We start from the raw sequence: 56,939 nt of genomic DNA, 5'->3' as shown, positions 1-56,939 counted from the left end.
CTGATGTCTTTCTTTTGCATATTTCAAAGCAGCTTTATAAGCTCCTCTTGCAGTACCTAAGCTTAGTGCAGCGATAGAAATTCTACCACCATCCAATACTTTCATAGCCTGCTTGAAACCTTCACCTACTTCTCCTAAACGGTGGGAATCCGGTACACGTACACTATCAAAGATTAATTCAGCTGTTTCTGAAGCACGCATTCCTAACTTATTTTCTTTTTTCCCGGAAGTAAACCCAGGCATTCCTTTTTCTAAAACAAAAGCTGTAGAGTTGTTTTTAGCACCTATTTCTCCTGTTCTTGTCATTACTACTGCAATATCTCCTGAAATAGCGTGAGTGATAAAGTTTTTAGCTCCGCTGATAACCCATTCGTCACCATCTTTTACAGCAGTAGTAGACATCCCTCCTGAATCTGAACCTGTATTGTGCTCTGTAAGACCCCAAGCTCCGATTACTTTTCCGGAAGCCAGCTGAGGAAGCCATTTGTGTCTTTGTTCTTCATTTCCAAATTCATAGATATGGTTGGTACAAAGTGAATTGTGTGCTGCTACAGAAAGACCGATAGATGGGTCAACCTGAGAAATTTCATCCAGAATAGTAACATATTCATGATAACCTAAACCGGAACCTCCATATTGTTCAGGAACAACAATTCCCATAAAACCCATCTCACCTAACTGGTGGAATAAGTCTTTTGGAAAAGTCTGGCTTTCATCCCACTCCATAATGTTCGGTCTGATGTTCTTTTCTGCAAATTCTCTAGCCGTCTCCGCTATCATTTTGATGTTGTCAATAGTCTCTGTATTCATATAATAATAGTTAGTGCCCAAAGATAACCAAATTGATGGAATGCTAAAATAATTATTTCATTCATACTATTTAAGCCATAATATGTTTAATTTTCAATTTTTTATAATTTCAGAATTAATGTTTTCTTAATAAAATATTCAGTCTTTTACGATTTTTATTTCACTATTTTGGTTCCCAATTTTTAAAGCATGAAAAAAATTTTACTTCCTATCATTTTAATTTCCTCTTCTATTTCTGCGCAGGCACCTGCCGGATATTATGATGGAACAGCAGGATTGACAGGATATGCTCTGAAGTCGAAACTTCACGATATTATTTCGGATAAAATGATCAACTGGCATTATGACGATCTGAAGATGCTCTATAATCAAACTGATCTTGACAAATATTATGATCATGATGCTTCCAATACTCAGTACATGCTGGATATCTATTCGGAAATACCTTCGGGACCGGATGCTTATGAATACAAAGCAGATCAATTAATAGCTGGTGCAGGAGGAGAAGGTTTGGGCTATAACAGGGAACATATGATGCCGCAAAGCACATTCAGTACAAGTTCATCTATCAGTGATTATCCTATGTATTCGGATCTGAACTTTATTATTCCTGCTGATGCTTATATTAACCAGCGAAGGAATAATTATCCTTATGGAATAGGAAATAATATGAATCATTATATTTTTACCAATACTTCGAGAATATCCAATGCCGCAATTCCAAACTATCCATATACCGGAAGAGTTTACGAACCTATAAATGAATTTAAAGGCGATATCGCAAGGACTTTATTGTACTTTGCCGTAAGATATGAGGGAAAACTGGGGTCATTTAACACCGCTTATACTACATCAGCAAACATAACACCGGCTACAGATCAGTGTCCGCTTGACGGAACCGAAGAAAGAGCCGTTGATCTTCCATATGTTGTCATGCTGAAGCAATGGAGTGCTGCAGATCCTGTTTCGCAAAGAGAAATTGACCGGAATAACGCCATCTATACCATACAGAAAAACAGAAATCCATTTATTGACCACCCTGAATGGATTGATATGATCTGGTCTGAAACGCCCGATAATGTTGCACCGGCAGCTCCGGGATCCTTGGCTTCAACGCAGCAGAATGCCTATTTTGTCAATCTGAACTGGACAGCTTCTCCTGATACCGATGTTTTAGGATACAGGGTTTATGTGAATGGTTCAGCAACACCGGTAGCTGTTACAAAAGGAACTTCTATAAGCATAGACCACCTGAGCCCGTCAACAACTTATACTTTTACAGTGAAGGCTTTTGATAAAGCATATCTGGAGTCTCCGTTCAGTAATACGGTGACAGCTTCAACAATTGCTTTGGATTCATTTGCTCCGGATCTTATGATTACAAAATATATATCAGGAACCAATACAGATTTCGTTAAGAATAATGCTCTGGAAATCGTTAATAAAACCGGACATGAGGTTAATTTAAATAATTACAGAATTAATATTCAGTTTAAAAACAATTCTTCAGGAGCTATTTATAGCGGAGATACCTATGAACTGGAAGGTAAGGTTGGAAATAATGAAACTTTTGTTATTTTGAATCCAAAAGCTGCTTTATCATGCTATACCAATGATCAGGCAAGATTTGTTACAGCTTCTGATCCTATGCTGTTTGCAGGACAGAACTACGTGGAGCTTGCTTATAATAAAACGGTTACTATAGATGCCATTGGTGTAAAATATACTACCAATAATAATGGAAATGTGTCTTTATATAGAAAAAGTACCATCAATAAACCTGCAGATACATTTAATATGAGTGAATGGGATTCTTATCCGGCTAATTACTGTCAGAATCTGGGTGGCACATTGTCTACTGCAGAACTGATTACTGCCAATAATGAATTTACAATATATCCAAACCCGGTTTACAATGATCTTTATGTAAGCGGAACAACGGAAAAAATAAAAACAGCCCGAATTATAGATCTTTCCGGAAAAGTGATCTACACAGAGAAAGATCCTTTCAGAAATAAGAAAAGTATTTCGGTACAGGGAATTCCTACAGGATTGTATTTCTTGCAACTTGATGAGAAAGCACATCAGTTTATTAAAAGATAACAGGTGTAGGATCACCATGCTTTTTTAGTAACAAGTCTAAACCTCACATATTTTTAAAATCTGTGAGGTTTTATTTTTTAATAGGGGTGATGAGATTGCTTCGCTTTGCTCGCAATGACTGTTTTAGCCCTGATAGGAGCGGTTACCCCACAGCAGGAAGAGGCCTTTCGGCTGAGCTTAGGATGGCCGCCAAGGCGCGAGGAGTATGAGCGGATAGCAGGAAATAGCTTCTTACTTAAAAATAAAGTGAAAAATGTAGAGTTAAAGTAAACGTAATGAAAAAAGTTTTATCAGGTTTTTACATTTTCATATTTTTGTATTTTTTGGTAAAGGCTTAAAAACCTTATGGTTACTATATAATCGATATAAGCAGATTCACTAATAATCAATATCTATAAGTGTTTCTGCTTATATTTTTTATTTATAAGTAATTATGCTTATATTTGCAGTATGATAGCGGTCATTACCGGTGATATTATAAATTCACAGCATGCAGATACTGAAGTTTGGATTACCAGACTTAAAAATCTTCTCGAAAGATGGGGAAGTGCTCCTGGCACATGGGAAATCTACAGAGGAGATGAATTCCAGTTCAAATGCAATATTGATGACGTTTTCTGGCGGTTTCTAGCCATAAAATCTCTTATTAAAAGTCTGGAAAATTTAGATGTAAGAATAGCCATCGGTATTGGTGAAGAAAGTTTCTCTTCTGAGAAAATCACAGAATCCAATGGTACAGCTTATGTACATTCCGGAAGACTGCTTAATGACCTCAAAAATGACGGCCATACCGTTGCCATCAAAACATCCAGTGACCCGGTGGACAGGGATCTTAATATTCTGTTGAAATGGTCATCAAAAGATTTTGACAACTGGACTATGGCTACGGCTGAAATCATTCATGAAATGATCATGAATCAGGATATTACCCAGGAAGATCTTGCTAAAAGATTTGCTATTTCACAGTCTTCTATAAGCCAGAGACTGAAGAGAGCCAACTATGAGCTTATCGTGGAAACCAACCAGTATTTCAGAAAGAAAATCTCAGAACTATAGCATGATCTTTATTAAACTCATATTGGCACATCTACTCGGAGATTTTATACTTCAGCCAAATTCATGGGTTGCAGATAAGGAAAACTATAAACTAAAAAGTAAGTTTTTATACTTTCATATTCTGATTCACACTGCATTAAGTCTTATTTTACTTTGGGATCTGAAACTTTGGTGGGTAGCAGTTTTGGTGGGGATTACTCACTTTATTATTGATGCGGCCAAACTTACATTTCAAAATGTAAAGACTAAAAAAAGATGGTTTTTCATTGATCAGCTTCTGCATGTACTGGTAATTGGCGGAGTTTCCCTGTATTTTCAGGAATTCAGTTTCAGCTTTTTGCAGAATCAGGAATTTTTAAAGCTCATTATGGCTGCATTGTTTTTGACAACACCGGCTTCTATTTTTATCAAAATCTTATTGTCATCATGGACACCCGCTCCGGATGGCCCCAACACTATTCAAACCGAATCTTTATCAAGTGCCGGAAAATATATCGGAATTTTAGAACGTCTGCTGGTCTTCACTTTTATCATGGTGAATCACTGGGAAGGTGTAGGTTTCATGGTAGCTGCAAAATCTGTTTTCAGGTTCAGCGACCTTGCACAGGCAAAACAGAGAAAACTTACAGAATATGTATTAATTGGTACACTGCTGAGTTTTGGGCTGGCTGTCTTAACAGGAATAATAATAAAATAAATCAATAAATCTAACTACAATTTAGAAAGTAAAATTATGAGTCAAAAGAAAGAAATGTTGTACGAGGGGAAAGCAAAACAGGTATTTGCAACTGATAATCCTGATGAAGTAGTAGTACGTTTCAAAGACGATGCTACAGCATTTAACGCTCAAAAGAAAGGTCAGGTTGATCTTAAAGGGGAAATGAACAATGCAATCACAACCCTTATTTTTGAATACTTAAATGAAAAAGGAATCAAAACTCATTTCATCAAACAATTGGACGAAAGAGAGCAGCTGGTAAGAAAAGTATCTATCATTCCTTTGGAAATGGTGGTAAGAAATTACTCTGCAGGAAGTATGGCACAAAGATTAGGAGTTGAAGAGGGAATCAAATCTCCGGTAACAATCTTCGATATCTGCTACAAAAAAGACGAATTGGGAGATCCGCTTATCAACGATCACCATGCTGTTTTCTTGGGAGCTGCTACTTACGAAGAGCTTGACGAAATGTACGAATTGACTTCGGATATCAATGAAATCCTGATCGACCTGTTTGACAAAATCAACATCATCCTGGTAGATTTCAAAATCGAATTAGGTAAAACTTCAGACGGTGAAATTATCCTGGCTGACGAGATTTCTCCTGATACATGCAGACTTTGGGATAAAGATACTATGAAAAAATTAGATAAAGACAGATTCAGAAGAGACTTAGGAGAAGTTACTGAAGCTTATGTAGAAATCTACAACCGTCTTAAAAATCTTTTACAGAAATAAGATTTCAGAGAAAGTATGTTTCTGTAAAACAATTTGTTATTTAAAACAAAAATTAAAAACTGAAGTTAACTTAGACTAATTTCTAACATCTAATATCTAACTTCTAATCATTAGAAAAAATAGAAATGAAAAGTTTAGACATTCATAAAAGTGAATATTTAAAACAGTTTGAAACCCAGACTTACGGAAGAAATCTTTTCAGAACTCAGGAAGAGGAAAGACTGGATGCTCCCAATGAAGAGTGTGGGATCTTCGGATTGTATTCGGATAATGATCTGGATACTTTCTCTCTTTCGCAGTTCGGGCTTTTTGCGTTACAGCACAGAGGCCAGGAAGCTTGTGGTATCTCCGTTTTAAAAGACGGAAGAATCACCAATATGAAAGATGAAGGACTGGTTTTAGATGTTTATAAAGAAATTCAGGAACCTGAAACTTTTATGGGAAATTCTGCAATTGGGCATACCCGTTATACCACTGCAGGAGATAAAAAGAAATATAATTTCCAGCCATTTTTCGCGAAAAACGAATATGACCAGATTATACTTTCTATAGCACACAACGGTAACCTTACCAATGCGAAAGAATTAAAACAAGAATTAGAGGCTGAAGGCGTAGTCTTCAGAGCTACATCTGATTCTGAGGTGATCCTGAGACTGATCCAGAAAAACCTTGATTTAGGTCTTCGTGGAGCTATTAAAGCAACAATGGAAAAGATTGAAGGAGCTTATTCCGTAGTGGGGATGACCAGAAATAAATTCTTTGCATTCAGAGATTTCAACGGAATCCGTCCATTGGTTTTGGGAGCTATTGATGAAAGATCTTATGTAGTAGCTTCAGAATCTGTGGCATTGGATGCTGTAGGAGCTCAATATGTACGTGATATCCTTCCTGGTGAGATCATTTATACCAATGAAAACGAACCTGGAAAACTTCATTCTTATATGATGGATGAGGCGAAAGGAAAGCAGAGAATCTGTTCTTTTGAATATATCTACTTTGCAAGACCTGACTCTACCTTAGAAAATATCAATGTATATGAGATCAGAGAAAAATCTGGGGAGAAAATCTGGGAACAGGCTCCTATAGAGGCTGATCTGGTTATTGGAGTTCCGGATTCCGGAGTTCCTGCTGCCATTGGTTTCTCTAAAGCTTCAGGAATCCCTTTCCGTCCTGTTTTGATTAAAAACAGATATATCGGAAGAAGTTTCATTGTTCCTACACAGGAAATGAGAGAAAGGGTAGTGAACCTTAAACTGAATCCAATCATCTCTGAGATGAAGGATAAGAAAGTAGTGATCATTGATGACTCTATCGTTCGAGGAACAACATCGAAGAGACTTGTTAAAATTCTAAAAGATGCAGGAGTAAAGGAAATTCACTTTAGAAGTGTTTCTCCGCCTATCATTGCCCCATGTTATCTTGGAATTGATACTCCGTCTAAAGATGATCTGATCTCAGCTAATATGACCACAGAAGAACTTAAAAATTATTTGGGCGTAGATTCCTTAGAATTTTTAAGCATTGATAATCTGAAAGAAATTTTAGGATCTGCAAACCACTGCTTCGGATGCTTTACAGAAGAATATCCTGTAGAAAAAGGAGAAGAGGTAGACTTATTCAATTAACTTCTTTATTGAAAGCATAAAATAAAAGAGCCGGGCTATAACCCGGCTCTTTTTGTTATATAAATGTAGCAGAAGCTTAATATTCCTGTATTATACAATATATAATAGAGTTTTAATTTTGTCTGATTAAAAGTTCAGGATATGAAAAACGCATTTTTCACGGGTATTTTTCTGGTATTTGCCCAACTTTACACTTCACAATCTTTCGATAAGCAGGCACACCGCGGAGGAAAATCTCTTTACCCGGAAAACACCATTCTGGCAATGAAAAATGCCTTAAAAATGAATATAACGACCCTGGAAATGGATCTGGCTATCACAAAGGACAAAAAGTTGATTCTTTCCCATGATGCTTTCCTTTCCCCGGAGTTGGTTACAAAACCGGATGGAACCTATATTCCAAAAGATTCTGGTTTTTATTATAAGATTTATGAAATGCCTTATGCAAAAATTAAAACATTTGATGTAGGCCTGAAAAAGCTTAATAACTATCCTGATCAAAAGAAAATGAAGGCTCAGAAACCTCTCTTTTCAGAAGTCATAGATGCATGTGAAGCTTATGCCCGTGAACTAAAGAGACCATTGCCTTTTTATAATATAGAAACAAAGACACGCCCTTTCTCTGATAATATATTTCATCCGGAACCGAAAGAATTTGTAGATCTGATGATGAAAATTATTGTAGAGAAAAAGATTCAGGACAGAGTGATTATCCAGTCTTTTGATCCAAGAACCTTGGAAATCCTTCATAAAGAATATCCAAAAATAATGACAGCTCTGTTGGTAGAAAAAGTGGATGATAAAAAACTGGCTCAGCAGCAGGCTTATTTTAAAAACATTCCTGTAGAAAAATTCAAAATGTATCCCGATCATCTCAGTGGAGTGGCAGGAGATATGAAGTTCCTGAGTTTCACTCCCACTATTTACAGTCCTGAACATAATCTTGTAACTCCCCAATTGATAAAGGAATGCCACTTATTAGGAATGAAAGTAATCCCATGGACTGTGAATACAAAAGAAAGACTGAAGGAACTAAAGGATATGGGAACAGATGGAGTGATCAGCGATGATCCGAGAATATTCGAATAATTTTTAAAACATTTATCTATTAATATAAATAGCCGGAAGAATTTCTTCCGGCTATTTTATACGTGCAGATAACTGCACTTAGGGTTAAAAAATTGGTTCTTTTAATTAAAATTTATAGTTCAGGCCTAACTGAAATACTCTGTTGTTATTTTCAGCGGCAGGTCTGCTCTTATCAATTTTGGTTAAGCTGTTTACGTATCTTGCACTTACACCGATGTTGGAAGTGATATCATACCCTAAACCAAGGCCCAATCCGAAATTGAATTTGTTGATCATATCTTTGTCGATATCCTGAGAGTTTGAACTTGCAGTAGTTGTAGTAATTCCTCCTGTAGTACTTGCTACAGTAGATTCTGATTTGTTTTTACCATTAAGGAAATAACTGAATTCAGGTCCTGCTTCAATATAAAACTTGTCAATAGGTCTCATTTGAACCATTAATGGAACTGAAATGTAGTTCATTTGTACTCTGCTCTGTACTTTAGTCTTTACATTCGTAACACCATTATCAGTTTCCGTAGAATACATTACATCTTTAGCACCCATTTGGTTGAATAATACCTCTGGCTGGAAGCTGAATTGTTTTGAAATTGGAATATTAACGAATGCGCCTGCATGAAAACCTAGTTGCTGGGTATTGATCGCGAACTTCTGCTGACTGAAATAAGAAGAGTTTCCTCCTGCTTTAACTCCGAATCTAATGGGTTGAACATCTTTTTTTAGTGGTGATGCATTTACTGTTTTTGTTGCTGTCTCTGTCTCTTGAGCAAAAGCTAATGTACCAGCAGTTAATGCTAATCCTAAAAATAACTTCTTCATAATTTTATTTTTTAATTTTACTATTTGTGTGTCGATGATTTCTCAATCAGACTCCATTTATTTTGCAAATTGCTTGCCAAAGTTGAAAAATGCTTATTTATAGGGCTTTTGAAGGGCTTTTTGGAAAGTTTTTTTTTAATCATTTATCCCTTTTTGATGAATAAATGTATTGCCAAACTGAATATTTTATGAAAAGAGTTGAAGACTCAGAACGCTTTAATGTAGATAATTGAAATGATAAATAATTAAAAAGCAGAAGTTGTTTTTTGTAAAAATAACGGGGTATCCAGGCTGTTTTCAAGACCTGAAATAAAATACCGGACCATTTACGGTCCGGTATCGATTTTGAAAATAATAAATATCCCTATTTAAACTTATAAGCAACCCCAATATGAAGTGCATTATTTCTTACTTTATCATCCTCGTTGTACTTGTAAACTTCAGTAATACCAGCACTAAACCTTGCGGTCACGCCAAAATTTTTAGTAAAGTAATATCCGGCACCAATACCTAATCCCAGATTAAAACGGTTAAAAAGCTTGTTGAAATATTCTTTGAGATATGGTCTGTATGATCAATCGTAATTGAATTTCCAGCGGTCTCAATAGTGGTTAAATCTCCTTTTGTTTTTCCTCCCAACAGATATCCAAATTCAGGACCTGTTTCTACATACAGCTGAGGCAGAATATTATATTGAACCATTACAGGAAGAGAAAGGTAATTTAATGTTGTACTATAATCATAATGTTGTGTTCTTCTGTAATTCCCTGAGCTTGTTCTGTAGTTATAGTCTGATTTTGATCCCAGCTGGCTGAAAAGAAGTTCCGGCTGGATGCTGAATTTTTCAGAAACCGGAATATTTGCGAACACTCACAGGAGAAGAAATTTTTGACTGATTTTTTTCCTGTGCATTTGCGAAAAGGCTGCCTGCAACTGCCAGTACTACAAAGAGTTTTTTCATGATTTTAAAGTTTTAATTTTTCATCATCGCGACAAAATATCTGCCACAAAAGGGAGAAGTGATAAAAATCATGCAATAAGCGAAAAAGTCAGGCTTAAACTAATAAACCTGACTTTTTCTATTGAAATCAAAATGTATCTAATTATTGAGCAAAATACATTTCTGTATCATGCTTTGCATTCTATGTGTTAATCCACCCAATGCCGTTCACGTTAAAAGTTTATAATGGTAATAGTTAGATTTGAGCATTGAAATTCAATTGAACCAATACCTATTTCATTGTAAAAACGGAATCATAAGTTGGGATTTCCGGAATAGAGTACAATCACTACTCAATACGCAAATTTCTTGCCAAAAAACATCAGTGTAATAAAAAAGCCGGATTAAATTTAATCCGGCTTTGTATTGATTAGAAAGTCTGCTTTTAAAAGCGGCCTAATTTTTTAGAATTTATAAGCTAAACCTACCTGGAATACACCATTTCTGGAAGCATCACCTGGGTTGTTTTTAGGGACATCAGATAATCCTGCAGTATATCTTAGATTCACTCCAATATTTTGTGTGAAATAATATCCCGCTCCAAGACCAATTCCGAAATCAAAACTTTTCAAATTGTCTTTAATATCTACAGAGCCACCGTTGCCTTTTCCTTTAGCACTGATAAGGAAACCGAATTGAGGACCAGCTTCTACATATAAATTAGGAATAAGGTTGTACTGTAACATTACCGGTACTGCGATATAATCTGCGTTAAGTTTTAGATCACCGTTACCTTTATATTTACCGCCCAAACCACTGTATAATACTTCTGGCTGTACAGAGAAGTCTTGTGCTACAGGAATGTTTGCAAAAACACCTCCATAAAATCCAGCCTTTGAATTTAAGTCACTGTTAGAAATAGTAGAAACGTTAAGACCTGCTTTTACACCAAATCTAACTGGAGAAGATGAAGCAGTAGAAGTTGAAGTCTTCTGAGCGAAAGTGAAAGTACCTGCTACTAGTGCAAGGCCTAAAAAAATCTTTTTCATAAGTTTTATATTTTAATAGTTTTTAAGTTTTATTTAACATTTCATTAAGAATCAAATGGCGTGCCAAAGTTAAAACTGATTGTAAATCCAGTGTTTATAGTGTATACTGGAAAAAGTAAATCTTTTTTTACATAAAAAAGCCGGATTAAAAATTAATCCGGCCCCACTTTAATTATTAAAACTTAACGAGAAAAGCTAAACAAGCTTTAGAATTTGTAATTTACTCCTACCTGGAACACTCCGTTTCTTACAGATCCTGATCTGCCATACCCATAAAGATATCTCTGTTGTTTTGCATTCACAATATCAGATAACCCTGCAGTATATCTCACATTTACACCAATATTTTTGGTAATATTATAACCAGCTCCTAATCCGATTCCGAAATCGAAACCCTTGGTTGCATTTTTAAGTTGTAAACTTCCGACATCATCCTTTTGTTCTGCCCTCATAAGGAAACTAAATTGAGGTCCAGCTTCTACATAAAAATTAGGAAGTGCTTTATACTGAAACATTACAGGAACGGAAATGTATTCTAAATTAAGTTTTGAATTTCTGCCTCCTTTTTCTTTTGCCCCAACAGCGCTATACAATACTTCCGGCTGGATAGCAAAATCTTTTGCGACAGGAATATTCACAAAAAAGCCACCATAAAATCCTGCTTTTGATTTCATATCCATATTAGAAAGACTGGAAACATTAAGTCCCGCTTTCAAACCGAATTTGATTTTAGAAGAAGATGTGGATGGAGTGGCAGCATCAGTTGAAGTGTTCTGCGCAAAAACGAAAGTACCTGCGATAAGTGCCAGGCCTAGAAAAATCTTTTTCATAGATTAGTTTTATTTTAAGTTGTTTAACGCTCGGAAAGCAACAAACAATATGCCGTGAACCCCCTTCAGTAAAGACTTTATCATATTTTTAACTAATTGAAAAATCAATAGTTTGGGATATATGTTTAATGTTTTATCAAAGGATCAATGCTTTACCATAAAAAAAAGACCAGATTAAAAAATTAATCTGATCTTTTCTATTGAATATAAAATTTGTTTGTGAATGTGTAAGCTTATTTGAATTTATAAGCTAATCCTACCTGGAATAGGTTGTTTCTTGTAGCATCAGATCCACTAGGTCTGTTTTTCGCTACATCAGTTAAACCAGCAACGTATCTTGCTGTAAGCCCTAAGTTCGGAGTGAAATAATATCCGGCACCAAGACCAATACCAAAGTTGAATGTATTTAAATTGTCTTTGTAATTATCTGTGGTATTTGACTGTCCGTTTGATTCATTTTTGAACTTGTTTTTAGCACTTACCATGAAACCGAATTCTGGTCCTGCTTCCACATAAAGGTCGGGAATCAGATTGTACTGGAACATTACCGGTACTGTAATATAATCTAATTTAGTTGAAGCTGAAAACTTGGTTCCTCCTATAGTATAATCTGATTTATTACCATATTGTGAGTATTGAACCTCTGGTTGAACGCTGAATGAAGCTGCCAATGGAATATTGGCAAATACACCTGCATTGAATCCTATTTTAGATTTCTGATCATCAAGTCCACTGTCTTTTGAAAGTGAAGATACGTTCATTCCTCCTTTCACCCCAAATGTTACTGGATTAGAAGATGTGTTTCCTGTCTGTTGAGCGAATGCGAATGTTCCTGCAGTTAACGCTAATCCTAAAATTAACTTTTTCATAACTTTAATTTTTTAATTTTACTCTTTCTTAATTTTAAATTTTACTACTTGTTCAACATTTTTCAGTTGAACGCAGAGTATCTTTCAAATTGCTTGCCAAAAATCTTTTTTATGAGTAAAATCAATAAAAAAATCACTTAGTGTTTAAGTGATTTTTAAAATATAAAATTGATTTTCAGCTAGTTGTAAATTTAAATAAACATTTGTTTAGAAGAACTCTAAATTGACAATTTTGTTAAAAACAACCTTTTAAACCAGGTTTATTTTTCCAAAAAACAGTTAAGCATTATTCAATTTTCTATAAAAAGACAGAGATTTAAGGATGTTTTCCTGTCTGCACTGATGGTCATAAGTACAAGAACCGATTCCGGAAAGCAGGGAAAAATTGATTTTACTGTCTGTATTCTTTTTATCATTCAGTAATAATGCAGTGATATCTTCATCTTTAAAATCATTGATATCCAGGTAAGGATAGTATCTCTGTACATTTTCAATAACCATATTTGCATCTGTTTCAGAAATAAGATTCTCCAGATAAGCCAGATGAGTTTCTGCAATCATTCCCATGGCAACCGCTTCTCCGTGAAGGATAGGATTTCCTTGCTGTAAACATAAACTTTCCACAGCATGGCCTATTGTATGCCCAAAATTCAAAGTTTTTCTGATATTCTGTTCGTGGAAATCTTTATCTACAACGTCCTGTTTGATTTTCATAGAAGTCTGAATATGCGGAATTACCGTTTCCACCTCCAGTTTACGAACTTTGATCAGCTGATCCCAATGATTTTTATCAGCAATTAATCCATGTTTCAGCATTTCAGCGAACCCACTTCTTAATTCTTTAAACGGTAATGTTTCTAAGAATTTCGGAAAAATAAAGATTTGTTCCGGGAATGCGAAAGTTCCCACCATATTTTTATAATGCATCAGATCAATACCTGTTTTTCCTCCTATGGAAGCATCACACATAGATAAAAGGGTAGTAGGGATATTGATGAACTGGATACCTCTTTTATAAGTAGATGCCACAAATCCGCCCATATCAGTAATCACGCCGCCACCAAGATTGATAACCAGCGCTTTTCTGTCTGCCTGCATTTCCGTAAGAATTTCCCAAAGCTGATTGGCAGTCTGGATATTTTTCATTTCTTCTCCGGCTTCAATCTCTAAAATTTCAAAGCCAAGGTCTGTTTCCATATTTCCTAAAAGAATAGGAAGGCAGTATTCATGAGTGTTTTCATCTACAAGAATGAAAATTTTACTGAAAGATTTTCCATGAAGAAACCCGTTAAGCTGAGAAAAATTATCGTTTAATATTGTTATCATCTTCTAATATTTGTAAAGTTAAAATGTAAACTATAGTGCAAAGTTATGATTCTTAATTTTTAACTCGTAACTAAATTACTATCTTTGCAGAAATTTTTAGAATGAGCAGAGATAATAATAATTCAGACAGACCAAAGAGACCAAGAATTTCAACCAAGAAAAGTTCTGATGATTCTCGTGCTTCCAGATCTGGAAATTCTTCAGGATCAAAACCTTTTAAAAAACCTTTTTCTAAAGACGGAGGCAGAACAGCTCCTGAACATAGAGGGGCTAACTCAAAATTCGACAAAAAACCTTTCAAGAGAAATACAGACAGCTCTGAAGGTTCCAGCGAAGATATGGGTTCAAAATCTGAAAAAAAACCTTACATCACCAATAAAAGTGAGAGCTTTGAGAGAAAATCTTTCGGAAAATCAAAAAGAGGAGGAAACAGTTTTAATACAAGAGATAAATATGAAAGAGGTAGTCTGAAATATGGCAGAAGACCCTCTAATGGAGATGAAAGAGATGACAGAGCAAAATCTTTTGTACAAAAAAGAAGGTTAAATAAAATTGACAAAGATGTTCATAAAGATACTATCCGTCTAAATAAGTATATTGCCAATTCAGGGATCTGCAGCAGGAGAGAAGCTGATGATCTTATTACTCAGGGACTGGTAGAGGTAAACGGAAAAGTAGTCAACGAAATGGGCTATCAGGTGCAGAAAACCGACAGAGTAGTTTTTGACGGACAAAATATTACTCCGGAAAAACCGGTTTATGTACTTTTGAATAAACCAAAAGGTTATATTTCTACGACGAAAGATGACAAAGCAAGAAAAACAGTAATGGATCTTGTAGCTAATGCTTCTCCTTACAGAGTTTTCCCTGTTGGAAGATTAGACCGTTCCACAACGGGGGTTATTTTATTGACCAATGACGGACACATGACTAAAAAATTAACGCATCCATCTTTTGATGCTAAAAAGATTTACCATGTAACGTTAGATAAAAAGCTTACAGGGGAAGATCTACGTCTTATTGCAGAAGGAATCCGTCTTGATGAAGGTATAGCAGTTGTTGATCAGATTTCGTACATTGAAGGAAAACCAAAAAATGAAATCGGAATTGAGATTCATATTGGATGGAACCGTGTTATCAGAAGAATATTCCAAAGATTAGGGTACGAAGTGGAAGCTTTAGACAGAGTAATGTTTGCAGGATTGACGAAGAAGAATATCAAGAGAGGACACTGGAGAATCCTTACAGAACTGGAAGTAAATAACCTTAAAATGCTTTAATATAATGATGAATTATGAGTTATAAAATGAATAGCAGATTCGGATTTGTAACTTATTTCATTCTTTTAAACAATACATTTAAGTGTAAAAAACAAAAAAGCGCAGAATTACTTTCTGCGCTTTTTTTATTGTATTAATTATGAATTCCAGAATTCATAATTAATCATTTATAATTTATAATTGATCATTACCCTAAAACTGTCACTCCTTTTTCAATCATCTCGTAGATGGCATCTCTGGCGTTGTCCGGTTTTACGTTTACAGCACGTGTACCATTGAAGTGAAGGCATGTTACATATCCGTTGGCCACAGCATCCTGAGCCGTGAACTTCACACAATAGTCTAATGCCAGCCCTACGATTTCAACCAGTTGGATATCGTGATATTTTAAGAAATCGTCTAGTCCGGTTTTCATAAAGTGATTATTATCCTGGAAACCGCTGTAGCTGTCAATTTCTATATTTTTGCCTTTTTGTACAATATGGGTTACTTTGTCTCTGTTCAGATCTTTGTGGAATTCTGCCCCGAAAGTTCCCTGAATACAGTGATCCGGCCACATAAACTGTGGAACACCATTTAAAATAATACTTTCTCCAACCTGTCTGCCATTACTACTTGCAAAACTTTTGTGTCCTGCAGGATGCCAGTCCTGTGTCAGAACCACCTGATCATATGCATTTTCCTCCATGAGAAGATTGATATACGGGATAATTTCTTTGGATCCAGGGACTGCAAGGGCTCCGCCTTCACAAAAATCATTCTGTACATCGACTATTATTAACGCTTTTTTCATATTTTGATTTCTCGAATTTTTGATAAATTTACAAAACTAATCTTCAAAAATTTGTCCAAACCCGAATTTTCGGACAAATCGGCAATAAAAAAATAATAAGCTGGAAGTGCTTTCAGTGGTACAACTGCTAACTGTCTTTGCATAAGAACTTTTTAAAAATGATGAAGCGGAGAGTATTATGTATTCCTTTATGTCCTTCGTACTTCTTTCTTCCATCTCCCGGCTTCAAGCCTTTTACGGTTCAAAAAAATGGAACTAAATCTCAATAGCTTATCTTTGCAGTAAATAAGTATTTTTATGTCATTTGAATCGTTAGGATTATCACACAATATTATTCGTTCTGTTAACAAATTAGGGTATTTAAAACCATTTCCAATACAGGAGCAGGCAGTTCCTGTTATTTTGCAGGGGAAAGATTTAATGGGAATTGCACAGACTGGTTCCGGGAAAACGGCTTGTTTTGTAATGCCCATTTTAGAAAAACTACAGAATGCTGAAGTTAAAAAAGACCGTAATGTTCAGGTTTTAATATTGGTTCCTACCCGTGAACTGGCTATTCAGATTGATGAAGTTTTCAGAGCTTTTACAGAAAATCTGAAGCGGGAGATTCGTACAATGGCTGTTTATGGAGGTGTTTCCATCAATCCGCAGATGAAAGGAATGTTTGGGGTAGAAGTTCTTATTGCCACTCCTGGACGTCTCTTAGACTTAATTGACCATAATGCATTGAGTATTTCAGGAATTCAGCATCTGGTGATTGATGAAGCGGATAAAATGTTTCAGCTGGGCTTTGGAGAAGAAATGAATAAGCTTTTCGGAATGATGCCTGTGGTGAAGCAAACGACTTTATTTTCAGCGACTTTAAATGATAAGGTTTCTGAAATGAAAGAACGCCTGTCTATCAATCCCACTATTATTGAAATTAAAAAAGAAGAAGTTGAAATTGATAATATCGAACAACTTGCATATCATGTTTCTCCTGAAAATAAAGGTCCTTTCCTTCGTTATTTAATTAAGGAAAAAAAGGTGGAAAAGGCTTTGATCTTTGTTTCGTCTACAAGATCTGCAGATAACCTGGTGGAAAAGCTTAAAAAGAATAAAATTAAAGCGGTGGCTATTCACAGTCAGAAATCGCAGGGAGCCCGCAAGAATAACCTGGAAGAGTTTAAAGTAAACGGAGCCCAGATTTTGGTGGCAACAGACCTGCTTGGGCGTGGAATTCACATCGAGTCATTACCATGCGTGATTAATTACGAATTGCCGCGTTCTCCTTTAGATTATATTCACCGTATCGGTAGAACAGGGCGTGCTAATGAGAAAGGGACGGCAATCAGTATTCTGACAGATGATGAATTGCAGCATTTCAGAGTAATCCAGAAGAAAATGGGCCGAAAAGTAACCTTACAAAGAACAGAAGGTATTGATTTACATAGTTATTAGTCCTTTATCAATATAACTTAAAAAAGGCTTCAGTTTATCATTGAAGCCTTTTTTGATGAAAATTGGTACCACAAAAATTGTTATCGGTATAATTAATGCTTTATTCACCTTAGATTCTTGAATTTTTGATAAATTTACAGAAGCTGATATTAATAAATTGTTCCAAAAGATAACCATCGGACAAATCGGCAATAATTAAAAATTAAACCCTTGAGCAATGAGTGATTTAGAGAAAAAAAAGTTTCCGATAGGCCCGTTTGAAGCTCCAGAAAATATCTGCGATACTACACTGGATACTTACATCAAAGTGATCAAAGACTTTCCCGGCAGGCTAAAAAATCTCATTGAACATTTTACGGACGATCAATTGGATACTCCCTACAGAGAAGGAGGCTGGACTATAAGACAGCTTGTGAACCACCTTTCGGACAGTCATATGAATAGTTTTATCCGTTTTAAGCTGGCTCTTACAGAAGATAATCCTACCATAAAGCCTTATGATGAAGCCAAGTGGGCAGAACTTCAGGATAGTTACCATATGCCTGTAAAACCGGCTATGAGAATGCTGAAAGGAACGCACCAAAGATGGGTTGTACTCCTTAAAAGCCTTACGAATAAACAATTTGAAAGAACTTTTCATCATCCGGAGCATAACAGAGATTATAATCTAAGAGACAGCCTTGCTTTGTACGTCTGGCATTGTAATCATCATTTTGCTCATATTGAAAACCTGAAGATAGAAAAAGGTTGGTAAGGAAGCGTGTTAATAATCCCATATATTATAAGGAAATTGTAGACCGAATTTCCATGTTATCTGAAAATTCCCCTGGAAAATGGGGGAAAATGGACGTATGTCAAATGCTAAAGCACTGTGACCTAGTTCTTCAGGTAGCTTTAAAAAAAGTAGAACTTCCCCGTATCAACTTTGTGTATAAGACCATAGGCATATTCACTAAAACAGAAATGTATGTCTTCAATAATGGAATTCCCAGAAACATGCCTACTTTTCAAAAACTAATCGTTAATTTTGAGTGTGATTTTGATGTGTCAAAAACCAATCTGCTGAAAACGCTTGAAGAATTCCGGGAAGCTTGTGAAAAAAGCAACCTGCCGGATCATCACAGGTTATTCGGAAACATGACTGAAAAAGACTGGACATTTTTAGAATACAAACATCTTGATCATCATCTAAAACAATTTAATGTATGAGTTTTTTTGATAAAATATTCGGTGGAAAAAACGAAACCCCTGACCAAAAAACATTCTGGAAAAAGATAGAGTCTGAAGAAGACCTTACAAAAGCTATAGAAGACTCTTTTCAGAATAGAATTGCTATATTTAAACATTCAACAAGCTGTTTTATCAGCAGAACTGTACTGAAGAATTTTGAAAAAGAAGTTGAAAATTCAGATCAGCCGGTCAATGTATACTACCTTGATCTGTTGGCTCACAGATCTGTTTCCAATAAAATAGCGGCAGATTTTGAGATCAGACACGAAAGTCCGCAGCTGATTGTAATAGAGAACGGAAAACCTGTAAACTATGCTTCACACCAGGATATTTCTTTAAGCCAGATTGTATCATGAAGAATATAAATGATTATTTAGCCAAAGTTTTAAATGTTCCCCTTCAAAATGTGAACACTTGCAGCCTGCACTATGAAGTAAAGAAAATTCCTAAAAATCAGTTTCTTCTTCAGTACGGCGAAATATGCCGGCATATATTCTTTGTAGAAAAAGGTCTGTTGAAGATGTATTCCATTGATAAAAACGGGAAAGAGCATATTATACAGTTTGCTCCTGAAAGCTGGCTGATTTCTGACCGAAGCAGTCTTTATTTCAATGAAAAATCCATTTATTATATAGAAGCGGTTGAAGATTCAGAAATTCTGTTTCTGCATCCTGATTTCTTTAATAAGCTGGTTGAACAGTTTCCAAACAGTATTGAAAGAAGTGATTTTCTGCTTCAGAAACATATCAGAAGTCTTCAAAACAGAATCAACTCTTTGCTTGGTGAGACGGCAGAAGAAAGATATATGAAATTTATTAAAATGTATCCTGATTTACTTTTGAGAGTTCCACAATGGATGATTGCGTCTTACCTTGGAATTACTCCTGAGAGTCTGAGCCGTGTAAGAAAAGAGCTGGCGAGAAAAAACTTCGTCCCGGATAATAAATAAAAAAGGATGGAAGATGGGAGAGGGAAGCTTGAAGTTCTGGTAAACACAAAAGAACTTGATAGTTATTATTTAAACATCCTTAATAAGAATTGACATAATCTATTCTTAAAATTATAATAACTTCCATCTTCCTTATTTCAAATAAATTTTTTTCGCAAGATTTCCAACCTGTCTGAGTTTTGCTTGTGTATCTTCCGACCACGGAAGTCCTATGCAGAGTCTCATACAGTTTTCAAACTGCTCCTGAAAGGTAAACATTCTTCCGGGAGCAATACTTATATTTTGCTTGATGGCCATATCGTATAGTTCTGTTGTCCGTATCTTTTTGTCAAATTCTACCCATAAAGACAATCCTCCCTGTGGACGGCTGGTTTTGGTACCTTCCGGGAAAGATTCTGCAATGGTCTGAACATAGTTCTGATAATTGTTTTGCAGGGTTCTGCGGAGCTGCTGTAGGTGTTTTTCATATTTTCCTGATTTCAGAAAGTTGGCTACAGCTTCATTAACAATTGAAATAGAGGACGTGGAATGCAGGAGCTTAAGCTTCATGATTTTGTCTTTATACTTTCCAGGAGCAATCCAGCCTACACGATATCCCGGAGCCAAAGTTTTTGAAATGGAACTGCAATACAGTACATTTCCGTTTTTATCAAAAGATTTACAACATTTTGGGCGCGTAGAGCCGAAATAAAGATCTCCATAGACATCATCTTCAATCAGTGGAATGTTGTTTTCCGAAAGTATTTTTACAATTTCTTTTTTATTTTCATCAGGCATACAGCTTCCCAAGGGTGAATTGAAGTTCGGAATGAGCAGGCAGATGTCTATTTGGGGAATTACTTTTTTTAAAGCCTCAATTTCTATTCCGGTAGTAGGGTGCGTAGGAAGTTCCAATACTTTTAAACCCATTCCGTTTGCCAGCTGTAGAATTCCCGGATAGCAAGGGCTTTCAATAGCAATTGTATCGCCGGGTTTTCCTAATGCCATTAAGCAGAAAGACAAAGCATTCATTCCGCCATTGGTAGTAATCAGGTCGTTTTCACTCAGATTTCCTCCCCATTGTAAAGAACGTATGGCAATCATTCTTCTTAATTTCAGATTTCCCTGAAGTTCTTCATATTCGGTACCTCCTTCTTTTAATTCCCTGATAGCGTTTACGATTTCTTTTTTCAGTTTTGCCTGAGGTAAAAGATCTCCTGACGGAATTCCAATAGAGAAAAAAGTAAGGTCTTTTTTACCCATATTTTCATATACTTTACTGATCAGTTCATCCGGTTCATCATTATTGGCGATCAATGAAGGACGGCTCACTTCCGGCAAAGGAAGTTTTGCGGATAATAACTGACTCACAAAATAACCGGATTGCGGTTTGGATTCTACCAAAGACTGGGATTCCAGTTCCAGGAAAACACGCTTGGCGGTATTCATACTTACCTGATGTTCATGGCACAGCATTCTTACCGAAGGAAGCTTATCTCCGGCCTTTAAAATACCATTCCTGATCTGTCCTGCAATTCCGTCTGCAATTTCTGTGTATAAAAATTCTTTGTTCATATTTCAAACTGTGCTCATGCAAATATACAAAACTGATACTGTGTTTATCAAATTATCCTTTTTAATTTTGAACCATCAATTAAAAGTTTCGATACAATGATAACAAAACAAATATCAAAAGATGAAAATATAAGCGGATGGATCAACGGCTTTATAGGGGTAGTATTATTTAGCGGTGGTTTGCCTGCTACCAAATTAGCTGTCATGGAAATGAGTCCGACCTTTGTGACGATAGTTCGTGCAGCTGTGGCAGGGATATTAGCTCTTATCGTATTATGGCTGGGTAAAGAAAAACGTCCCGTTAAAGAGCAGTTAATTCCTTTGCTCTTGGTTTCTCTTGGCTGCGTGGTAGGTTTTCCGCTTTTGTCAGCACTGGCTCTTCAATACCTTACTTCGGCTCATTCTATTGTATTTTTGGGAATGCTTCCTTTGGCAACCGCTATATTCGGAGTTTTCCGTGGGGGTGAGAGGCCTCATCCTATATTTTGGTTTTTCTCCATTGTTGGAAGTCTTTTAGTGATTGGATATGCAGTTTCACAAGGAATATCTGCTTCACCCATTGGCGATATTCTGATGTTGCTGGCAGTTATTTTATGCGGTATGGGCTATGCTGAAGGGGCAAAATTATCCAAAACATTAGGGGGCTGGCAGGTGATTTCCTGGGCTTTGGTACTGGCATTGCCTGTTATGATTCCTTTATTCTTTATTTATTTCCCTGAGGATATTGGGAGTGTTAGTTTCCAGGGATGGTTTGGAATGGCTTATATTTCTCTTTTCAGTATGTTCATTGGTTTTATATTCTGGTATAAAGGATTGGCGCAGGGTGGTATTGCTACTGTGGGACAGCTCCAGCTGCTTCAGCCTTTCTTTGGCCTTGCATTGGCTGCCTGGCTTCTTCATGAGCAGGTGAGTATGGGAATGCTGGGTGTGACAGTAGGAGTGATATTATGTGTTGTAGGAACTAAGAAATTTGCGAAATAATTAAAAATATATTGAGAATGACAACCCAATAATTCTTTGGGAACTCCATATAGAAAGCCCCGTTTCATACAGAAACCGGGCTTTTGCTTTAATAATCAAAGCGTTGTGTTGAATTGCAGTGTTTTTTGATTGCAAAATATTGTGTATAAAGCTGATTTTTTGATGAGTTTAGATCAATAAGCTTAAAATTGATTGAAATTAATGATTTATTTAACTTTATTTAACATTATGGCCAATAATTAAGGTGCGGTTTTTGCATGCAGTTAGAAATCGATTGCCAATACTATTTTTACTGAGACTAAGAGGATAGGAAGAAGAAAACAATTCCAAAAAAGGCTATTATGGTTATCGACGAAAATATTTTGATTTCAGCGGGAGCAGAAACGAGACATTATACCCCTTCAGAAACTATTTTCCGTGAAGGGGACATTAGTAATTACTATTACCAGATTATTAAAGGAGAGGTAAAACTCAATAATTATAATGAGGAAGGGAGAGAATTTATTCAAAATATTTTATCTGACGGAGAAAGTTGTGGAGAATCTATACTTTTTATAGAAAAACCTTATCCTATGAATGCTGAAGCCATTACAGAATGTACTGTTTTAAGGCTTCATAAAACTCTTTTTTTTAATTTACTGAACCAATCTCCGGAATTATACATGGAAGTAAGTAACTTCCTTTCCGAACGACTTTATTATAAATTTGTCATGATGCAGAATCTCTCGTCTCAAAATCCTTCTATACGGCTGAGGGGATTAATGGATTATCTTAAAAGTTCTCAAAAGGATCTGACTCCTTATTCTTTTTTGGTTCCGTTAACGAGACAGCAGATGGCAAGCCTTACAGGTCTGTGTGTGGAAACGGCTATAAGAACCATCAAACATATGGAAAGAGATAAAATTGTGAGAATTGAAAATCGTAAAATTTTATACTAATCTAATTTAAAGCATACTATTTGTAAATTTTTTTTTTATTTAAAAACTAGTGAAGTTATGAAGACAATAAGCTGCATGAATATTGATGAAAATCTTCTGTACTCTTTTGGTGCAGAAGACAAAGACTATAAAAAACAGGAATCAGTTTTTAGAGAAGAGGATCATGCATTATATTATTTTCAGATTGGTGAAGGAAAAGTAAAATTGAATAATTATAATGAAAACGGAAAAGAATTCATTCATAATATTCTGGGCAAAAAACAGAGCTTTGGAGAAGCAATGCTTTTTCTCAACCAGGATTATCCCATCAATGCCATATGTCTTGATGATTCCCGAATAATAAGACTTCCCAAAAATAATTTCTTTGAAATGATCAGGCAGCATCCGGATCTTTCTCTGGAAATGAATGCCTGCCTTTCACAGGAAATTTTTTATAAATTAAAAATGATGCAGAGCCTTGCATCGCAAAACCCTATGCAGAGGCTGAAAGGGTTACTGGATTATCTTAAAAGCTATCATGATGAAGACTGTCACCAGTGTTTCCATATTGCATTTACACGTCAGCAGATTGCCAATCTTACAGGCCTGCGTGTGGAAACAGTGATCAGAACTTTAAAAAAAATGGAAAAAGAAGGGAGCATCACTTTAAAAGACCGCAAAATTTTATATTAATATTCGATTAACATGACTCAGGTCATAAAAAAGTGAATTATTCTGACGTATATTTGGTAAAGAATTATTCGATACCATTCCTAAGACCTCAATAAAGGCACGCAAAAAGCATTTGCTTTTATCATCATTTTAAAATTACCGAGACTCAATTGTTTCCGTCTAATATTAGTCACGGGCTGCAATACACATCACTAAATAGTAATAGTAAAAATTCAGTTATGAACACTAGAAATTCAAGAAAATCGTAGTTCAAAAGGCCAGACATCCTACAGATTCGGAGGCAGACATAATTCATAATTCTTTTTCCGGGATTGCCTTTTTAGACCTATATAAAGAGGTAATCCCATTAATACAAACACCATTTACACCATGCCCAATAAAATATTAGAAACCAATAATTCAGTTTCTGCCACCCAGAAAAGAACTGCAGATAAGACGACTGTCAACAAGGATGAAATGAAAAATGCCCCGCTTCACAAATTCTTTGTAAGTGCCCTGAAAGATATTTATTATGCTGAAAATGCCATTCTTGAAGCATTGGAAAAAATGCAGGAAGCCGCTACCACCGCAGAACTGAAGGATGCCTTTGAAGATCACCATCTTCAGACCCAAAAGCATGTAAAACGTCTGGAAAAAGTTTTTAAACTTATTGATGAAAAGCCCGAAAAAAAGGAATGCAAGGCTATAAAAGGAATCATTGAAGAAGGTGAAGAAGTCATCAAATCTACAGAAGATGGCTCTGCAACAAGAGATGCTGCATTAATTATTGCTGCACAAAAAGTAGAACATTACGAAATTGCAACGTATGGCGGACTTGCACAGCTTGCGATTACCATGGGACATGATAAAGCCGCCAATCTCCTTGAAAGAACACTTCAGGAAGAAGAAAACACCGACTCGCATCTTACAGATATTGCAGAAGCATCCATCAATTTTGATGCAGAACAGGAAGATTAAAAGTATACAATAAGCCATGTAGCTTGTTCTACATGGCTTGTTTCAACCATGAAATCAAAATATATGGATGGCCAGAAAATAATAAAAACGCTGAGACACAAAGATTTTATAAAAATCACCCACTCAGGAACATGTTTTGGGGACGGAGCAGCAATCTATGCCAAAGAAATAAAAGAAAATATATTTCTTTTATTCATTATCCTGAAAGATATTGATATTGAAAGTATACAGGCATTAATTGCTCATTTTGACTGCTTCAACAGTATCGGATTAAAAGAGCCGGAACAGATCATGTTTTATCTGTCTATCAAAGATAAAAATGACCTCCATTATTTTGAGCAATATTTAAAAGCTTCTCATAACTAATACCTTTTTTGAATATGATATTTGAAAACGACACTTTACAACATTCAGGGTTGAATGATAAAAATAATGCTCTAGAAAATGAGTCTTTATTTCCGCTTATTATCAATTCTTACGGAGTTACAGCTTTTCTGATCAAATCATTGGAAAAGATTAAAAACAATGCTCAGTGTGAGGTTCTGAAAAGAGTAATAGATGCTTATATGGAAGAATATATCCTTCATATCCGTGAGTTTCATACCAAAAACAGCATGGAAAGCACTGATATGGATGATGAAATAAGATTTGAATCCCCGGATTTCACTTTGTATGCTAAAACAGCCTACTATAAAGTACTGAAGGAGGAAGAATATATCAACAGGCTTCTTGAAATTCTGGAAAAAAAGGCAGATTAATTCTGCAGAATATTTCCTTATCTCACTGCTTTGAACACCAACCACAAAAAGATTATGAATATGGAAACCAACAAACACAACAAAAAAGCAGAACAGCTGGATGTACATAGTACTTCCAATGAAAATGAAAAACTGACCACCAATCAGGGTTTAAAGATTAATAATAATCAGGATTCTTTAAAAGCCGGAGAACGCGGCCCTTCATTACTGGAAGATTTTATTCTGAGAGAAAAGATTACCCACTTTGATCACGAAAGGATTCCCGAAAGAGTAGTGCATGCAAGAGGTTCCGGTGCCCATGGCGTTTTTAAACTTAACAAAAGCCTTGCAGCCTATACCAAAGCAAAATTTTTAACAGAACTGGGAAAAGAAACACCTGTTTTTGTAAGATTTTCAACTGTAGCAGGAAGTAAAGGGAGTACAGATCTCGCAAGAGATGCAAGAGGTTTTGCGGTGAAATTCTATACTGATGAAGGAAATTATGATTTGGTGGCCAATAATATACCTGTGTTTTTTATTCAGGATGCTATGAAATTTCCGGACCTTGTACACGCTGTAAAACCGGAACCAGATAATGAAATTCCGCAGGCCGCTTCGGCACATGATACATTTTGGGATTTTATTTCACTCATGCCTGAAAGTATGCACATGATTATGTGGGTGATGAGCGACAGAGCTATTCCGAGAAGTCTGAGAATGATGGAAGGCTTCGGGGTACATTCTTTCAAATTCATTAATGAGGAAGGAAAAGTACATTTTGTGAAATTTCATTTTAAACCAAAATTGGGAGTACACTCTGTAGCCTGGAACGAAGCTCAGATTATTTCAGGAGTAGATTCTGATTTTCACAAAAGAGACCTTTGGGAAGCCATTGAAAACGGTGATTATCCTGAATGGGATTTTGGTGTACAGCTGATTCCTGAAGAAGATGAGCACAAATTTGATTTTGATCTTCTTGATCCTACCAAACTGGTTCCTGAAGAAGAAGTTCCCGTAGAAATGGTAGGAACATTAACCCTGAACAAAAATCCGGATAATTTCTTTGCAGAAACGGAACAGGTAGCTTTTCATCCCGGACATATCATTCCCGGAATAGATTTCACGAATGACCCGCTGCTGCAGGGAAGATTATTTTCATATACTGATACTCAGCTGTCAAGACTGGGATCACCCAATTTCCATGAAATCCCGATTAACAGGTCTATCAATACCGTTTATAATAATCAAAGGGACGGACACATGAGACAGCAGATTGTCAAAGGAAAAACGAGCTATGAACCCAATTCCATAGGAGGTGGATGTCCTTTTCAGGCGATGATGTCTGAAGGAGGTTTTGCTTCCCAGCAGGAAAGAGTTTCTGGGGTAAAGATCAGGGAAAGAAGCAAAAGCTTTGTAGATCATTATTCACAGGCTAAACTATTCTACAACAGCCAGTCGACACCGGAAAAAACTCACCTTCAGAATGCATTGATCTTTGAATTGTCTAAAGTGAATCGTCCTGAAATTAGAGAAAGAATGGTAGGGCAGCTGGCTTTTATTGATATGTCTTTGGCCTGGAGGGTTGCAGAAAAATTAGGGGTAGAAGTCAAAAAATTAGAATGGCCCAACCAAAGTTTGCCGGCAGACAGTAATATTGTAGAGCTTCAGAGCGAAGAAAGGGACCCTAATACAAAAACTTCTGATGCTTTAAGCATGAGACATACCGTTAAGAATACGATTAAAAGCAGAAAAATAGGATTTATTCTGGACAATGGTGCTGATGGAGGAGCTGTCAGCGATCTTAAGGCAAAACTTGAAGCAGAAGGTGCCAAAGTTGAATTGATTGCGCCAAGTCTTGCTCATATAAAAACCAATGATGGCACAGACCTGACCCCGAAACATTCTCTGACCAATACAGCCAGTGTCTGTTTTGATGCACTTTATATCTGTTCAGGTGCGGATTCTGTAAAAGAACTGATGATTTCAGAAAATAAACATCATGTGCTGCATTTTATCAATGAAGCTTACAGACATTGTAAGGCAATTTATTTCGGTACAGATACACAGGCTCTTTATCATCATTCCAATGTATCAGCCAGACAACATGATGATCCTGGAATCATTACATGGGAAGATGGAAATCCTGCAGATAAATTTATTAATGCTATTGCCCAACACAGAGTATGGGATCTTGAAATGGAGAGAAATTCATAAGTATTAAAATACCTTTCACACCATATTAAATATTTGGGTTTTGAAAGCTGCTGTTTTATTCATTCAGCAGCTTTTTGAACCTCTCTTTTTCATTTCCTCAAGCTAATTTTAAACCTCATTCAAAATATAATATTATGGAATTTCAACAAAATCTTCTTGAATATATAAGTCAGTCATTCATGACCATTGACGAGACCATTTCCGTTGCAGAAAGTGTTACTTCAGGATGTTTACAGCTGGCTTTCTCACAGATGCCTAATGCTTCTATGTTCTATAAAGGAGGCATGACAACCTATTCTTTACCGGAAAAAGTAAGAATATTAAAAGTCAACAGACAGGAAGCTGAAGAATGTGACTGTGTTTCAGAAAATGTTGCAGAGACCATGGCATTAAACGTTGCAAGGCTCTACGAATCGGATTGGTCTATTGCCACAACCGGCTACTGTACACCGAACCGGAGTTCCGGCTATAAAATTTTTGCATATTTCTCATTTTCCTATAAAGGGGAGATCATTCTGACTAAAAAGCTTGAACTTCACCCAAAAACACAAGCCCTGAATGCCCAGCTGTATTATACGGAATTTATTCTGGGATGTTTTAAAAGTGAGCTCAACAGGCTTTTAATCTTAAAATAAAATACTATCAGGTCTGAAGAATACACTTTTTGCAGCGATGACCAACCTTTAAAGTGACAATACCTCATACTGAAACTCATTAGTTTTTATTGATTTTTGGCTTTACCTGCATGATGACAAAATAGGATGATGTGAAGGCGGAGAGACTTTGATAGCCTACTTTATAAGCAACTTCACTTAAAGTATATTGTCTGGTATCGATCAGCTCTATGCTTTTTAAAATCCTTGTCAGCTGCAGGTATTTTTGCAGGGTAATTCCGGTTTCATTTTTAAAAATCCGCTGAAGGCTCCTTACAGACATTTGTGCTTTTCCAGCTAATGAATCAATATCCAGGTTATATTTAAAATGAACATTGATATCATTACATACAGGAATCAATCTGGTATCCGTAGGAACAGGGATCTCTAGTCCGCTGCTTTCTTTGCAGAAGTTGGGAAGGCTTTTTAAAATAGCTTTGAAAAATAGGTCCTGTTCTTCATTTTCATCCAATGACTGGTTCCATTTTGAAGCATACAAAAGCATTTCTTTTAGAACAGGAGGAACGGCAAATACCTGTACATTCTGATAAAATTCATCTTCAAAAACAGACTTGAACAGAAAAACCATCAGATTCACCGTTTGTGCTTCAGAAGTTATTTTGTGGGCTTTTTCAGACGGAATCCAGATGACATGATGCTGCGGAACAAGATAAATCTTCCTGTCGATATGGAAATATTGGTAACCTTCTTCCACAAATGTAAGCTGGGCACGGTTATGCTGATGTTCATAGTCATCATGTTTCCAGTTTTTTTCACACCATACATAAGCTTCTTTTTCGATGGAATCTACAAATTGGCTTTCTGTTTTTTCAATCAGTCCACATTTCATATTGTCGTTTTGTATGTATATTTTGGCAAATTTAATAAAAACGACAATAGTAATTTTGTATAATCAAGATAACAGACAGTAAAAAAGAATTATCGCAACAAAAAATATTAACTTATATCTTATTCTGAATGAAAAAATTATGTCTTTTTTTTATTTTAATTTTATTATCTAATATCACCAACATCATGGCACAAAATAAAGCTAAAATACTTGTTCTTATCCATTCTGATAATGGCGGAACCTATGAACTGGCCAAAGAGATTGCCAAAGGCATTGAAAGCGAAAATAATGCAGTTCCTTATATCAAATTAGTCAAAGCTTCCCAACATCCCAATCTGAAAAATCTGCCTGTAGCAACGGCAGATGAACTGACAAACTACGATGGAATTGCTTTTGGTTCACCGGTTTATTTCGGGAATATCAGTACAGGAATGAGTGAATTTTTATCTAAAACCGTTCAGCTTTGGACCAATCACGCTTTGGAAGGAGTTCCGGCTACTGTTTTTATGTCAGCGGGGAGCGGAGCAGGAAAGGAGCTTGCACTTCAGGCATTCTGGAACAGTCTTGCTGTCCACGGAATGGTATTGGTGTCTAACGGAATTCGTGGAACAGAAGAGCTAAACAAAGCTATTCCACAGGGAAATACAGTTTTAGGAGTGACAAGTATGGCTTCTTTAAAAGATGTGGAGAGACCTACCAAAGGAGAACGGAATATTGCTGAGCTTCAAGGGAAAAACTTTGCAAAAATAGCATTGGCTCTGAAAGATACCCGCCCGAAAAAAAGCGCGCCTATCGCTGAAACTCATCAGGACTTTAATGAAATACTGAGACAAAAAAATATTATACTTCCACAGGTTCCTAAACCCGCAGGAAACTATCAGCCGTTTGTCCGTTCCGGAAATCTGGTATTTATTAATCAGGTTGCTTTGAAAGATGGAAAAATTCTCAATCCGGGAAAATTGGGCGTTGAAGTAAATGAACAACAGGTAAAAGACGCTACAAAGGTGACTATGCTGAACGTTATTTCCGTATTGAAAGAAGCTGTGGGAGGAGATTTGAGCAGAGTAAAGCAATGTGTGCAGCTTACAGGAATTTTTAATACAAAAGACGATTATACAAAACATGCAGATTTGATGAATATTGCTTCTGATCTGGCCGTTGAAGTTTTCGGAGATAAAGGAAAACATGCCAGAGCGACTTTTGGAGCATCTTCAATTCCGGTGAATTCTTCGGTTGAAATTCAGGCGGTCTTTGAAGTAGAATAAATTTCAAATAAAATCTGTGGCTATACTCTAATCACAGATTTTGTCATTATGCTCTGTAAAGATTAAAAAAACTTAGCAAAAACCTCTGAAATAACTGGAATACTTTGCTCCAGCTGCTCTTCAGAAAGCGCCCCGTAGCTTAACCTGAATCCGTTCACATGATTCTGGCTGTATTGTTTCGGGTGAATGATCTTAATATTCTTTTCCAATAACTGAGCGGTTACAGCATTCCAATCCAGTTTAACTTTTGGAGTGATCCAGAAAGCAAGACCGCCTTCAGGCAATGTAAAGTCTGCAATGCCTTTCATATGTTTGATCAGCAGTTCAAATACAAAATCTCTTTTATTTTTATAATGGATGGTTGCTTTTTTGATGTGTTTTTTTACAGCCCCTTCTTTGATCAGCTGCAGAACAGCCTGCTCCATGATTACATCTCCATGTACATCGATAATCTTTCTCAAATCACCAATTCTTTGCAATAGTTCCTGATTTTTTGTTGCCAGATAACCGATCCTTAAAGCGGGCGCAACAACCTTGCTTAAAGTTCCGATGTATACATAATGCTGAAGTTCCGGAAAACTTGAAATCGGCAGGATAGGGCGGTAACCGAAATGAAATTCATTGTCATAATCATCTTCAATGATTGTGATATTATATTGGTTTGATAATTCAATAAGTCTCAATCTTCTTGACAAACTTAGAGTAACTGTTGTAGGATATTGTCTGTGGGGAGTAATATATATCGCTTTTATGTTCTGATGTTTTGTCAAAAGCTTTTCAATAGCTTCAATATTGATTCCTTCTTTATCCACAGGTACAGGCAAAAGCTGTGCTCCTGCATATTTAAAAGCCTGCCATGCGGGCTGATAACCCGGATCTTCCACAATAACGTTGTCACCGGAGGTTAAAAGAGTCTGAGCGGTCAGAAACATACCCATCTGGCTTCCTCTTGTAATGGAAATTTCATTTTCATTAATGTGCATTCCACGCTGATGATTCAGCATCTGAGAGATCATTTTACGGAATTCCGTGTCACCATGCTCGTTTCCATATCCCATCATCTGCCACTTGGCTTTAATGCTGAAAATCTGTCTGTAAGCCCTTGCCAGCTCCGTTACCGGCGCAATTTTACTGTCCGGATGGCCATCATCAAAGTTGATTAACATTCCTCCGGAAATAATCTGCTGATTCAAAGAACCATGTGTGTTAGTTGCATTTTTCTCATGCAAAGGAGGAAGGCTTTCAGAAACAAAAATTCCTTTCCGCTCTTTGGAAACCACCCATTCTTCATTAATCAGAACCTGATAAGCTTCTACAACAGTATTTCTGTTGACTTTTAGAGTCTGAGCAAGATTTCGGCTTCCGGGAAGTGCATCTCCGGCTTTTAATCTTCCTGAACGGATATCGCTAATGATTGTATCTGCAATCTGTAGATAAACGGCTTTAGCAAGCTTTTTATCAATTTCTAATTCTAATTTCCAAGGTCGAAGCATCTGGACTATCTATTTATGTAAAAACTGAATCATTTGAATGGTCCAAATATAAAATAATTTTGTCATGCAATAAAGCACAAAACCATAATAATTTAAAAATCATGGATAAGAAACAATTCAGTTCTAAAGATTTTCACGAAACTTTTGCAAGACCAAAGTATGTAAAACCAAGTCATTTGATTCATAAAAATGTAGAAAATGCAGGAGAGCACAATCAGTTTTCAACAGAAAGGAAACACCCGGTTTTCTTTGTAGATCTTCCAAGTAAGAATGTAAGTATGACGATTGGCGGACTCACTCCCGGACAGCAAACCAACAGACACCGTCATACTTATGAAACCGTATTATTTGTGATCGAAGGGAAAGGCTGGACAGAAGTAGAAGATGAAAGGGTGCATTGGGAAGCTGGAGATGCCGTATATATTCCTTCATGGGCATGGCACAAGCATCAGAATCTTAGTGACACAGAACCAGCCAAATATATTGCCTGCGAAAATGCTCCTCAGCTGCAGAATCTGGGTGTTGCGTTGAGAGAAGAGGAAGGCAGAGACCTTTAATATCAGGATTTTAAATTTTAAATCAGCAAAACATGAAAAATGTTCCATTTAAAGGGATTATTGCCTATCCCATAACACCTTTTGATGAAAATGAAAAAGTAAATATTCCTCTTTTCAAACATCTGGTAGAAAGACTGGTTACTTCCGGAAGTCACGGAATTGCTCCATTGGGGAGTACAGGGGTAATGCCTTACTTATCTGATGAAGAAAAAGAAGAAGTAACGGAAGCTACTTTACAGCAGGTAAAAGGAAGAATTCCGACGCTGGTGGGAGTTTCCAATCTTACAACGGAAAAAACAATTTACCATGCTCAGTTTGCAGAAAAAGCAGGCACTGATGCGGTGATGATTATCCCAATGAGTTACTGGAAACTTACAGATGATGAGATTGTAACTCATTATGACGCGGTAGCCCGTAAAATTTCTATTCCGATTATGGCCTATAACAATCCTGCAACGAGTGGAGTAGACATGTCACCAGCCTTATTGAAAAGACTCCTTGAAATTCCTAATGTAACAATGATTAAGGAAAGTACAGGAGATATTCAAAGGATGCACTTTTTAAGAAGAGAATTGGGAGAGGAAGTGGCATTCTATAACGGTTCTAATCCTTTAGCACTGGCCGCCTTTTGTGCCGGAGCAAGAGGTTGGTGTACCGCTGCACCGAATCTTATCCCAGAGCTTACTATCAGTCTTTACAACGCCATTGAGGAAGGGAATCTTGAAAAAGCAAAAACTATTTTCTACCAGCAGTTTGACCTTTTAAAATTTATTGTCAATAAAGGATTGCCAAGAGCTGTAAAATCAGGGCTTACGATTCTGGGTGAAAACGGCGGAAATTTGAGAAGTCCTTTAAAACCTCTTCAGGAAAAAGAGACTGAAGAATTAAAAAATATTATTAAAACCCTTGTTAATTAATACAATCTTATGAAAAAATCCATTTTTTATCATGCAGGATGTCCTGTATGTATCAGTGCAGAACATGATATTATCAACCTTATAGGTTTGGAAAATATTGAAATTATCCATTTAGGAAATGACAGAAACAAAATTGAAGAGGCTGAGAAGGCAGGCGTAAAATCTGTACCAGCTTTAGTAACACCTAATGGTAACGTTCTTCATATTAATTTTGGAGCATCTATGGAAGATGTGAAAAAATAGAATATTAATCTTGTTGTATAAACGAGACTGTTTCAAAACTGTCATTCTGAACGAAATGAAATGTAGTGAAGAATCTCGTGTATTTAGTTATCAATGAGATTCTTCCTTTGTCAGAATGACAAAAGCCAATTATTTGACTTTCTGAAACAGCCTCGTTTTTTGTTTTCTTCCTAATTACATTTATGTGTAAAATCTTTGAGAGAATTTATTGCCCATTCAGAACTTTCTAAATGGTTGCATTTCCCTCTACACCGTCAGAATTGCTCGTTTTATGCCCTGTGATTGCAGAAGCAACAAAGCTGAAGAGACTGACCAGTTTTCCTGCTTTAGTGTCCCAATAGTAAGTTTCCTTAGGTTCTACACGGATAATGGTAACATTGGGATCGTCTTTTCCATCGAACCAGGCTTTCGCTAAAGGAGACCATTTTTCTTCTATGGTCGCCTTATCCTTGTAAACAGAAGCTTCTCCGTACACGGAAAGGTATTGGGAATCACTGTTATTCATAAAAAACAACTGTACTCTTCGGTCTTCTTTGATTTCAAAATTCTTGTTACTAGTTTCACTGCTGATAAACCAGAGATTTCCATTGTCATCCGTTTCCTGAAGAGTCATAGGTCTTGAATTTACAGGAACGGTTTCCAATTCTGTACAGAACATACATATTTTTGCACTTTCTGAAAGTTCCTTGATTTTTTTGATCGCCTCAAGATGGCTGAGATTCTTTGTTGACATAATATAATATTTTAAGTGATTGATGTAGACTAAATCATTCAAATACCTGACCAAAAGACAATAAAATGTGGTACATGGAATGGATTTCTTTTCAAAAACTTATGAGTATTTGTTGGAAATCGCAAAGACGCAAGGATAATTTTTTTATGATATAAGGCGCCAGGATTTTATCTTTGGAGAGAATTTGAATATTAAAACAGTTTCTTTTTCTGCCCATAAGTTTTATGTACATTTGATGAATGCAGATTTCGCCTCCTAAACATTTGACTCCTTTTATCAGGCATTATATCTTTTTGGAAAATTCTGAAAAGGATATAAGGAATTTAAGGCTGTTTACGGATGGCAGTTCCGGGCTTATTCTCTCCGGAGATATGAATCTGTATTCCGGTGTTTCAGAAGATCGGATGCCGCTTTCTTTTTTTTATGGAACTTTAAATGGGTATAAAGATTTCTCTTCAAAAGGAAAATTTTCGCTGATTGCCATTGTATTTCAGCCCTATTTTTTAAATATCCTTTTAAAAACTTCTGCCAAAGAGAGTAGAGATCAGATTGTCTCTGCTGAAGATGTCTTAAAGGATAAACTGGAAATATTTCAGGAAAAACTTTTTAAGAAAACAAATCCCTTGACCGTTATCAATGATCTTAATGTTTTTTTTACTGAATTTTTATCCGAAACAATAAACACGGATCATCATATTATAGCGGCCACACAGCAATATATTCTTCAAAATAAAGGCGTTGTATCATCCAAAGAATTAGAAAAATTCACAGGATATTCTGAACGTCATCTGGAAAGGAAATTTGAATTTCATATGGGAATATCCCCTAAAAAATATGGAAATATTATCCGTCTTCATTACTTTTTAAGCCTTGTTAATAAAAGTGTTGATGATAAAAATATGACGATGCTTTCCTATGAAGCAGGTTATTCCGATCAGTCCCATCTTATCAGGGAATTTAAAAACAATATCGGGCTTACTCCCAAACAGTATTTGAAAACAGAAAATAAAATGGCTGTCAATTTCATTGAACTATAAATAAGCTTGTCGGTTTTATACAATTTTTTAGAGGCTGAGCTATCTAGCTTTGCTTAAAAAAATCAATGAATATTAAAATTTCAACCGCACAATTTGAAAATAGAAGTGGTGATAAGGCTTATAATCTGTCTGTCATAGAAAAACTGGCCAGCCAGGCCGCTTCCCAGGGATCTCATGTCATTGCTTTTCATGAATGTTCCATTACAGGGTATACTTTTGCACGGAAACTTTCCAGAGAGCAGCTCCTTGATATTGCAGAACGTATTCCGGAAGGGGAGAGTATTCAAAGATTGCAGGATATTGCCGCTCAGAATGACATCACCATATTAGCCGGACTGTTTGAAAAAGATGAGCATGATCATCTTTTTAAAGCGTATGTATGTGTTGATAAAACAGGGCTGAAGGCTAAGTACAGAAAATTACATCCTTTTATCAATCCCCATCTTACACCCGGCAATGAGTATTGTATATTTGATATCATGGGCTGGAAGTGTGGTATTCTCATCTGCTATGATAACAATATCATTGAAAATGTAAGAGCGACGAGGCTTCTTGGTGCCGAAATTATTTTTATGCCCCATGTTACCATGTGTACTCCTTCCACGAGGCCGGGAGCTGGTTTTGTTGATCCTCAGCTTTGGGAGAACAGGGAAGCAGATCCTACCTCTTTGCGTTTAGAATTTGATGGTATGAAGGGGAGAGATTGGCTGATGAAATGGCTTCCGGCAAGAGCCTATGATAACGGCGCTTATATTGTTTTTTCAAATCCTGTCGGTATGGATGATGACCAGCTGAAAAACGGATGTTCTATGATTATAGATCCTTTTGGAGATTGTATTGCAGAATGCCGGTCATGGGAAAACAGTTTTGAATCTGCGGTTATTACTACTGAAAAACTTACTCAGGCAGGAGGATACAGGTATATTAAGGCCCGAAGACCTGAATTATATAGAGATATCATAGGGCAGAAGCACTCATCTGAGCAAAAAGTTATATGGCTGGATGATAAAACGGTTTAAAAATATAAACCCTCCCGCGACAAAGTTCAAGGAGGGTTTATTTATTCATTTATGGATTGATTGTTTTTTGGAGATCACTCCAGGCACCGCCGTTATAAATATGTTTGAAGCCTCTTTCTTTCAGGATATTTTCTGCTTTTACACTTCGAAGTCCATGGGAACATACTGTAATGTATGTTTTTTCAGGATTCAATTCTATATACCGCTCTCTGATTGTTCCTAATGAAATATTAACAGAACCTTCTATGTGTCCCGTTTCGTATTCTTTTTCAGTTCTCACATCAAGAATGACTGCTCCTTTTTTGATCAGTTCAGGCAATCCGTTATCTAAGGTCTGAAACTGATAAATCCTATACACAATATACAGTATAAAAGCTATTCCACAGAATATAAGCACACTTTTCATAGTTTGCTCAGGATTTTTTTGTCAATATAGAATGTTCCAAAAGGAATAAAACAGGCAAGAATTACTTTCCATGTTATTTCTTTAAATTTCCAGCTTTGTTCTACGCCGACACTCAGCGTATTGAACAGAAAAAGTAGGAATAATGTTCCATGAACGGGGCCTATTAATCGTACAAATAATGGGTTCCCCATCCAGTATTTCATAGGAACGGCAATGCATACTAAACTTAGCAGTGAAATGCCTTCCAGAATCGCCAGAATTCTTAGCCGGCCGATTTTTGTTTTGAATAAATCCATCATAATTATCTGAAATAAGGTCTGTTTGCTAAAGGAGAAAAAGGCCACGGAACAGCAATGAAAATAATGATCAGTGCTATAGAAAACCAGATCCCCATGGTTTTAAATTTGTCTTTGTCTGAAGGTTTTCTTTTGGCTAAAGCGGAACCGATAGTGATCATCACAACAGCTGTAATCATCAATGAAATATGAATCAACCCGAAAAACAGGTGTTCAAAAGATTCTTTGGCTTCATTAAAATTTTTCCAAAAATATTGGACCACAGGACTTTTGAAATAGAATATCATTCCGATAATTAATTGTACATGAGCTATTGTAGCCGTCCAGTGTCTCACAGCGTTATCAGTTCCGGTAAATTTCCTGTCGGAGGAATATCCTTTATAAGAGCGGAAGATTGCATACATCAGGCTTATTAAAACCAGCCAGCGGGTCTGAGAATGTAAAAAAGTTAAGGTTTGATACATTGTTTATTTTTTTGAACAGAGCAAAGGTATAATAAAAACATACTAATTAGTATGTTTTTAGTCAAAAAAATTATTGAAGGGTTTTAAAATACGATTTAAGTCCTTTTAAATAAACAAGATATACCTCTTTAGAATTTTCAACTTTTCCAAGGTTTCGGACACCCCAATAGCCGGAAATGACAAAAATGCTTACTTCTCTTGCACTTATATCTTTCTTAATGATTCCTGCTTCCTTACCTTTTTCTATACTTTCTGCGAAAGCATTTTCCCATTCTTTTGAAAGTTCGTGCAAAGCTTGAGTAAAGGCGTTGTGCCATGGCGCCATTTGCTGTACAAAATTAGAAGTAGGACAGCCATATTCAACTTTTAAAAAGTCAGTTTCCATCAGAAGGTTGTAGATGATCTCATAAATATTATCCAATGGATTTTTATTATTCTGAAGAGATTCAATGAAGTTGCGTCTGAAATTGGGTTTCATCAATTCATTGATAATAGCCAGTCCCATTTCATCTTTGGTTTTAAAATGATAATAAAAGGCCCCCTTCGTCACCTGAGTCGTTGCAATAATCTCATCAATGCTTGTAGTCTGGAAACCTTTCACATAGATCAATTCGAACGCTTTCTGGAGAATAGTAAGACGGGTGGCTTCTGATTTCTTCATTAAAATAGCTGATTATTCTACAAAGGAACAAATTTTAAATTTAAAATAAAACTATCATTATTCTGATATATTGATACAATTTAAATAATTTTTATAATACAATTATTCGTCGGAAATTTGCCTTGTCAATATCAACAAAATACAAGACAATGAATTATCAAAAAGAAATACAGATTAATACTGCAACACAGGCTGCTAAAAAAGGTCTCCCTGCAGCTTTATGGGCATTAACGATAAGTGCCTTTGGAATAGGAACTACGGAATTTGTAATTGTAGGCCTGCTTCCAACAGTAGCTTCTGATTTAGGGATCACGATTCCTTCAGCAGGACTGTTGGTAAGTCTTTATGCGATAGGAGTGGCTATTGGGGCTCCGGTATTAACAGCATTAACGGGGAAAATTCCACGCAAGACACTTTTGGTTTCCATCATGCTGTTGTTTGTTATCGGAAACGGTCTGGCATCTATTGCCCCCGGCTTTATTACTTTAGTGCTGGCAAGAATCCTCACGGGATTTGCTCATGGGGTTTATTTTTCCATTGGTTCTACCATTGCAGCCTCATTAGTTCCTGAGGAGAAACGAGCAACTGCCATTTCCATTATGTTTGCCGGGCTTACACTCGCCATTGTAACAGGAGTTCCGCTAGGAACTTTCATAGGACAGCATTTTGGTTGGAGAGCAACTTTCATTGGGGTTTCAATCCTTGGGATTATTGGATTAATTGCCAGTTTATTATTGGTTCCCAACAACCTGAAAAATGGAAAAACAGCTTCTTTAAAAAGTCAGTTTAAGGTATTGGGAAACAGACGTCTGATTTTTGCCTTTTTAATGACAGCTATGGGATACGGAGGAACATTTGTAGTTTTTACTTATCTGTCACCTATTTTACAGAAAATTACAGGGTTTCAGGAGTCAACCGTCACTTTTATCCTTTTGATTTATGGAATTGCCATTGCCCTGGGAAATCTTGTTGGAGGAAAAATTGCAAATAAAAATCCTCTAAAAGCCCTTCTATGGATGTTTGCTGCCCAGGGATTGATATTGCTTGCATTTTATTTTACTGTAAGCAGTCCGGTATTAAGTATTATTACACTTTTCTTTTTAGGAGCATTATCATTTGCTTCCGTTCCCGGGCTTCAGCTATTAGTGGTACAGATTGCAGAGAAAGAACTTCCGGGAACTGAGGATGTAGCTTCAGGGATTAATATTGCTGCCTTTAATATGGGTATTGCAATCGGATCTTATGTGGGAGGAATGATTGTGACCTCCTCATTAGGATTGGCGAGTACACCTTGGATTGGAGCTTTATTTTTGGTGGTCACCGTATTGATTACTCTATACAGTATCCGTTTAAGCAAGAAAAATTAAAATTTTACTAATCATTTTATTTTAGTGAGCAATCCTTGTCAAGGTTTAAAACCTTGACAAGGATTGATAAATGAAGAAGGTGGTGTTATAAAGGCAGATAAAAACCTGCCTTTATTCTGTTTATATTAAAAAGCTTTATCAAATTTCATAAATCTCAGCATCTGTAAACACAAAAAATGTACTTTTCTTAGGTAAATTTTTAGTATCCAATCCTGTAAATTCACTGAAAGCCGGAAGTAATAACTGATTGCTGCTGAGCGCAAAGCAGGGAAGCCTGATATTTTTTACAGCAGAATTCAGCACAATTCCGGGATGAATATGTCCGGTAACCTGAAATCCGGATCTGGCTGTATCAAAATCGTGAATAAAGGTAATACCATCTACTTCCAGCCATTCAGATTTGTGATGGAAACATAATTTTTTCTCCAATGCTTTCGGGATTCGGTCATGATTTCCTTCAATAAGATAAAATTGTAGATTGGGATATTGGTTTTTCCATGTACAGAATTCATCCACATCAGAATTGTCCCCTGCATGAAGCAGATCTCCAACTACAATAAATTTTTCAGGCTGAAAGAATTCAATCAGTGCTGATAATCTTTTCAGATCGCTTTTCATAATATGGTTGGCCAGTGCAATACCATTTTTTCGGAAATGCGCTGTTTTTCCGATGTGAAGATCAGAAAGGATAAGGGCTTTTTCCCTTTCCCGGAATACCGCACGCTGATTGGTCAGAATGAAAGTTTCATTTTGGACAGAAATGCTTTTGGTTGCTATAAACACGCTTTATAATTGAAAATTTAATGTTTAAAATTACGTTATATTAATTGAATCAGCTGACCTTCCGGCTTACACGAAACTTTTCATCAAAAACATAAGTCAGTGGAAAGCCTGTAGCTATTTCTCTTTCTAAAATTTCTTCAGGAGACAGATGTTCAAGGTACATGATCAGTGCGCGGAGACTATTTCCATGAGCGACAATCAATACATTTTCACCCTTTTTTAATAATGGTCTTATCTGGCTTTCAAAATAGGGAATTACTCTGTTGTACGTATCTTTAAGACTTTCTCCGCCCGGCGGAACTACATCAAATGATCTGCGCCAGGCATGAACCTGTTCATCACCATATTTCAGAGCGGTTTCTGCTTTATTTAATCCTTCCAGATTTCCGTAAGAACGCTCATTGAGCGCTTTATCTTTAACGATTGGTATATTGGGGTTTCCTATTTCATTCAGGATGATGGATAAGGTATGCTGTGCTCTGATCAATGCAGAAGTGAAAGCAATATCTATTTTTTCTCCTTTTAAAGCAAGACCTGCTTTTTTTGCTTCTTCAATACCGGCTTCAGTTATATCGATATCTTTCCACCCTGTAAATCTGTTTTCCAGATTCCAGAGTGACTGTCCGTGGCGGACTAAGAACAATTTTTCCATTTTAAATTTTATTTAAACTTCTGAGAAGCTATACTCTAAGTTACGATGATTATTTAAACTTATCAAGAAAATTAACTTAGAATATTAGGCTAAGAATAAGATTAAATTTCACTGAATTTATTTACGAAATATCACTTATATTGGAGAGTTTCAGCATTCTTTTAATTCTTGCATCAAGTCCTTCACTGGAAAGTGTTTGTCTCAGACTGTCTACTTTGATCGGGAAACTGAGTGGAGTAAAGGAACGGGAATGTTTTAGAATAATTTCAGACTTTTCAATCCTTTTAAAAGCTTCTACAAGCCGCTGTTCCTGAAGTTGCATGTTAAAGACTTCCGTATAGGCCTGTTTTATTAAAAAATGATTGGAATCATGTTCTTCCAGTACTTTAAAAATAAGCCCGGCTGAACTCTGCAATGATTTGTTGGAGCGCTGCTGCCCGGCATAGTTTTGAATTACCATTCCTGAAATTACGGCAATATCTCTGAATTTTCTTCTCGCCATTTCAGCAGAATTGATACTTGCAATCACATCGTTCATCAGATTATCTCTGGTTAAAATCTGCTGCAGATTATCTTCATTAAGCGGTATTTCTTTATCACTGAACAGCTCGAATCCATAATCATTCATTGCCATCGAAAAGGAAATAGGGGCCAGTTTTGAGATACGATAGGCAATCAGTGCGGCCATTACTTCATGCACCAGACGGCCTTCAAAAGGATACATAAACAAATGATATCCTTCACGGTTTTTAATCATTTCCACCAGGAATTCGCCTTCTTTGGGGATATGAGAGTTCTTTTCCTGATTGATGAGCAATGGATGTAAAAATTTCAGTTCTTTTTCGGAAGCTTTCGGGTTTAAGGCATGGGAGAGCTTTTCTCTTAAAAAATGTCCCAGATTGGTACTTAAAGGCAATCTTCCGCCAAGATAACTCGGAACCAGTGCTCTTCCTTTGGCTGCTCTTACATAAACGGTCATATCTTTGATCATTGCAACCTCCAGCGTGCGCCCGGCCAGAATAAATTTTTCCTCTTTTTTCAATTTTGAAATAAAATATTCTTCAATCATTCCGATATACCCTCCGGAAATAAATTTCACCTTCAGCATAGCATCACTTACAATCACACCCATATTCATCCGGTGAAGCATAGCGATCTTTCTTGAAGTGACTTTATAAAGACCATCTTCCATAATGACAACCTTATGAAACTCTTCATAGCTTTTCAACACACTGCCGCCAATGGTAAGAAATTCAAGAATACTTTTCCATTCTTCATCGAGTATTTCCTGGAAGGCATAAACTTTTTTGATTCTTTCATAGAGTTCATCAGGATAAAAACCATCGCCAACGGCAAGTGTCATCAGAAACTGAACCAAAACATCAAAACATAAGACCTGTGGTTCTCTGGGCTCAACGACTTTCTGTTTTACAGCTTCTTTTAAAGCAGAAACTTCAATCAGTTCCAAAGAATGGGTGGGAACACAATAGATTCTGGAGGTTTCAAAAGGGGAGTGCCCACTGCGTCCTGCTCTTTGAAGGAACCGCGCAACACCTTTGGCGGATCCTACCTGAATAACAGTATCCACAGGTTTAAAATCAATACCAAGATCCAGCGATGATGTGGAGACCACTGCTTTTAATTTGCCGGAACTTAGATTTTCTTCAATCCAGATTCTCAAATGGGCATCAATGGAACTGTGATGAATCGCGATCTGTCCTGCAAAATCAGGGTGAGCATCCAGCAAAAGCTGATACCACATTTCACTCTGGCTTCTTGTATTCGTAAATACAATGGTGGATTTTGATTCAAGAATAATCGGAACAACTTTATCTGCGAGTTTGTTTCCGAGGTGCCCTGCCCAGGGTAATATTTCGATTTCATCCGGAAAAACCGGGAGAATATCTATCTTTTTGTGCTCTTTGGCTGTGATTTTTGTCTTTTTGCTCTCATAAGGAATAAGAACTTCCATGGCTTCATCCAGATTTCCGATGGTCGCTGTAATCCCCCAGATTTTAATCTTGGGAACATATTTCCTAAGCTGGGAAATGGCGAGTTCCACCATAACCCCACGTTTTGAACCCAGTAATTCATGCCACTCATCCACAGCGACACATTTCATATCTCTGAAAAAAGGTTCATTATTTTTCTGAGCGAGAAGCAAATGGAGGCTTTCCGGAGTTACAACCAGAATTTCGGGCATTTTCTTTATCTGCTGCTGTCGTACTTTCGGATCGGTATCTCCGTTTCTTACGCCTACAGTCCAATCGAGTCCTATTTCATCAATAGCCTCCTGCATGGCTTTCGCAATATCTTTGGATAAAGATCGGAGTGGAGTAATCCAGATCATTTTCAAGCCTTTTTTATAGCTTTCAGGATGATTCAGGAAGTCTGAAACTAAGGCTAAAAAGACCGAAAAAGTTTTTCCGAAACCGGTAGGAGCTACGACCATTCCGCTGTAGCCGTTTCCAAATTTCTTCCAGGTTTCCAACTGGAATTTAAAAGGGGCAATACCTTTATCGGTCATCCATTGTTGGATGATCTTAAATCCGTCGGTATGTTCAAAAGCTGCCAATTTATATTTTGATTTAAATGTTAACGCAATAGACGCTAAGAGTTTATATTCGTTTTTAATGTTTTTCGATCGCAAAGGCGTTTTACTTAGCGAAGACTATACTTTATTATGGCTGAACGCAGTGCCTTTGCGATCAAAAAACATTAAAAACAACATGAAAACTTAGCGTCTTTGCGTTAAAATATTATTGTATTAATTTTTTAATTTCTTCAAGAGAGTCAATTTCATCCACAGTTTTATCCTTCCGCCATCGTACAATTCTCGGAAATCTTAAAGCAACACCGCTTTTGTGGCGGTTGCTGAAACCTATTCCTTCAAAGGCAATTTCAAAGACCAGTTCTGCTTTTACAGTTCTCACAGGGCCAAATTTCTCAATGGCATTTTTGGTCACAAATCTGCTTACTTCCATAATTTCTTTATCAGTAAGTCCGGAATAAGCTTTGGCTATAGTAACCAGAGTATCTCCGTTTTTTACAGCAAAAGTATAATCTGTATAGTAGGCACTTCGTCTGCCGCTTCCTTTCTGGGCATAAATAAGCACTGCATCAATAGTAAACGGATTGATTTTCCATTTCCACCAGTCGCCTTTTTTCCGGCCGGAATGGTAGGGTGAGTTTTTTTGTTTTAACATCAATCCTTCACTGTTTACTTCTCTTGAATTTTCACGAAGAGAATCCAGTTCTTCCCATTTTTCAAAGTCAAGACTTTTGGAGATGCTGATGTTCTGAGGCACTTCATTTAATAATAATTCTTCGAGCAAAGCTCTTCTTGCAGAGATGGGTTTTTCTCTCAGATCGTTATTTTCAAGCTCTAATAAATCGTAAGCAAAGACTTCTATAGGAATTTCCGACAGCATTTTTTTAGTTAAAGTTTTTCTGTTTAATCTTTTTTGTAATTCATTAAAATTTAATACTTTATCATCTTTTACCGCAAGTATTTCTCCATCAATTACAAAGTTGCCTTTCATGGCTTTTACTACTTCTGTGATCTCCGGAAATTGTTCTGTGATGAGCTCTTCTCCTCTGGACCAGATGAAGACTTCATCATTTCTACGGATAATCTGTCCGCGTATTCCGTCCCATTTGTATTCCACCAGCCATTCATCAGGATTTCCAAGTTCTTCAGTTTCCTTTTCCAAAGGGTAAGCAAGGCAGAAGGGATAAGGTTTTGAGTTGTCAGGGTTTACATTTTCAGCATCAATAAGCTCTTTAAAAGAGACTTCATCTGGCAGCCATTTTCCCATTAAGCTATGCATCAGTGCACTTGATTCCTGGCCGGAAAATTTTGTCAGAGCATTGATCAAGGTTTTATCTGATACCCCGATTCTGAAACTTCCACCAATTAATTTATTGAAAATCAGACGTTCAGTATAGTCCAAGCCATTCCATGAATTCAACACAAATTCTTTTTTTTCTGTATCTGTTTTCCCTTTTAAACCGACAATATCATTCATCCATTCTGATAAGGTACGCTCTATATTTTCCTGCGGGGGTGGAAGAATCAATGATAATGTTTCCCCAAGATCACCCACGGAAGAATAAGATTCCTGAAACAGCCAGTAAGGAAGTTTTGTAATTTCCAGAGCCCATACTTTCATGTAATTGGTATTCACATTTCTCTTGGGTCTTTTCCCTGTAAACAAGGCGATAAACCATACTTTATCTTCATCAGGAGCACGTTCCAGATAATCAATGATGGCATCAATTTTAGCATTGGTCTTATTGGTCGTTTCCAAAGCATTGATAAGGTCTGCAAAATGTCTCATGATTCGGGATTTTCTATGATTTCTTTTTCAGATTCTTCTTCGTCTTCTCCAAATAAAGTTTCCACAACATCTGCCCGGACTCCGATTTCATTCAGGTATTTTGAAAAAACTTCAGTCTGTCCGTGGGTAACATGTACGAGTTCGGCTTCCGTAGCCTTTACAGTTTGTAATAATCCCTTCCAGTCTGCATGGTCACTCATGGCAAAGCCTGCATCTGCACTCCGCCATCTTCTGGCACCGCGAACCTGCATCCAGCCGGAACATATTGCCGTAGCAGGATCAGGAATTTTTTTGATGATATTACTGTCAAGTAAAGCAGGAGGAACAATTACAATTTCATGTTCCATCTCTTTTGGACGTTCCCTGAAATCTGCTATGGTATAGTCCGGAAGGTCGATTCCTACTGTTTCAAAAGCTTCATTCAGTTTTCCGATAGAATAGTGGACGTATATTTTTCCAAGGTCTTCTACCGCCTTCATAATGCGCTGGGCCTTCCCTAAAGAATAGCCAATAAAGACGGATGTTTTATTATTTTCTTTATTCTTCAGTACCCAATTTTGTAGTTTTTTATTTAAATCCGGAACTTCCAGCCAATTGTAAATGGGCAGCCCAAAAGTGCTTTCTGTAACGAATTCATTACATTTCACCAGCTCGAAAGGAGTGCTCAATCCATCATTCTGAACTTTGTAATCCCCTGAAATAACAGTCACATATCCTTTATATTCCAGTCTGATTTGTGCAGAACCTATAATGTGCCCAGCAGGATGTAAAGAAAGCTTTACGCCATTAATAGTCACAATTTCTCCATATTCCAGACTCTGGCATTCAATATCAGTTCCGATTCTTTGATGCAGAATGGGTTTCGTAAAATGATGGCAAAGGTATTTTTTCATTCCCCAACGGGCATGATCAGCGTGGCCATGGGTAATAACCGCCATATCTACGGGTCTCCACGGATCTATATAAAATTTTCCATGAGGACAGTAGATTCCTTTTTTTGTAAATGTGATTAATTTCAATGGTGTGACTGGTTTTATAGAACAAGCTTCAAAAACTTAACCAATTTACAATAAACAGTTAATTTTTTGATGATTGAATGTCTGAAAAATAATATAGAAAAGCTGTTTCAATCTGAAACAGCTTTTCTATATTATTTTTCGTTAAGTATATTGCTTACATGATCAATCCATTGATAATCAGGGATTGTTTTGTCTATGTAATAATCCGGTTGAATCCCTTTTCCGTCAATGGCCATATCCGGAATACGGAAGCTTTTAGAGAGTGAATATCCGAGTTTAAATTCATTACAGGGAGAGGGAAGGAAATACATATTGGAGATATCCAAAACCCCAGCAGTTGTAGTTCCAAAAAGTTTTACTTTTTTACTTTGTTTAGCTGCCAGTAAAAACTCTTCTGCGGTACTGCCATTCCTTTCATTGATGATAATTCCTACATTTTTTGGATACGGTGAAATTTTATCCATTTTATTGATTCCTACTATATTTCCATCATCCTGCAGGCTTACAAACTTGCCTAAATTCTGACTTAACTTGTCGTAGGCTTTCTTTAGATATTCTCTTTCTTCAGCCGGGATTCCATATTTCTGATAATTCTCATAAAAGTCCAGCATTCTCTGGTTATTCAGCTTTGTAGAATAAAATTGTGTTCTTACGCTTCTGATAGGATTAGTGTAGAGATACGGAATGATTTTAGCAAAACTGTTGTCGCTTCCGCCGCCATTATTTCTGATATCAATGATCAGATTTTCTGTGCTTTCAATTTTAGATTGGTTAGCTGTAATCACGCTGTCTATATCTTTTTTCAAAGCTCCATTAAAGGAAGGAATTCTTAAAAGCAGGGTAGTTTTATTAATTTCTTTTAAAAAAGGCTTTTCTGCGCTGGCCGCTTCAAGATAAGTCTCAATATTTTCTTCTCTTTCAAATTTTGGAGAAACTCTTTTTAAGGTAAAATCATTGATTTCAAGATAATTCTTTCCAATAAATCGGACATTGGTTATTTCCTGTCCGGATTTGTCTCTTAAATAGTAAGTTCCTTTTGTTTTATCAGTAGTAAGGCTCAGTTTCAATTCATAGGGTTTCCAGTTTTCTGCTCCGGATTGGATAATAAAACCTTTATAAACATCTCCGATTTTTTTAATTCCTATAGTGTAAGGCTGAACTTCCCAGATACCTTCAATATCAGAATCCTTTTTAGATAAAATTTCTTTTTTAAATTTTTCAATATCTATTTTTACCGTTTCAGTTTTATTATTTTCGTGTGTTACTGGCTGAGGCTGCTGATTATCTTTTTCGATCATTTTAATAGAAAAATGACCGGCTCTGAAAAATTTAAGCCATTCATAAATAGTCTGAGTGCATTCAGTATCTGATTTTGTACTTTTAATCTTATTCAGAAAATCATTATTATGAGCCTGGTAGGCAGGAAGTCCTTTTTTATCGATTACATATTGGTATCCGGCATCATTTTCCTCAAATGTTTTTTTTACCCACTGAAAATTGCTTTCACAAGTACAGTTTTGAGCAAAGCTAAAAGAAGAAGTGGATAAAAAAATCAAAAAGAGTGTCTTAATTTTAAGCATACATGGTTTTTTAGTTTAATAGTTACAAATCTAACGATAAATATATTTTTTTATGATTTTTAAAGAGTATTTATTTAGCAAAACATTTTCCTTTTAGCTGTATTATCTGAACTTTTCAGCAATATAAATTTGAACGCTGCAACAATATTGAGCTTCCTGAAATCTTAGAAATTTGTACCAACATAAAAAAAGAATACAATGAGTAAAACAATTTTAATTACAGGTGCAGCAAGCGGATTCGGAAAGATTGCTGCATTTGATTTAGCAAAAAAAGGACACAAGGTAATTGCTACTGCACAGGTTTACCCGCAGATGAGCGACCTTATAAGAGAGGCAAAAGAACAGGGAGTAGAAATTACAGTAGACAAACTGGATGTTACCAATCCTCGTGATATTGCTTATATTCATGGGAAATATGATATAGATATTTTAATCAGCAATGCAGGAATAATGGAGGGCGGGCCTATTGCCGAGCAGCCAATCGATTTAATCCGTTCAATGTTTGATGTAAACGTCTTTGGTGGGTTGGAACTGGCGCAGGGATTCATCAAAAAATGGATAGATCAAAAGAAACCGGGGAAAATCGTATTTACAACTTCTATGGGTGAACTATGGACTGTTCCTTATGTAGCTGCTTATTGTGCATCAAAGCATGCTATGGGATCCATAGCTGAAGGTTTAAGAACAGAATTGGCTCAGTTTAATATTAAAATTGCTACCTGTAATCCGGGTGTTTTTGGAACAGGATTTAATGACCGTGGGGTAGATACTATTTCCCGTTGGTACAACCCTGAAACTAATTTTACACCACCTTCAGTTTTCGATGGTACTGCAGAATCATTAGCTCATCAGCTGGATCCACAGTCTATGGCAGAGGTGATTGTGAATGTAGCATTAGATGATGAAAGTCATTTCAGAAATGTACATCCAAAAGATACTGAAGATTTCGTAAAACAGCTTCAGGCAGATGCATGGACTGCAAAAAGCTAATATCATGGAACTGAATTATAAAACCGCTGAAAAAGCGCTGCATGGAGCAAAGGAAAAAGCGTTATCTATGAATATTCCTGTAAGCATTGTCGTGGTGGATGCCGGAGGACACCTGGTAGCATTGGCAAGACTGGACAGTGTTTATGGAGTGATTGATTTTGCAGTTAAAAAAGCAAAGACAGCAGTGATGTTCGGAGTAAACAGTGATGTGATGGGAGAAATCATTTCGGAAGCCGGGATTCACAGCTACGGTATGCTGAATTCAAATGATGGGCTTCTGACTATTGCAGGCGGTGTTGTCCTTAAAAACACAGAAGGAAAGATCATTGGTGCGATAGGCTCATCAGGCGGAACTCCCGAACAGGATAAAGAAATTGCAGAGGCGGGCGCTTTGGCTATTGCTTAAATTTCAGATATTTGTATCATGGAAAACACTTCTGAGATCATATTCGATAAACTGGTTTATTCATGTGCTTTTGAGTCCTACAGAGGTCACGAAGAATTCATTCCGGACCATTTTCTGGGATTTCAGATCTCCGGAGAAACACATGCTTTTCATGAGCAAGGTAAGACTGTGATTAAAGAAAATACAGTAGTTCTGGTCAGAAAAAATCAACTGATCAGGACTATTAAATATCCTTCAGCGCATGAAAAGTATCAGTTTATCTCCATCACGCTTGATGATGAAACGCTGAGACAGTATGCGGCTGAAAACAAAATAACTGTACATAATAATTCTCCAGGGAATCAGCGGTTGTTTTTTGAGCCTAACGATTTTTTTTCCAGCTATTTTACATCTCTTATTCCTTACATTAATAGAACACTGGAGATTCCTCCAAAATTATCAGCTTTAAAGGTGAAAGAAGCCATAGAACTCCTTTTGCTGAGTAATCCTGATCTTAAAAACCTGCTTTTTGATTTTTCAGAACCTCATAAAATTGATCTTGCGGAGTTTATGAACAAAAATTTTATGTTCAATGTATCGGTAGATGCTTTTGCCAAGCTTACAGGTCGCAGTTTATCAGGATTTAAAAGGGATTTTAATAAAACATTTCAGATGACACCCAAACAATGGCTGAAGGAAAAAAGATTAAAGGAAGCCTATTATTTAATTAAAAACAAGGATAAAAAGCCTTCAGATATTTATCTTGATCTGGGTTTTGAGAATTTATCCCATTTTTATTCTTCTTTTAAAAAGAAATTTGGCGTAACGACTACAGAAGTTTAGTATAAATCATTAAAAAAACACAATTTTTAATATTAGAGTTAATTAATTGTTGGAAAACGCAAAGACACAAAGAGAATTTGGCAGTGTAAATATTCTTAAGATGCAAAGATTTTATCTCCGATAAAATTTCAACCTACATAATCTCTCTGAGTTACACTTTTCTGCGTTTTTATGTTTTCCAACAATAATTTCTATTAAGGAATCATATTTTCAGCTTTTAATCTTTTAAAGACATCTGTAAAAGAATCTTCTGTACTGGTATAAGCTGTGAAACCAAGTTTTCTGCTTTTTGACATATCACACATCACTTCCAGAGGTCTCCCCAGATCCAGATCGGTATGCCATGCCGAAGAGAGACGGTTGAGATTTTTTTCTTTCAGATTGTATTTTTCTGCAATTGCAGTCCAGATTTCGTGGTCGTTTTCCAGTTCTTTTTCCAGAGGTTTTATCGTACCGTCAAAACCTTCAGCTTCTACACCAAACCAATCTGCCATCCTTTTCCATAACCATTTCCACCGGAAGACATCTCCATTGGTGATATTGAATGCCTGGTTCTTGGCCGATTCTGTGGTGGAAGCCCAAACCAATTGCTTAGCCAGAACTCTTGCGTCTGTTACATCCGAAACGCCATTCCATTGTGCCTCAGATCCCGGCCAGATAAATTTTCGTCCTATTTCCTTACAGATGCTGGCATACACAGCCAATGTGGTCCCGATATTCATCAGATTTCCCACGGCGTATCCAACAACCGTGTGTGGTCTGTGAATGCTCCATGTGAAGCCATCTCTTTCGGAAGCTTTGTACACTTCATCCTCCTGTGCATAATAAAAATTGGGAAGAGGAAGCCTTGGATGTTCTTCTCTGACAGGAGTTTCCGGTAAAACTCCTTTTTTAGCATAAGCCTCAAATGGGCCCAGATAATGTTTAAGTCCTGTAACCAGAGCCACATGTTTCACTGATTTTTTAGCAGATAAAACATTTAACAGATTTCTTACAAGCATACTGTTGACACGGATATTTTCCTCTTCAGTATCATTACGCATCCATGTGGTAAAGTAAATATGAGTAGGAGAGATTCCTTCCAGGGCTTCAGCAAGATTCTGTTCATTCATCAGGTCTGCCTTAACAGGATGAAGGCTCTGGATATTGGAGGTTGGATTTCTGGACAATCCATATGTTGTCCAGCTTTGAGCGATCAGTTCCTCAGCGAGGTTACTTCCTGTAATTCCGGTAGCGCCTACTACCAATGCAATATTTTCCATAAGTATTATAAAATTTCTTGTACAAAATTATGGATGATAAGAGGCTTTTATCCTTGATTTGGATCATGCATTCGGGTTGATCTGGATCAAGTGTTGTTTAAAGAATTCTTTTTACGGATTCTGCTTACGGTTTCAGGAGCAAGACCAAGATAAGAGGCGATAAGATTGTGAGGTACTCTTTTGATCATTTCAGGGTTCTTTTGTGCCAGTTGAAGATATTTTTCTTCAGCAGTATAACCGTTGGAAACAATGAGTCTGTAATCTTTTGTAACGAGGCTGTTCTGATATAAAATTCTGAAATAACGATCCATCACAGGAATTTGCAACAGCATTTTTTCATAATTTTCCAAGGTGATCATCAATACTTCTGTTTCCTCAACAGCATCAATATTCAGTACCGATTTTTCCTGATTGATAAAACTGTTGAAGTCTGAGATCCACCAGCCTTCAAAGGCAAACATATTGATGTGTTCATTTCCTTTTTCATCCGGAAAATAAGATTTTAACAGACCTTTGCTTACAAAAGACAACGATTTGCAGATATCTCCTTCCTGAAGAAGATATTGTTTTCTACGAAGTTTTTTAAGGGTAAAGAAAGTCTGAACCTGATTTTTCTGTTCGTCAGTAATATCAACTTTATTCTCGATATGGGAAAGCAGAACCTCAAACATCAAATAAATATTTTATCAAAAATACCACTTTCAACTGCAACTGGAGCTTTATTTTTCAAAATCATAGAGATTGATTCCTATTTCTTCATTTTTAATTTTTACGACTCTTGTATCCAGCGGATATATAATGAATTCCGCTGCTCCCTGGATTTCTGCCTCTAAAAGATGTCCGGCCAAAGCGGTATAATCTTCTCTTCCCAACGTAATGTGAAGGTGTAGAGTCGGTTTCCCTTCTATCTCAGAGATATTTCCGGAGATATTGGTGACCTCCATCTGTTCTTTAAAAGTCTTATCCACATATTTTTTGGTTGCAGGATTAAAGAATCGTAGAGTAGCTTCACTCACAGCCCCTATACCGGTCACTTCTCCTGCCTGAATATTTTGGTTTTGAATAAAGTCCGTTAAAGCTTCTGCAATATTAGAACGGTTGTCAAGACTGACGATGTAGATATGATCCACTTTTCTTGCAGACCAATGGTTTCCTTTGTAATTCATGATCTCCTTATTTATCCTATTGTTTTTAAATAATTGATGATCCCGATAACATCATCCTGACCAAAGCCTTTGTCGTGTGCATTTTGATAGGTTTGAATCAAAGCTTCGGATAAAGGATAATCAGCGCCTGCATTTTTAGCAAGAAGAATATCTTTCAGCATCAGATCAAGAGCAAATGCCGGAGCATATTGGTCTGCTATTAATAAAGATGTTTTTACTTTGGTAGCAACGCTTCCACTGGCACTTTCATTGATTATTTCCAGCATATCAGACCTTTCAATGCCTAATTTTCCGGCCAGTAAAACAGTTTCTGCCAGTCCCTGATAAATGGTGGAAAGAAAATAATTGATAGATAGTTTTCCTGCGATTCCTTTTCCGTTTTCACCCAAATGTTTCACAGATTTCCCCATTTTCAACAGATAGGGCATAGCGCGCTGGATGTCTTTTTCTTCACCTCCAGCCATAATGATTAGCGTCCCTTCTTGTGCAGGTTGAGTACTGCCTGCTACAGGAGCATCAATAAAGGAAGCTTCTTTTATTTTCAAGGCAGCTGCAGTTTCTTTTGAGGCTTCCGGGGAAATAGTACTCATATCTATAAAGAGTTTTCCTTGAATATCTAAAGAAAGAATTTCCTCATATACGGCTTTTACAGCACTGTCGTTGGTCAGCATTGTGAATATAATATCGTTGTTTTGTACCAGATCTTTAATTTGGGTATAGACTGAAGACTTCTCTTCAAAATCCCTGGCTTTTTCAGAAGTTCTGTTGTAAACCGAAAGTGGAAATCCTGCTTTTTCAATATTCTTTGCCATAGGGTGGCCCATATTTCCTAGTCCGATGAACCCGATTTTTTCCATTGTTATATTTTTATGTAGTTATTAATTAAGTTTTATGTTGTGAAGCTCCTGAATGAAAAGGAGTTATCTGAAGATCTATAAATAAGATTGTAAAATACGCATATTTTGCAGCAAAATATCTACCAAATAGCTGATTTACCAAATTAAGTTTTAATTATATTTTTATGTATAAGCTTTTAAAACCGGATAAACTTTCAGAAATTTGCAGCAAATAAGAATCAATGAAGATTGTAGATATAGAGAACTGGAACAGAAAAGAGCATTTTGAATTTTTTTCTAAAATGGCAAGCCCTTATTTTGGATTTACAACAGAGGTAGACTGTACAAAAGCGTATGACACAGCGAAAGAAAAAGGATATTCTTTTTTTGCCTATTATTTTCACAAGTCTATGGTCGCAATTAATACTGTGAATGAATTAAAACTGAGAATTATCGATGGTCAGGTAATACAGTTTGATACGGTTCATGCCGGCAGTACGATTGGAAGACCGGATGGGACTTTCGGATTTTCATTTACTCCTTTCTCAGAAGATTTTGAAACCTTCAATGAAACGCTGCAGGAGGAAATAAAAGGAGTGCATCAGACTTCAGGATTAAGATTAAGCAATGGAAGACTGGGAAAAGACCACGTAAGACACACGACTATTCCATGGAATTCCTTCAGTGCTATATTACACCCTACAGATTTTAATACTACAGAATCAGTCCCTAAAATTGCTTTTGGAAGATTCAATATCCGTGACGGCAGAAAGTATCTTCCAGTTTCTATTGAAGCCCATCACGGATTGGCTGATGGTCTTCATCTTGCCAAATATCTGGAGGAATTTCAAAGACAGCTTGATCAGTAGAGGATTATAGAGTTTGAAGAAAATAATACATATATTGTTCAACAAATAATTAAAGCCGGATCTCTCCGGCTTTTACTTTTAATAATAAATCTTTCGTTTTTCTATTTTCACAATCTGGTCTTTCTCCATCTGCTTTATGGTCCGTATAACTGTTTCTACACGTAATCCGGTGAGTGATGCCAGCTGCTGGCGGGTAAGAGGAATCTGGAAAGAATAAAGCGTTTTATCTTCATGATAACTTTTCAGGTAATCCATCAGCAGTTTCAGTTTACCAACGGGATTTTGGAAAGAAAGATTATACAGCATGATATATTTGTAATACATTCTTTCAGCAAGACATTCGTAAATATTGAGTGAAATTTCAGGGTTACTTTTGATCAGGTCCAAAAAATTCTGCTTCGACATTTTGTAAATAACGGAATCTTCTATCGCTACAGCATTCATAGGATAAGGCCGGTCTACAAACAGTAGAGATTCACCAAAGCTGTGGCCGTCTGAGAATATATTCTGAATAAACTCTTTGCCGTCTTCCGTATAATTATTGAGTTTAATTTTCCCTTTTTTAATCTGATAATAATGGGATGGGAGCTCTTCTTCATGAAAGATTATCTCGCCTGTATGATAAGTTCTGGTTTCCACTCCAAAAGAAATTAATAAACTATCAATAATCATAGTTGTGATTTTATTTATAAAATAAAGGAACATCAATTTTATTGATTTCTCTTATCATGTGGTACCATTCACATACCACATATATTCATTTTTTACACATGCATAGCCCGGAAAACATTGACTGAGATCATAAAAAGTAAAGGCAATAACCCACTACATTTACATCCCACCAAAAATTAATGCGTAAATAAAGGGAAACAGGCTGATAAAAGCAGTTAAGATATTTTTGTTTAAAATATAACGTGGTATCTATGTGGTACGCGGTTTTTATAAAATTTTAATCATTTTTTCTTTCTTTGCCAGTATAAAAATGTAATAAAATTCATAGGTGTGATTTTTTTAACACAATCATTCAATAAATACAAACCATACGTTATGAATTGTTGTATTATAGTAATGAAAACCAATAAAATTTTGAATACATAAAAATTATTTTGTTCCCGATATTAAATTAGCAAAAACCATATTGAGCAGAGAAAAAAATGACTTTGTACAGATTCACAAAAGATGTGGTATCTGAAATGCGTAGAGATGAGAAAGTATTATGAAAAATAGAAAAACTGAACCCAATTTAGAGGATTTGAAACAGAAAATTCTTGTACAAGACGAAATTATGGCCCTGGCCAAAGCAAATTCCCCTCGTCTGCTGAATAAATTCAGACTGGTTCATCCTGATTTTTTTAAAAAGTTATCTGCTATACAGCCAGCCCTTAAAAATTCTGAACTGATCTTTTGTATTTATCTTAAGCTCAATATGACCACTAAGGAAATTGCAACCTGTATTTTTGTAACACCCAAAGCGATACAAAACAGAAAAAACAGGATCAGAAAAAAACTCAACATTCCTTCTGAATTTGATATTTATAAATGGTTTAATGAAATTTAAACCATTTTTTTTATTTAAATTTCTATTACCGCTTTATCCAGATCATGATAGAGAAGAATTTTCCAACGGCTTTCTCTTGCTTCCTTTTCCCATTTAAGGCGTAATTCCATGGCTTTTCTGCCATCGAAATCACTTTTATAGGCTAAATGGTATTTTAAATAAGAGGCCTGCGGAAGATCATCAGCCCCATAGAAAACAGTTTCTCCATTTTGCCTGATCCAGAAAACCTGCATAAAAGGAGTGTGTCCTCCTGCCACTTCATAGGAAATCTCATCTGTGATTTGTCCCTTGTCTTCATTCATCCAGATAATATTGGGAAGCTGAATCAGCTGTTCCAAAATAGTAAAATCAAAAGAAGGATTACCTTTCTTTTCCATGGCAAAATCCAGTTCACGTTTCTGTATATAAATCTGGGCATTCGGAAAAGTGGCTTCAAAACCATTATCAGTAGCGGTTACTGCACCTTCAATATGATCTTTGTGAAGATGGGACAGCAATAGCTTTGTGATTTGATCAGGATGAATATTTTCTCTTTCCAGAATTTCTGAAATAACAGTTGCTCCGGACTCATTTTTCCAGCCAATTCCGGCATCCAAAAGAATATAATCATTTTCAGTGATGATAAGAAAAGGCTGTACAGACATTTTGATTCCACCAACTTTATCAAAATTTTCTTCTGTTAAAAGAGTGAAGTCTTTGGTTTTGCTTGCTGAGAAATTGCCTTCTTTGAGCGGAATGATTTTCATGCTGCAAATTTCCTTAATATTTCTAACATTCAAAAGGTTTTCCATCGATATATATCATCAATAAAAACAATCATACAGACAGGGTGTTGAAATCATTCTACTTACCGCAGAATCCTGTATTATTCTTAGAAATGTAAAGACACAGGAAGAATAATTTCTTTTTTTAATGATTATCTTTGATCTCTTAAAAATCTGACGGATGCATTATGATCTGCCGTCAGACCCCTTTCAA

General features: G+C 36.4%; 61 protein-coding genes (1 of these 61 cut by a window edge). 32 read left to right on the top strand and 29 right to left on the bottom strand.

Going from position 1 to position 56,939, the window contains the following annotated elements:
* Nucleotides 1-810: the 5' portion of an acyl-CoA dehydrogenase family protein gene (locus ACTJIP_RS13520; RefSeq protein ID WP_077417523.1), read on the bottom strand. It extends 330 nt beyond the left edge of the window; only the first 810 of its 1,140 coding nucleotides appear in the window; the start codon lies at nt 808-810; its stop codon lies beyond the left edge, outside the window.
* A gap of 189 nt (nt 811-999) precedes the next feature.
* On the opposite strand from ACTJIP_RS13520, the gene ACTJIP_RS13515 reads away from it, so the two are divergent.
* The 6 genes from ACTJIP_RS13515 (at nt 1,000) to ACTJIP_RS13490 (ending at nt 8,139) form a co-directional block, all read left to right on the top strand.
* On the top strand, nt 1,000-2,913 hold the full coding sequence (locus tag ACTJIP_RS13515; protein ID WP_077417521.1) for an endonuclease: 1,914 nt from the start codon (nt 1,000-1,002) through the stop codon (nt 2,911-2,913).
* A 450-nt stretch (nt 2,914-3,363) separates the two neighbouring features.
* Nucleotides 3,364-3,969, top strand: a complete 606-nt coding sequence (locus ACTJIP_RS13510; protein WP_077417520.1) for a SatD family protein — start codon at nt 3,364-3,366, stop codon at nt 3,967-3,969.
* Nucleotide 3,970: 1 nt separating this feature from the next.
* The gene (locus ACTJIP_RS13505) at nt 3,971-4,666 is read left to right on the top strand and encodes a DUF3307 domain-containing protein (RefSeq protein ID WP_077417518.1); all 696 of its coding nucleotides are present in this window, start codon (nt 3,971-3,973) and stop codon (nt 4,664-4,666) included.
* Nucleotides 4,667-4,702: 36 nt separating this feature from the next.
* Nucleotides 4,703-5,425, top strand: coding sequence for a phosphoribosylaminoimidazolesuccinocarboxamide synthase (purC, locus tag ACTJIP_RS13500; RefSeq protein WP_027372243.1), 723 nt, complete (start codon nt 4,703-4,705; stop codon nt 5,423-5,425).
* A 125-nt stretch (nt 5,426-5,550) separates the two neighbouring features.
* Nucleotides 5,551-7,050, top strand: a complete 1,500-nt coding sequence (gene purF, locus ACTJIP_RS13495) for an amidophosphoribosyltransferase (RefSeq protein WP_077417516.1) — start codon at nt 5,551-5,553, stop codon at nt 7,048-7,050.
* A 141-nt stretch (nt 7,051-7,191) separates the two neighbouring features.
* Nucleotides 7,192-8,139, top strand: coding sequence for a glycerophosphodiester phosphodiesterase family protein (locus tag ACTJIP_RS13490; protein WP_077417514.1), 948 nt, complete (start codon nt 7,192-7,194; stop codon nt 8,137-8,139).
* A gap of 105 nt (nt 8,140-8,244) precedes the next feature.
* On the opposite strand, the gene ACTJIP_RS13485 is transcribed toward ACTJIP_RS13490, so the two are convergent.
* From ACTJIP_RS13485 to aroB, 7 genes are all read right to left on the bottom strand, one after another.
* Nucleotides 8,245-8,958, bottom strand: coding sequence for a porin family protein (locus tag ACTJIP_RS13485; RefSeq protein WP_440704704.1), 714 nt, complete (start codon nt 8,956-8,958; stop codon nt 8,245-8,247).
* Nucleotides 8,959-9,322: 364 nt separating this feature from the next.
* Entirely contained in the window at nt 9,323-9,466 is a 144-nt protein-coding gene (locus tag ACTJIP_RS13480) for a hypothetical protein (protein ID WP_440704772.1), read from the bottom strand.
* Between the two features lie 2 nt (nt 9,467-9,468).
* Complete coding sequence (locus ACTJIP_RS13475) at nt 9,469-9,828, bottom strand: porin family protein (RefSeq protein WP_440704703.1); 360 nt, start codon at nt 9,826-9,828, stop codon at nt 9,469-9,471.
* A 534-nt stretch (nt 9,829-10,362) separates the two neighbouring features.
* On the bottom strand, nt 10,363-10,947 hold the full coding sequence (locus tag ACTJIP_RS13470; RefSeq protein WP_077417508.1) for a porin family protein: 585 nt from the start codon (nt 10,945-10,947) through the stop codon (nt 10,363-10,365).
* A 206-nt stretch (nt 10,948-11,153) separates the two neighbouring features.
* Nucleotides 11,154-11,777 (bottom strand): porin family protein, encoded by a 624-nt coding sequence (locus ACTJIP_RS13465; protein ID WP_077417506.1) that lies wholly within the window; start codon nt 11,775-11,777, stop codon nt 11,154-11,156.
* A gap of 233 nt (nt 11,778-12,010) precedes the next feature.
* Nucleotides 12,011-12,646: a porin family protein gene (locus ACTJIP_RS13460; protein WP_077417504.1), complete on the bottom strand. Its 636-nt coding sequence runs from the start codon at nt 12,644-12,646 to the stop codon at nt 12,011-12,013.
* Nucleotides 12,647-12,925: 279 nt separating this feature from the next.
* The gene (aroB, locus tag ACTJIP_RS13455; protein WP_440704702.1) at nt 12,926-13,972 is read right to left on the bottom strand and encodes a 3-dehydroquinate synthase; all 1,047 of its coding nucleotides are present in this window, start codon (nt 13,970-13,972) and stop codon (nt 12,926-12,928) included.
* Nucleotides 13,973-14,073: 101 nt separating this feature from the next.
* On the opposite strand from aroB, the gene ACTJIP_RS13450 reads away from it, so the two are divergent.
* Nucleotides 14,074-15,252 carry a pseudouridine synthase gene (locus ACTJIP_RS13450; RefSeq protein WP_232538943.1) on the top strand — a complete coding sequence of 393 codons (1,179 nt, stop codon included), beginning with the start codon at nt 14,074-14,076 and terminating at the stop codon, nt 15,250-15,252.
* Between the two features lie 187 nt (nt 15,253-15,439).
* Here the strand turns inward: ACTJIP_RS13450 and pncA are convergent, their stop codons facing one another.
* Nucleotides 15,440-16,045, bottom strand: a complete 606-nt coding sequence (gene pncA, locus ACTJIP_RS13445; RefSeq protein ID WP_077417500.1) for a bifunctional nicotinamidase/pyrazinamidase — start codon at nt 16,043-16,045, stop codon at nt 15,440-15,442.
* A 297-nt stretch (nt 16,046-16,342) separates the two neighbouring features.
* Between pncA and ACTJIP_RS13440 the strand changes: the two genes are divergently transcribed.
* The 5 genes from ACTJIP_RS13440 to ACTJIP_RS13420 all read left to right on the top strand — a co-directional run bounded on the left by ACTJIP_RS13440 (nt 16,343) and on the right by ACTJIP_RS13420 (nt 19,664).
* Nucleotides 16,343-17,485 (top strand): DEAD/DEAH box helicase, encoded by a 1,143-nt coding sequence (locus ACTJIP_RS13440; protein WP_440704701.1) that lies wholly within the window; start codon nt 16,343-16,345, stop codon nt 17,483-17,485.
* 217 nt (nt 17,486-17,702) lie between these two features.
* The gene (locus ACTJIP_RS13435) at nt 17,703-18,239 is read left to right on the top strand and encodes a YfiT family bacillithiol transferase (protein WP_077417494.1); all 537 of its coding nucleotides are present in this window, start codon (nt 17,703-17,705) and stop codon (nt 18,237-18,239) included.
* A complete protein-coding gene (locus ACTJIP_RS13430; protein WP_228408848.1) occupies nt 18,233-18,694 on the top strand; it encodes a DUF1569 domain-containing protein in 462 nt (153 codons plus the stop codon). Before ACTJIP_RS13435 ends, ACTJIP_RS13430 begins: the two co-directional genes overlap by 7 nt.
* Entirely contained in the window at nt 18,691-19,071 is a 381-nt protein-coding gene (gene ytxJ / locus ACTJIP_RS13425; protein ID WP_428169079.1) for a bacillithiol system redox-active protein YtxJ, read from the top strand. The genes ACTJIP_RS13430 and ytxJ overlap by 4 nt, the downstream gene beginning before the upstream one ends.
* Complete coding sequence (locus ACTJIP_RS13420; RefSeq protein ID WP_047374905.1) at nt 19,068-19,664, top strand: Crp/Fnr family transcriptional regulator; 597 nt, start codon at nt 19,068-19,070, stop codon at nt 19,662-19,664. The genes ytxJ and ACTJIP_RS13420 overlap by 4 nt, the downstream gene beginning before the upstream one ends.
* Nucleotides 19,665-19,796: 132 nt before the next feature.
* On the opposite strand, the gene ACTJIP_RS13415 is transcribed toward ACTJIP_RS13420, so the two are convergent.
* On the bottom strand, nt 19,797-21,218 hold the full coding sequence (locus ACTJIP_RS13415; protein WP_219072668.1) for an aminotransferase-like domain-containing protein: 1,422 nt from the start codon (nt 21,216-21,218) through the stop codon (nt 19,797-19,799).
* 96 nt (nt 21,219-21,314) lie between these two features.
* Between ACTJIP_RS13415 and ACTJIP_RS13410 the strand changes: the two genes are divergently transcribed.
* The 8 genes from ACTJIP_RS13410 (at nt 21,315) to ACTJIP_RS13375 (ending at nt 28,352) form a co-directional block, all read left to right on the top strand.
* Nucleotides 21,315-22,199, top strand: a complete 885-nt coding sequence (locus tag ACTJIP_RS13410; protein WP_077417486.1) for a DMT family transporter — start codon at nt 21,315-21,317, stop codon at nt 22,197-22,199.
* Between the two features lie 341 nt (nt 22,200-22,540).
* Nucleotides 22,541-23,137 (top strand): Crp/Fnr family transcriptional regulator, encoded by a 597-nt coding sequence (locus ACTJIP_RS13405; protein ID WP_077417484.1) that lies wholly within the window; start codon nt 22,541-22,543, stop codon nt 23,135-23,137.
* 57 nt (nt 23,138-23,194) lie between these two features.
* A complete protein-coding gene (locus ACTJIP_RS13400) occupies nt 23,195-23,809 on the top strand; it encodes a Crp/Fnr family transcriptional regulator (protein WP_232538945.1) in 615 nt (204 codons plus the stop codon).
* A 369-nt stretch (nt 23,810-24,178) separates the two neighbouring features.
* Nucleotides 24,179-24,766, top strand: coding sequence for a YciE/YciF ferroxidase family protein (locus ACTJIP_RS13395; protein ID WP_180563719.1), 588 nt, complete (start codon nt 24,179-24,181; stop codon nt 24,764-24,766).
* A 48-nt stretch (nt 24,767-24,814) separates the two neighbouring features.
* Nucleotides 24,815-25,132 (top strand): hypothetical protein, encoded by a 318-nt coding sequence (locus ACTJIP_RS13390; RefSeq protein ID WP_077417481.1) that lies wholly within the window; start codon nt 24,815-24,817, stop codon nt 25,130-25,132.
* 14 nt (nt 25,133-25,146) lie between these two features.
* Nucleotides 25,147-25,524: a hypothetical protein gene (locus ACTJIP_RS13385; protein ID WP_077417479.1), complete on the top strand. Its 378-nt coding sequence runs from the start codon at nt 25,147-25,149 to the stop codon at nt 25,522-25,524.
* Between the two features lie 54 nt (nt 25,525-25,578).
* Complete coding sequence (locus tag ACTJIP_RS13380) at nt 25,579-27,717, top strand: catalase (RefSeq protein WP_440704700.1); 2,139 nt, start codon at nt 25,579-25,581, stop codon at nt 27,715-27,717.
* A gap of 134 nt (nt 27,718-27,851) precedes the next feature.
* Complete coding sequence (locus tag ACTJIP_RS13375; protein ID WP_077417475.1) at nt 27,852-28,352, top strand: CinA family protein; 501 nt, start codon at nt 27,852-27,854, stop codon at nt 28,350-28,352.
* 79 nt (nt 28,353-28,431) lie between these two features.
* Here ACTJIP_RS13375 and ACTJIP_RS13370 read toward each other — a convergent pair whose 3' ends face one another.
* Complete coding sequence (locus ACTJIP_RS13370; RefSeq protein ID WP_440704699.1) at nt 28,432-29,220, bottom strand: AraC family transcriptional regulator; 789 nt, start codon at nt 29,218-29,220, stop codon at nt 28,432-28,434.
* A gap of 128 nt (nt 29,221-29,348) precedes the next feature.
* On the opposite strand from ACTJIP_RS13370, the gene ACTJIP_RS13365 reads away from it, so the two are divergent.
* Entirely contained in the window at nt 29,349-30,485 is a 1,137-nt protein-coding gene (locus tag ACTJIP_RS13365) for an Atu1372/SO_1960 family protein (protein WP_219072671.1), read from the top strand.
* A 62-nt stretch (nt 30,486-30,547) separates the two neighbouring features.
* On the opposite strand, the gene pdxR is transcribed toward ACTJIP_RS13365, so the two are convergent.
* Entirely contained in the window at nt 30,548-31,978 is a 1,431-nt protein-coding gene (gene pdxR, locus ACTJIP_RS13360; protein ID WP_180563723.1) for a MocR-like pyridoxine biosynthesis transcription factor PdxR, read from the bottom strand.
* 101 nt (nt 31,979-32,079) lie between these two features.
* Here pdxR and ACTJIP_RS13355 point away from each other — a divergent pair, with 101 nt between their 5' ends.
* From ACTJIP_RS13355 to ACTJIP_RS13345, 3 genes are read left to right on the top strand one after another with little or no spacing between them, the layout of a single operon-like run.
* On the top strand, nt 32,080-32,535 hold the full coding sequence (locus tag ACTJIP_RS13355; protein WP_034698222.1) for a cupin domain-containing protein: 456 nt from the start codon (nt 32,080-32,082) through the stop codon (nt 32,533-32,535).
* 32 nt (nt 32,536-32,567) lie between these two features.
* Nucleotides 32,568-33,452 carry a dihydrodipicolinate synthase family protein gene (locus ACTJIP_RS13350; RefSeq protein ID WP_440704698.1) on the top strand — a complete coding sequence of 295 codons (885 nt, stop codon included), beginning with the start codon at nt 32,568-32,570 and terminating at the stop codon, nt 33,450-33,452.
* A gap of 9 nt (nt 33,453-33,461) precedes the next feature.
* A complete protein-coding gene (locus ACTJIP_RS13345; RefSeq protein ID WP_077417465.1) occupies nt 33,462-33,695 on the top strand; it encodes a thioredoxin family protein in 234 nt (77 codons plus the stop codon).
* A 226-nt stretch (nt 33,696-33,921) separates the two neighbouring features.
* On the opposite strand, the gene ACTJIP_RS13340 is transcribed toward ACTJIP_RS13345, so the two are convergent.
* Nucleotides 33,922-34,428, bottom strand: a complete 507-nt coding sequence (locus ACTJIP_RS13340) for a pyridoxamine 5'-phosphate oxidase family protein (RefSeq protein WP_440704697.1) — start codon at nt 34,426-34,428, stop codon at nt 33,922-33,924.
* Nucleotides 34,429-34,667: 239 nt separating this feature from the next.
* Here ACTJIP_RS13340 and ACTJIP_RS13335 point away from each other — a divergent pair, with 239 nt between their 5' ends.
* Nucleotides 34,668-35,465 carry a helix-turn-helix domain-containing protein gene (locus tag ACTJIP_RS13335; protein ID WP_428169075.1) on the top strand — a complete coding sequence of 266 codons (798 nt, stop codon included), beginning with the start codon at nt 34,668-34,670 and terminating at the stop codon, nt 35,463-35,465.
* A gap of 65 nt (nt 35,466-35,530) precedes the next feature.
* Nucleotides 35,531-36,484 (top strand): nitrilase family protein, encoded by a 954-nt coding sequence (locus ACTJIP_RS13330; RefSeq protein WP_180563726.1) that lies wholly within the window; start codon nt 35,531-35,533, stop codon nt 36,482-36,484.
* Between the two features lie 49 nt (nt 36,485-36,533).
* Here ACTJIP_RS13330 and ACTJIP_RS13325 read toward each other — a convergent pair whose 3' ends face one another.
* From ACTJIP_RS13325 to ACTJIP_RS13310, 4 genes are all read right to left on the bottom strand, one after another.
* Nucleotides 36,534-36,890: a rhodanese-like domain-containing protein gene (locus ACTJIP_RS13325; protein ID WP_077417458.1), complete on the bottom strand. Its 357-nt coding sequence runs from the start codon at nt 36,888-36,890 to the stop codon at nt 36,534-36,536.
* Nucleotides 36,887-37,189 carry a DUF3817 domain-containing protein gene (locus tag ACTJIP_RS13320; protein ID WP_077417456.1) on the bottom strand — a complete coding sequence of 101 codons (303 nt, stop codon included), beginning with the start codon at nt 37,187-37,189 and terminating at the stop codon, nt 36,887-36,889. Before ACTJIP_RS13320 ends, ACTJIP_RS13325 begins: the two co-directional genes overlap by 4 nt.
* 2 nt (nt 37,190-37,191) lie before the next feature.
* Nucleotides 37,192-37,650, bottom strand: coding sequence for a hypothetical protein (locus ACTJIP_RS13315; protein ID WP_077417454.1), 459 nt, complete (start codon nt 37,648-37,650; stop codon nt 37,192-37,194).
* Nucleotides 37,651-37,720: 70 nt separating this feature from the next.
* A complete protein-coding gene (locus tag ACTJIP_RS13310; RefSeq protein ID WP_077417452.1) occupies nt 37,721-38,311 on the bottom strand; it encodes a TetR/AcrR family transcriptional regulator in 591 nt (196 codons plus the stop codon).
* Nucleotides 38,312-38,460: 149 nt separating this feature from the next.
* On the opposite strand from ACTJIP_RS13310, the gene ACTJIP_RS13305 reads away from it, so the two are divergent.
* A complete protein-coding gene (locus ACTJIP_RS13305) occupies nt 38,461-39,678 on the top strand; it encodes an MFS transporter (RefSeq protein WP_180563728.1) in 1,218 nt (405 codons plus the stop codon).
* A 138-nt stretch (nt 39,679-39,816) separates the two neighbouring features.
* Here the strand turns inward: ACTJIP_RS13305 and pdeM are convergent, their stop codons facing one another.
* The 6 genes from pdeM to ACTJIP_RS13275 form a co-directional block, all read right to left on the bottom strand.
* On the bottom strand, nt 39,817-40,461 hold the full coding sequence (gene pdeM, locus ACTJIP_RS13300; protein ID WP_219072675.1) for a ligase-associated DNA damage response endonuclease PdeM: 645 nt from the start codon (nt 40,459-40,461) through the stop codon (nt 39,817-39,819).
* 49 nt (nt 40,462-40,510) lie between these two features.
* Nucleotides 40,511-41,113, bottom strand: a complete 603-nt coding sequence (locus tag ACTJIP_RS13295; RefSeq protein WP_440704696.1) for a 2,3-bisphosphoglycerate-dependent phosphoglycerate mutase — start codon at nt 41,111-41,113, stop codon at nt 40,511-40,513.
* Nucleotides 41,114-41,234: 121 nt separating this feature from the next.
* Nucleotides 41,235-43,688, bottom strand: coding sequence for a ligase-associated DNA damage response DEXH box helicase (locus ACTJIP_RS13290; protein WP_077417444.1), 2,454 nt, complete (start codon nt 43,686-43,688; stop codon nt 41,235-41,237).
* 184 nt (nt 43,689-43,872) lie between these two features.
* Complete coding sequence (locus ACTJIP_RS13285; RefSeq protein WP_077417442.1) at nt 43,873-45,453, bottom strand: ATP-dependent DNA ligase; 1,581 nt, start codon at nt 45,451-45,453, stop codon at nt 43,873-43,875.
* Complete coding sequence (locus tag ACTJIP_RS13280; protein WP_180563730.1) at nt 45,450-46,472, bottom strand: ligase-associated DNA damage response exonuclease; 1,023 nt, start codon at nt 46,470-46,472, stop codon at nt 45,450-45,452. The genes ACTJIP_RS13285 and ACTJIP_RS13280 overlap by 4 nt, the downstream gene beginning before the upstream one ends.
* Before the next feature lie 131 nt (nt 46,473-46,603).
* Nucleotides 46,604-48,052 (bottom strand): S41 family peptidase, encoded by a 1,449-nt coding sequence (locus tag ACTJIP_RS13275; protein ID WP_077417438.1) that lies wholly within the window; start codon nt 48,050-48,052, stop codon nt 46,604-46,606.
* 198 nt (nt 48,053-48,250) lie between these two features.
* Here ACTJIP_RS13275 and ACTJIP_RS13270 point away from each other — a divergent pair, with 198 nt between their 5' ends.
* From ACTJIP_RS13270 to ACTJIP_RS13260, 3 genes are read left to right on the top strand one after another with little or no spacing between them, the layout of a single operon-like run.
* The gene (locus ACTJIP_RS13270; protein WP_180563732.1) at nt 48,251-49,042 is read left to right on the top strand and encodes an SDR family oxidoreductase; all 792 of its coding nucleotides are present in this window, start codon (nt 48,251-48,253) and stop codon (nt 49,040-49,042) included.
* 4 nt (nt 49,043-49,046) lie between these two features.
* The gene (locus ACTJIP_RS13265; protein ID WP_077418092.1) at nt 49,047-49,448 is read left to right on the top strand and encodes a GlcG/HbpS family heme-binding protein; all 402 of its coding nucleotides are present in this window, start codon (nt 49,047-49,049) and stop codon (nt 49,446-49,448) included.
* An 18-nt stretch (nt 49,449-49,466) separates the two neighbouring features.
* Entirely contained in the window at nt 49,467-50,270 is an 804-nt protein-coding gene (locus ACTJIP_RS13260) for a helix-turn-helix domain-containing protein (RefSeq protein WP_077417434.1), read from the top strand.
* A gap of 194 nt (nt 50,271-50,464) precedes the next feature.
* Here ACTJIP_RS13260 and ACTJIP_RS13255 read toward each other — a convergent pair whose 3' ends face one another.
* From ACTJIP_RS13255 to ACTJIP_RS13240, 4 genes are all read right to left on the bottom strand, one after another.
* Nucleotides 50,465-51,532 (bottom strand): SDR family oxidoreductase, encoded by a 1,068-nt coding sequence (locus tag ACTJIP_RS13255; RefSeq protein WP_077417432.1) that lies wholly within the window; start codon nt 51,530-51,532, stop codon nt 50,465-50,467.
* A gap of 86 nt (nt 51,533-51,618) precedes the next feature.
* On the bottom strand, nt 51,619-52,203 hold the full coding sequence (locus ACTJIP_RS13250) for a Crp/Fnr family transcriptional regulator (RefSeq protein WP_077417430.1): 585 nt from the start codon (nt 52,201-52,203) through the stop codon (nt 51,619-51,621).
* A 48-nt stretch (nt 52,204-52,251) separates the two neighbouring features.
* Complete coding sequence (locus ACTJIP_RS13245; protein ID WP_440704695.1) at nt 52,252-52,698, bottom strand: PPC domain-containing DNA-binding protein; 447 nt, start codon at nt 52,696-52,698, stop codon at nt 52,252-52,254.
* 11 nt (nt 52,699-52,709) lie between these two features.
* Nucleotides 52,710-53,555 carry an NAD(P)-dependent oxidoreductase gene (locus ACTJIP_RS13240; RefSeq protein WP_440704694.1) on the bottom strand — a complete coding sequence of 282 codons (846 nt, stop codon included), beginning with the start codon at nt 53,553-53,555 and terminating at the stop codon, nt 52,710-52,712.
* 221 nt (nt 53,556-53,776) lie between these two features.
* On the opposite strand from ACTJIP_RS13240, the gene ACTJIP_RS13235 reads away from it, so the two are divergent.
* A complete protein-coding gene (locus tag ACTJIP_RS13235) occupies nt 53,777-54,403 on the top strand; it encodes a chloramphenicol acetyltransferase (RefSeq protein WP_077417424.1) in 627 nt (208 codons plus the stop codon).
* Between the two features lie 78 nt (nt 54,404-54,481).
* Here the strand turns inward: ACTJIP_RS13235 and ACTJIP_RS13230 are convergent, their stop codons facing one another.
* Nucleotides 54,482-55,075 (bottom strand): Crp/Fnr family transcriptional regulator, encoded by a 594-nt coding sequence (locus ACTJIP_RS13230; protein ID WP_077417422.1) that lies wholly within the window; start codon nt 55,073-55,075, stop codon nt 54,482-54,484.
* 544 nt (nt 55,076-55,619) lie between these two features.
* Here ACTJIP_RS13230 and ACTJIP_RS13225 point away from each other — a divergent pair.
* Complete coding sequence (locus tag ACTJIP_RS13225; protein WP_077417421.1) at nt 55,620-55,961, top strand: helix-turn-helix transcriptional regulator; 342 nt, start codon at nt 55,620-55,622, stop codon at nt 55,959-55,961.
* 14 nt (nt 55,962-55,975) lie between these two features.
* On the opposite strand, the gene ACTJIP_RS13220 is transcribed toward ACTJIP_RS13225, so the two are convergent.
* Entirely contained in the window at nt 55,976-56,707 is a 732-nt protein-coding gene (locus ACTJIP_RS13220) for an MBL fold metallo-hydrolase (RefSeq protein WP_440704693.1), read from the bottom strand.
* Nucleotides 56,708-56,939 lie beyond the last annotated feature (232 nt).

The organism is Chryseobacterium sp. 22543, assembly GCF_052044565.1.
Classification (GTDB): domain Bacteria; phylum Bacteroidota; class Bacteroidia; order Flavobacteriales; family Weeksellaceae; genus Chryseobacterium.
The sequence above is the reverse complement of the archived record's forward strand: the minus strand, read 5'-3'. Positions and strand labels throughout refer to the sequence as shown.

Bases quoted from the DNA above. Each gene is read 5' to 3' on its own strand.
- ACTJIP_RS13245 (WP_440704695.1), bottom strand. From the start codon at position 52,698: ATGAATTACAAAGGAAACCATTGGTCTGCAAGAAAAGTGGATCATATC.
- aroB (WP_440704702.1), bottom strand. From the start codon at position 13,972: ATGATAACAATATTAAACGATAATTTTTCTCAGCTTAACGGGTTTCTT.
- ACTJIP_RS13420 (WP_047374905.1), top strand. From the start codon at position 19,068: ATGAAGAATATAAATGATTATTTAGCCAAAGTTTTAAATGTTCCCCTT.
- ACTJIP_RS13460 (WP_077417504.1), bottom strand. From the start codon at position 12,646: ATGAAAAAGTTAATTTTAGGATTAGCGTTAACTGCAGGAACATTCGCA.
- ACTJIP_RS13305 (WP_180563728.1), top strand. From the start codon at position 38,461: ATGAATTATCAAAAAGAAATACAGATTAATACTGCAACACAGGCTGCT.
- ACTJIP_RS13295 (WP_440704696.1), bottom strand. From the start codon at position 41,113: ATGGAAAAATTGTTCTTAGTCCGCCACGGACAGTCACTCTGGAATCTG.
- ACTJIP_RS13240 (WP_440704694.1), bottom strand. From the start codon at position 53,555: ATGGAAAAAATCGGGTTCATCGGACTAGGAAATATGGGCCACCCTATG.
- ACTJIP_RS13415 (WP_219072668.1), bottom strand. From the start codon at position 21,218: ATGAACAAAGAATTTTTATACACAGAAATTGCAGACGGAATTGCAGGA.
- ACTJIP_RS13220 (WP_440704693.1), bottom strand. From the start codon at position 56,707: ATGAAAATCATTCCGCTCAAAGAAGGCAATTTCTCAGCAAGCAAAACC.
- purC (WP_027372243.1), top strand. From the start codon at position 4,703: ATGAGTCAAAAGAAAGAAATGTTGTACGAGGGGAAAGCAAAACAGGTA.
- ACTJIP_RS13380 (WP_440704700.1), top strand. From the start codon at position 25,579: ATGAATATGGAAACCAACAAACACAACAAAAAAGCAGAACAGCTGGAT.
- ytxJ (WP_428169079.1), top strand. From the start codon at position 18,691: ATGAGTTTTTTTGATAAAATATTCGGTGGAAAAAACGAAACCCCTGAC.
- ACTJIP_RS13230 (WP_077417422.1), bottom strand. From the start codon at position 55,075: ATGATTATTGATAGTTTATTAATTTCTTTTGGAGTGGAAACCAGAACT.
- ACTJIP_RS13450 (WP_232538943.1), top strand. From the start codon at position 14,074: ATGAGCAGAGATAATAATAATTCAGACAGACCAAAGAGACCAAGAATT.
- ACTJIP_RS13510 (WP_077417520.1), top strand. From the start codon at position 3,364: ATGATAGCGGTCATTACCGGTGATATTATAAATTCACAGCATGCAGAT.
- pdxR (WP_180563723.1), bottom strand. From the start codon at position 31,978: ATGCTTCGACCTTGGAAATTAGAATTAGAAATTGATAAAAAGCTTGCT.
- ACTJIP_RS13515 (WP_077417521.1), top strand. From the start codon at position 1,000: ATGAAAAAAATTTTACTTCCTATCATTTTAATTTCCTCTTCTATTTCT.
- ACTJIP_RS13395 (WP_180563719.1), top strand. From the start codon at position 24,179: ATGCCCAATAAAATATTAGAAACCAATAATTCAGTTTCTGCCACCCAG.
- ACTJIP_RS13470 (WP_077417508.1), bottom strand. From the start codon at position 10,947: ATGAAAAAGATTTTTTTAGGCCTTGCACTAGTAGCAGGTACTTTCACT.
- ACTJIP_RS13370 (WP_440704699.1), bottom strand. From the start codon at position 29,220: ATGAAATGTGGACTGATTGAAAAAACAGAAAGCCAATTTGTAGATTCC.
- ACTJIP_RS13225 (WP_077417421.1), top strand. From the start codon at position 55,620: ATGAAAAATAGAAAAACTGAACCCAATTTAGAGGATTTGAAACAGAAA.
- ACTJIP_RS13265 (WP_077418092.1), top strand. From the start codon at position 49,047: ATGGAACTGAATTATAAAACCGCTGAAAAAGCGCTGCATGGAGCAAAG.
- ACTJIP_RS13390 (WP_077417481.1), top strand. From the start codon at position 24,815: ATGAAATCAAAATATATGGATGGCCAGAAAATAATAAAAACGCTGAGA.
- purF (WP_077417516.1), top strand. From the start codon at position 5,551: ATGAAAAGTTTAGACATTCATAAAAGTGAATATTTAAAACAGTTTGAA.
- ACTJIP_RS13275 (WP_077417438.1), bottom strand. From the start codon at position 48,052: ATGCTTAAAATTAAGACACTCTTTTTGATTTTTTTATCCACTTCTTCT.
- ACTJIP_RS13400 (WP_232538945.1), top strand. From the start codon at position 23,195: ATGAAGACAATAAGCTGCATGAATATTGATGAAAATCTTCTGTACTCT.
- ACTJIP_RS13260 (WP_077417434.1), top strand. From the start codon at position 49,467: ATGGAAAACACTTCTGAGATCATATTCGATAAACTGGTTTATTCATGT.
- ACTJIP_RS13490 (WP_077417514.1), top strand. From the start codon at position 7,192: ATGAAAAACGCATTTTTCACGGGTATTTTTCTGGTATTTGCCCAACTT.
- ACTJIP_RS13335 (WP_428169075.1), top strand. From the start codon at position 34,668: ATGCAGATTTCGCCTCCTAAACATTTGACTCCTTTTATCAGGCATTAT.
- ACTJIP_RS13350 (WP_440704698.1), top strand. From the start codon at position 32,568: ATGAAAAATGTTCCATTTAAAGGGATTATTGCCTATCCCATAACACCT.
- ACTJIP_RS13330 (WP_180563726.1), top strand. From the start codon at position 35,531: ATGAATATTAAAATTTCAACCGCACAATTTGAAAATAGAAGTGGTGAT.
- ACTJIP_RS13405 (WP_077417484.1), top strand. From the start codon at position 22,541: ATGGTTATCGACGAAAATATTTTGATTTCAGCGGGAGCAGAAACGAGA.
- ACTJIP_RS13285 (WP_077417442.1), bottom strand. From the start codon at position 45,453: ATGAGACATTTTGCAGACCTTATCAATGCTTTGGAAACGACCAATAAG.
- ACTJIP_RS13485 (WP_440704704.1), bottom strand. From the start codon at position 8,958: ATGAAGAAGTTATTTTTAGGATTAGCATTAACTGCTGGTACATTAGCT.
- ACTJIP_RS13310 (WP_077417452.1), bottom strand. From the start codon at position 38,311: ATGAAGAAATCAGAAGCCACCCGTCTTACTATTCTCCAGAAAGCGTTC.
- ACTJIP_RS13465 (WP_077417506.1), bottom strand. From the start codon at position 11,777: ATGAAAAAGATTTTTCTAGGCCTGGCACTTATCGCAGGTACTTTCGTT.
- ACTJIP_RS13270 (WP_180563732.1), top strand. From the start codon at position 48,251: ATGAGTAAAACAATTTTAATTACAGGTGCAGCAAGCGGATTCGGAAAG.
- ACTJIP_RS13355 (WP_034698222.1), top strand. From the start codon at position 32,080: ATGGATAAGAAACAATTCAGTTCTAAAGATTTTCACGAAACTTTTGCA.
- ACTJIP_RS13325 (WP_077417458.1), bottom strand. From the start codon at position 36,890: ATGAAAAGTGTGCTTATATTCTGTGGAATAGCTTTTATACTGTATATT.
- ACTJIP_RS13235 (WP_077417424.1), top strand. From the start codon at position 53,777: ATGAAGATTGTAGATATAGAGAACTGGAACAGAAAAGAGCATTTTGAA.
- ACTJIP_RS13375 (WP_077417475.1), top strand. From the start codon at position 27,852: ATGGAATTTCAACAAAATCTTCTTGAATATATAAGTCAGTCATTCATG.
- pncA (WP_077417500.1), bottom strand. From the start codon at position 16,045: ATGAAAAAAGCGTTAATAATAGTCGATGTACAGAATGATTTTTGTGAA.
- ACTJIP_RS13435 (WP_077417494.1), top strand. From the start codon at position 17,703: ATGAGTGATTTAGAGAAAAAAAAGTTTCCGATAGGCCCGTTTGAAGCT.
- ACTJIP_RS13385 (WP_077417479.1), top strand. From the start codon at position 25,147: ATGATATTTGAAAACGACACTTTACAACATTCAGGGTTGAATGATAAA.
- ACTJIP_RS13340 (WP_440704697.1), bottom strand. From the start codon at position 34,428: ATGTCAACAAAGAATCTCAGCCATCTTGAGGCGATCAAAAAAATCAAG.
- ACTJIP_RS13505 (WP_077417518.1), top strand. From the start codon at position 3,971: ATGATCTTTATTAAACTCATATTGGCACATCTACTCGGAGATTTTATA.
- ACTJIP_RS13255 (WP_077417432.1), bottom strand. From the start codon at position 51,532: ATGGAAAATATTGCATTGGTAGTAGGCGCTACCGGAATTACAGGAAGT.
- ACTJIP_RS13320 (WP_077417456.1), bottom strand. From the start codon at position 37,189: ATGATGGATTTATTCAAAACAAAAATCGGCCGGCTAAGAATTCTGGCG.
- ACTJIP_RS13250 (WP_077417430.1), bottom strand. From the start codon at position 52,203: ATGTTTGAGGTTCTGCTTTCCCATATCGAGAATAAAGTTGATATTACT.
- ACTJIP_RS13315 (WP_077417454.1), bottom strand. From the start codon at position 37,650: ATGTATCAAACCTTAACTTTTTTACATTCTCAGACCCGCTGGCTGGTT.
- ACTJIP_RS13440 (WP_440704701.1), top strand. From the start codon at position 16,343: ATGTCATTTGAATCGTTAGGATTATCACACAATATTATTCGTTCTGTT.
- ACTJIP_RS13365 (WP_219072671.1), top strand. From the start codon at position 29,349: ATGAAAAAATTATGTCTTTTTTTTATTTTAATTTTATTATCTAATATC.
- ACTJIP_RS13410 (WP_077417486.1), top strand. From the start codon at position 21,315: ATGATAACAAAACAAATATCAAAAGATGAAAATATAAGCGGATGGATC.
- ACTJIP_RS13345 (WP_077417465.1), top strand. From the start codon at position 33,462: ATGAAAAAATCCATTTTTTATCATGCAGGATGTCCTGTATGTATCAGT.